41 protein-coding genes are annotated in these 42,585 nt (G+C 70.1%); 23 read left to right on the top strand and 18 right to left on the bottom strand.

Annotation, left to right across the window (positions count from 1 at the left end; all coding sequences use genetic code 11):
• Positions 1–182 precede the first annotated feature (182 nt).
• From BFF77_RS12035 to BFF77_RS12020, 4 genes are all read right to left on the bottom strand, one after another.
• Positions 183–659, bottom strand: coding sequence for a MarR family winged helix-turn-helix transcriptional regulator (locus tag BFF77_RS12035; protein ID WP_066947592.1), 477 nt, complete (start codon positions 657–659; stop codon positions 183–185).
• 96 nt (positions 660–755) lie between these two features.
• Entirely contained in the window at positions 756–1,544 is a 789-nt protein-coding gene (locus tag BFF77_RS12030) for an AIM24 family protein (RefSeq protein WP_066947589.1), read from the bottom strand.
• Positions 1,541–2,191 carry an AIM24 family protein gene (locus BFF77_RS12025; RefSeq protein WP_066947585.1) on the bottom strand — a complete coding sequence of 217 codons (651 nt, stop codon included), beginning with the start codon at positions 2,189–2,191 and terminating at the stop codon, positions 1,541–1,543. Before BFF77_RS12025 ends, BFF77_RS12030 begins: the two co-directional genes overlap by 4 nt.
• Complete coding sequence (locus BFF77_RS12020) at positions 2,191–2,829, bottom strand: AIM24 family protein (protein ID WP_079125058.1); 639 nt, start codon at positions 2,827–2,829, stop codon at positions 2,191–2,193. The genes BFF77_RS12025 and BFF77_RS12020 overlap by 1 nt, the downstream gene beginning before the upstream one ends.
• Positions 2,830–3,016: 187 nt before the next feature.
• Between BFF77_RS12020 and BFF77_RS12015 the strand changes: the two genes are divergently transcribed.
• The 4 genes from BFF77_RS12015 (at position 3,017) to glxA (ending at position 7,698) form a co-directional block, all read left to right on the top strand.
• Positions 3,017–3,361 (top strand): DUF3817 domain-containing protein, encoded by a 345-nt coding sequence (locus tag BFF77_RS12015; protein ID WP_066947582.1) that lies wholly within the window; start codon positions 3,017–3,019, stop codon positions 3,359–3,361.
• The gene (locus BFF77_RS12010; RefSeq protein WP_066947580.1) at positions 3,358–3,651 is read left to right on the top strand and encodes an MTH1187 family thiamine-binding protein; all 294 of its coding nucleotides are present in this window, start codon (positions 3,358–3,360) and stop codon (positions 3,649–3,651) included. Before BFF77_RS12015 ends, BFF77_RS12010 begins: the two co-directional genes overlap by 4 nt.
• 249 nt (positions 3,652–3,900) lie before the next feature.
• Positions 3,901–5,676: a glycosyltransferase family 2 protein gene (locus BFF77_RS12005; protein ID WP_066947577.1), complete on the top strand. Its 1,776-nt coding sequence runs from the start codon at positions 3,901–3,903 to the stop codon at positions 5,674–5,676.
• A gap of 3 nt (positions 5,677–5,679) precedes the next feature.
• Positions 5,680–7,698 (top strand): radical copper oxidase GlxA, encoded by a 2,019-nt coding sequence (gene glxA, locus BFF77_RS12000; protein WP_066947574.1) that lies wholly within the window; start codon positions 5,680–5,682, stop codon positions 7,696–7,698.
• 11 nt (positions 7,699–7,709) lie between these two features.
• Here the strand turns inward: glxA and BFF77_RS11995 are convergent, their stop codons facing one another.
• The gene (locus BFF77_RS11995) at positions 7,710–8,777 is read right to left on the bottom strand and encodes a glycoside hydrolase family 6 protein (RefSeq protein WP_066947571.1); all 1,068 of its coding nucleotides are present in this window, start codon (positions 8,775–8,777) and stop codon (positions 7,710–7,712) included.
• A 229-nt stretch (positions 8,778–9,006) separates the two neighbouring features.
• Between BFF77_RS11995 and BFF77_RS11990 the strand changes: the two genes are divergently transcribed.
• From BFF77_RS11990 to BFF77_RS11965, 6 genes are all read left to right on the top strand, one after another.
• Positions 9,007–9,513: a MarR family winged helix-turn-helix transcriptional regulator gene (locus BFF77_RS11990; protein WP_066947568.1), complete on the top strand. Its 507-nt coding sequence runs from the start codon at positions 9,007–9,009 to the stop codon at positions 9,511–9,513.
• Positions 9,514–9,583: 70 nt separating this feature from the next.
• A complete protein-coding gene (locus tag BFF77_RS11985) occupies positions 9,584–9,910 on the top strand; it encodes a DUF3817 domain-containing protein (RefSeq protein ID WP_066947565.1) in 327 nt (108 codons plus the stop codon).
• A gap of 92 nt (positions 9,911–10,002) precedes the next feature.
• Positions 10,003–11,703 (top strand): coenzyme B12-dependent isobutyryl-CoA mutase large subunit, encoded by a 1,701-nt coding sequence (icmA, locus tag BFF77_RS11980; protein WP_066947562.1) that lies wholly within the window; start codon positions 10,003–10,005, stop codon positions 11,701–11,703.
• 195 nt (positions 11,704–11,898) lie between these two features.
• The gene (locus BFF77_RS11975; protein ID WP_066947559.1) at positions 11,899–12,354 is read left to right on the top strand and encodes a MarR family winged helix-turn-helix transcriptional regulator; all 456 of its coding nucleotides are present in this window, start codon (positions 11,899–11,901) and stop codon (positions 12,352–12,354) included.
• Positions 12,351–13,322: an ABC transporter ATP-binding protein gene (locus BFF77_RS11970; RefSeq protein ID WP_079125057.1), complete on the top strand. Its 972-nt coding sequence runs from the start codon at positions 12,351–12,353 to the stop codon at positions 13,320–13,322. Before BFF77_RS11975 ends, BFF77_RS11970 begins: the two co-directional genes overlap by 4 nt.
• Positions 13,282–14,142, top strand: a complete 861-nt coding sequence (locus BFF77_RS11965; RefSeq protein WP_066947556.1) for an ABC transporter permease — start codon at positions 13,282–13,284, stop codon at positions 14,140–14,142. The genes BFF77_RS11970 and BFF77_RS11965 overlap by 41 nt, the downstream gene beginning before the upstream one ends.
• 74 nt (positions 14,143–14,216) lie before the next feature.
• Here the strand turns inward: BFF77_RS11965 and BFF77_RS11960 are convergent, their stop codons facing one another.
• The gene (locus BFF77_RS11960; protein WP_066947554.1) at positions 14,217–14,882 is read right to left on the bottom strand and encodes a TetR/AcrR family transcriptional regulator; all 666 of its coding nucleotides are present in this window, start codon (positions 14,880–14,882) and stop codon (positions 14,217–14,219) included.
• Between the two features lie 237 nt (positions 14,883–15,119).
• Here BFF77_RS11960 and BFF77_RS11955 point away from each other — a divergent pair, with 237 nt between their 5' ends.
• From BFF77_RS11955 to BFF77_RS11940, 4 genes are all read left to right on the top strand, one after another.
• Positions 15,120–16,091: a tetratricopeptide repeat protein gene (locus BFF77_RS11955; RefSeq protein ID WP_079125056.1), complete on the top strand. Its 972-nt coding sequence runs from the start codon at positions 15,120–15,122 to the stop codon at positions 16,089–16,091.
• 622 nt (positions 16,092–16,713) lie between these two features.
• The gene (locus tag BFF77_RS11950; RefSeq protein WP_066947548.1) at positions 16,714–17,358 is read left to right on the top strand and encodes a DUF6230 family protein; all 645 of its coding nucleotides are present in this window, start codon (positions 16,714–16,716) and stop codon (positions 17,356–17,358) included.
• A gap of 125 nt (positions 17,359–17,483) precedes the next feature.
• Positions 17,484–18,059, top strand: coding sequence for a DUF6114 domain-containing protein (locus BFF77_RS11945; RefSeq protein ID WP_066947545.1), 576 nt, complete (start codon positions 17,484–17,486; stop codon positions 18,057–18,059).
• Positions 18,049–19,431, top strand: a complete 1,383-nt coding sequence (locus BFF77_RS11940) for a hypothetical protein (RefSeq protein WP_066947542.1) — start codon at positions 18,049–18,051, stop codon at positions 19,429–19,431. Before BFF77_RS11945 ends, BFF77_RS11940 begins: the two co-directional genes overlap by 11 nt.
• A gap of 85 nt (positions 19,432–19,516) precedes the next feature.
• On the opposite strand, the gene BFF77_RS35150 is transcribed toward BFF77_RS11940, so the two are convergent.
• The 4 genes from BFF77_RS35150 to BFF77_RS11925 all read right to left on the bottom strand — a co-directional run bounded on the left by BFF77_RS35150 (position 19,517) and on the right by BFF77_RS11925 (position 21,191).
• Positions 19,517–19,639 carry an aldehyde dehydrogenase family protein gene (locus BFF77_RS35150; protein WP_141698419.1) on the bottom strand — a complete coding sequence of 41 codons (123 nt, stop codon included), beginning with the start codon at positions 19,637–19,639 and terminating at the stop codon, positions 19,517–19,519.
• A complete protein-coding gene (locus tag BFF77_RS11935) occupies positions 19,636–19,905 on the bottom strand; it encodes an aldehyde dehydrogenase family protein (RefSeq protein ID WP_066947539.1) in 270 nt (89 codons plus the stop codon). Before BFF77_RS11935 ends, BFF77_RS35150 begins: the two co-directional genes overlap by 4 nt.
• Positions 19,906–20,064: 159 nt before the next feature.
• Positions 20,065–20,358, bottom strand: coding sequence for a hypothetical protein (locus BFF77_RS11930; protein ID WP_245703366.1), 294 nt, complete (start codon positions 20,356–20,358; stop codon positions 20,065–20,067).
• Positions 20,359–20,783: 425 nt separating this feature from the next.
• The gene (locus BFF77_RS11925; protein ID WP_281196387.1) at positions 20,784–21,191 is read right to left on the bottom strand and encodes an ATP-binding protein; all 408 of its coding nucleotides are present in this window, start codon (positions 21,189–21,191) and stop codon (positions 20,784–20,786) included.
• 244 nt (positions 21,192–21,435) lie between these two features.
• Between BFF77_RS11925 and BFF77_RS33125 the strand changes: the two genes are divergently transcribed.
• The 3 genes from BFF77_RS33125 to BFF77_RS37900 are packed head-to-tail and all read left to right on the top strand — an operon-like array spanning position 21,436 to position 23,993.
• Entirely contained in the window at positions 21,436–22,836 is a 1,401-nt protein-coding gene (locus BFF77_RS33125) for a helix-turn-helix domain-containing protein (RefSeq protein ID WP_079125055.1), read from the top strand.
• A gap of 30 nt (positions 22,837–22,866) precedes the next feature.
• On the top strand, positions 22,867–23,550 hold the full coding sequence (locus tag BFF77_RS37905) for a dihydrofolate reductase family protein (protein ID WP_066947531.1): 684 nt from the start codon (positions 22,867–22,869) through the stop codon (positions 23,548–23,550).
• Positions 23,547–23,993, top strand: coding sequence for a cytidine/deoxycytidylate deaminase family protein (locus tag BFF77_RS37900; protein ID WP_066947528.1), 447 nt, complete (start codon positions 23,547–23,549; stop codon positions 23,991–23,993). Before BFF77_RS37905 ends, BFF77_RS37900 begins: the two co-directional genes overlap by 4 nt.
• Before the next feature lie 145 nt (positions 23,994–24,138).
• Here the strand turns inward: BFF77_RS37900 and pyk are convergent, their stop codons facing one another.
• The 3 genes from pyk to pta all read right to left on the bottom strand — a co-directional run bounded on the left by pyk (position 24,139) and on the right by pta (position 29,276).
• The gene (gene pyk, locus BFF77_RS11905) at positions 24,139–25,569 is read right to left on the bottom strand and encodes a pyruvate kinase (RefSeq protein ID WP_066947525.1); all 1,431 of its coding nucleotides are present in this window, start codon (positions 25,567–25,569) and stop codon (positions 24,139–24,141) included.
• A gap of 101 nt (positions 25,570–25,670) precedes the next feature.
• Positions 25,671–26,960, bottom strand: coding sequence for an acetate kinase (locus BFF77_RS11900; protein WP_066947521.1), 1,290 nt, complete (start codon positions 26,958–26,960; stop codon positions 25,671–25,673).
• Between the two features lie 150 nt (positions 26,961–27,110).
• Positions 27,111–29,276: a phosphate acetyltransferase gene (pta, locus tag BFF77_RS11895; protein ID WP_066947518.1), complete on the bottom strand. Its 2,166-nt coding sequence runs from the start codon at positions 29,274–29,276 to the stop codon at positions 27,111–27,113.
• A gap of 425 nt (positions 29,277–29,701) precedes the next feature.
• Here pta and BFF77_RS11890 point away from each other — a divergent pair, with 425 nt between their 5' ends.
• Positions 29,702–30,727, top strand: a complete 1,026-nt coding sequence (locus BFF77_RS11890; RefSeq protein WP_066947516.1) for an ATP-dependent 6-phosphofructokinase — start codon at positions 29,702–29,704, stop codon at positions 30,725–30,727.
• A 64-nt stretch (positions 30,728–30,791) separates the two neighbouring features.
• Here BFF77_RS11890 and BFF77_RS11885 read toward each other — a convergent pair whose 3' ends face one another.
• Both BFF77_RS11885 and BFF77_RS11880 read right to left on the bottom strand, forming a co-directional pair.
• Entirely contained in the window at positions 30,792–31,502 is a 711-nt protein-coding gene (locus tag BFF77_RS11885) for a response regulator (RefSeq protein WP_066947514.1), read from the bottom strand.
• Positions 31,499–33,382, bottom strand: a complete 1,884-nt coding sequence (locus BFF77_RS11880) for a sensor histidine kinase (RefSeq protein WP_079125054.1) — start codon at positions 33,380–33,382, stop codon at positions 31,499–31,501. Before BFF77_RS11880 ends, BFF77_RS11885 begins: the two co-directional genes overlap by 4 nt.
• A gap of 136 nt (positions 33,383–33,518) precedes the next feature.
• Here BFF77_RS11880 and BFF77_RS11875 point away from each other — a divergent pair, with 136 nt between their 5' ends.
• Entirely contained in the window at positions 33,519–34,874 is a 1,356-nt protein-coding gene (locus BFF77_RS11875) for a cation:dicarboxylate symporter family transporter (protein WP_066947512.1), read from the top strand.
• 330 nt (positions 34,875–35,204) lie between these two features.
• Positions 35,205–36,506: a glucarate dehydratase family protein gene (locus tag BFF77_RS11870; RefSeq protein WP_066947509.1), complete on the top strand. Its 1,302-nt coding sequence runs from the start codon at positions 35,205–35,207 to the stop codon at positions 36,504–36,506.
• A 63-nt stretch (positions 36,507–36,569) separates the two neighbouring features.
• On the opposite strand, the gene BFF77_RS11865 is transcribed toward BFF77_RS11870, so the two are convergent.
• Both BFF77_RS11865 and BFF77_RS11860 read right to left on the bottom strand, forming a co-directional pair.
• On the bottom strand, positions 36,570–37,775 hold the full coding sequence (locus BFF77_RS11865) for a cytochrome P450 (protein ID WP_066947507.1): 1,206 nt from the start codon (positions 37,773–37,775) through the stop codon (positions 36,570–36,572).
• 212 nt (positions 37,776–37,987) lie between these two features.
• A complete protein-coding gene (locus BFF77_RS11860; RefSeq protein ID WP_066947504.1) occupies positions 37,988–38,911 on the bottom strand; it encodes an NmrA family NAD(P)-binding protein in 924 nt (307 codons plus the stop codon).
• A gap of 101 nt (positions 38,912–39,012) precedes the next feature.
• Here BFF77_RS11860 and BFF77_RS11855 point away from each other — a divergent pair, with 101 nt between their 5' ends.
• Both BFF77_RS11855 and BFF77_RS34415 read left to right on the top strand, forming a co-directional pair.
• On the top strand, positions 39,013–39,579 hold the full coding sequence (locus tag BFF77_RS11855; RefSeq protein ID WP_066947501.1) for a TetR/AcrR family transcriptional regulator: 567 nt from the start codon (positions 39,013–39,015) through the stop codon (positions 39,577–39,579).
• A gap of 210 nt (positions 39,580–39,789) precedes the next feature.
• A complete protein-coding gene (locus BFF77_RS34415) occupies positions 39,790–40,278 on the top strand; it encodes a hypothetical protein (protein WP_141698418.1) in 489 nt (162 codons plus the stop codon).
• A gap of 130 nt (positions 40,279–40,408) precedes the next feature.
• Here the strand turns inward: BFF77_RS34415 and BFF77_RS11845 are convergent, their stop codons facing one another.
• Positions 40,409–41,890, bottom strand: coding sequence for a glycoside hydrolase family 16 protein (locus BFF77_RS11845; RefSeq protein WP_066947596.1), 1,482 nt, complete (start codon positions 41,888–41,890; stop codon positions 40,409–40,411).
• Positions 41,891–42,138: 248 nt separating this feature from the next.
• Here BFF77_RS11845 and BFF77_RS11840 point away from each other — a divergent pair.
• On the top strand, positions 42,139–42,585 hold a 447-nt coding region (locus BFF77_RS11840; RefSeq protein WP_107422145.1), incomplete at its 3' end, for a MerR family transcriptional regulator.

Genomic DNA, 42,585 nt, shown 5'->3' with positions numbered 1-42,585 from the left:
GGCGGCAGTGGCATAGAGCGCCCGGAGGCGAACCGAGCCCTCAAAAAAGAGGTGCGTGAGCCGAAGGGGCGCGCCGCTGTCGAAAGGGAGAGCGCGCGGAGGCCCCGAGGTACGAGGGGTCGAGCACGGTCGACTGTCGGCATCGACATGAAGCGCCCCGGAGGCGAACCGAGCCCTCAAAACTACAGCTTGCCGCGGCGTCCTCGGAGGTGTTCCGCCACCGGGCCCAGGGACGCCCGTAGTTCCGTCAGTGCCTCCGGGGGCAGCAGGTCGATGAAGTGCTTCCGCACGGACGCGACATGGTGCGGCGCGACCTTCTGCATCGTCTCCATGCCGTGGTCGGTCAGTACGGCGTAGAGCCCCCGCCGGTCCGACTCGCAGTGTTCCCTGCGGACCAGCTCCGCCGCTTCCATCCGCGTGATCTGGTGGGAGAGCCGGCTCTTGGACTGGAGCGTGGTCGCCGCGAGATCACTCATCCGCATGCGACGCTCCGCCGACTCCGAGAGATTCACCAGGATCTCGTAGTCGTTCAAGGTCAGTCCGAACGGCTGCAGGTCCTTCTCCAACTGGTGCGTCAGCAGCTTGTTGACATCGAGGTGGGTGCGCCAGGCGCACTGCTCCGCGTCGGTCAGCCAGCGGGTGGCGGTCTCGGTCTCCATGGGGGGATTCTACCTAAGAAGTTGAATTCTGTACAAAGTCTCCGCGTGGTGACGCCGCCGCACCCGCGCCCGGCGTCACACTCCGCAGCCTATCGCTCACAGGCCGAAGCGACGCTGGAGGTCCCCGAGCTGCCCCGGCAGCCTGGGCGCCGCACCCTGACCCGCGTGGCCGGACCCCGGTACGCCCGCGCCGCCGCCCGGTACCCCGGGCTCGTGCGGCACCGCGCCGGTCGCCTGCTCGGCCATCAGCATCTCGGTCGACTGGAGCAGCACCGTACCCGCTCCGACGAACTCGAACTGGTGCTCCTCACCCGAGGTTCCCCCGAGCCCTGTCAGCGAGCGCAGCCCGCCCAGCACTCCGGTCATATAGCCGTGGTCGTAGTGGTGGCACGGCGAAGGGCAGTCGGCCCAGCCCACCAGCGCCTGCGGATCCACCCTGATGGGCGGCTCCATGAAGACGACGGGACCGTTCGACGCCGCCACGAACTTGCCCGTGCCGATCAGGGTCAGGAAGCCCGGCACGATCGACTGCTTGAGCGCCAGCGTGGGCTGGTACGCCAGCAGATTCCCGGAGCGGATGGTGAGATTGCCGTCCTCCAGGTCGTACGAGTTGACGTCGAAGGCCCGGTCCGCGAGCAGCATCTTGCCGCTGCCCTGGGCCACCACCCAGTCACTGGCGTGCAGCGGCGAGTGGAAGCTCGTACGCAGCAGCCGCTCGAAGCGGCCGTGGCCGATCCCGTTGAACTCGATGCGCCCGTAGTAGGCGATCATCTTGCCCTTCTGGAGGAACCACTCGCCTCCCTTCAGCTCCACACAGAAGGTGTACGCGTTGACGTTGTCGTCGCTCGGCAGCGTCATCGGGTCGAAGATCACGGGCGCGCTCACAGCTTCTCCTCCGACGCCTGGACGTACACCGCACCACTGCCGCTGAGTTCGAGCTGGAAGGCCTCGCCCGAGCCGCGCCCCACCATGTCGCGCCAGCCGAGCGCGGTGGAGAGCTTGTTCCGTACGTCGCCGTGGTGCGCGACATAGGCCTGCGGATCCACATGGACATCCCTGCCCGGGCCGATGGGCACCTCGATCACCCCGCCGTGTGCCATCACGGCGACCGCGCCATGGCCCTTGAGCGTGGTCGTGAACAGGCCCTGGCCGGTCACCTGGCCGCGCACCATGCCCATGACCCCGCCCTGCGAGCCCATGAACATCGTGCCCTGCTGGAGCGTCCCGTCGAAGGCGAGCAGCCGGTCCGCCTCGACGTACAGGGTGTCGCCGGCGAGCCCGATGACCTGGATGTGATGGCCGCCGTGGCCGAACAGCACCGTGCCGTTGCCCTCGACCGTCATCAGCGGTGTCGCCTCGTTGGCCACCCGCCGGCCGATCATCGACATCAGACCGCCCTGGCCGCCCTGCATGTTCGGCGTGAAGCTGACCTCGCCCCGGTACGCCAGCATGGCGCCGCGCTGGCTGAACATCTTCTGGCCGGGGACCACCACGGCCTCGACCATCTTCGAGTTGATCTCACGGAACGGCATCAGACGTCACCCCCGATCGTGTTGCGCTCGCTCGGCTGCACGTACACGAGCCCGTCGCCCTCGAAGCGGATCTGGAAGGCCTCGCCGCCGCCCTCGCCGATCAGCGTGCGGAAGGTCACCCCGGCCTGGAAGTGCTGCTGGAGATTGCCCTGGTGCGCGATGTAGGCGCCGGGGTCGACCGAGAGCGGGTACTGGGGCGTCACCCGCAGGATCACCGCCGGGCCGTCCGACATGATCGCGGCCTGCCCCATGCCCTCGACGGTGGTGGTGAACAGGCCGTTGCCGGTCGCTCCGCCGCGCAGTCCGGTGAAGGTCGTACCGGTCCGCAGCCCGGCGTCGGTGCACAGCAGATTGCTGGCCTCGACATAGAGCTTGTCGCCGTGCAGCGAGACGAGGTTGATCTCGCTCGCGCGGTCGGCGAAGTAGCAGGTGCCCTGGCCCCTCACCTCCATGACGGTCATCTGTTCGCCGGTGAGCCTGCGCGTCACCATCCCGCGCAGGCCCTCACCGCCGCCGGACATCTTCTTGAACGCCATCTGGCCGTCGTACGCGACCATCGAGCCGTTCTTCGCCTTGACGGAGTCGCCGGACATGTCCACGGCGAGCACCTTGCTGCCTTGCAGTCGGAACTGAGCCACGGATCGAAGGTAATGGGCCGAGGCGGGGACGAACAGGTCTTTCCGTCCCGGCCGCGTCCCACCCTGGTAACGGTCGGGCAAAAGGGGACTGCCACAATGGTCGCGCTTGTGCGTGCGTTCACAAGATCGCGCCGCCCTGATGCTGCCTCCGACGATGTTGCCCCCCGACGACGAAGGTGCCTCCCTCGTGGACATCAAGACCGCCTCCTCCCTCCATCGACTCCGCCTGGTCTCCGCGCCCGAGGCCGTGTCCTTCCTGCTGCTGCTCGTCTGCTCGGTGCTCAAGCGGACGACGGACTTCAACGCGGTGCCCGTGATGGGCGCGATCCACGGTCTGCTCTTCGTGCTGTACGTGGTCTTCTGGCTGGACGCCTGGAACCGCACCAAGTGGTCCTTCGGGACGGCGGCCCTCTACTTCGTGCTCTCCGTCCTGCCGGCCGGCGGCTTCTTCGCCGAGCGGAAGCTCAAGCGCGCCGCCGAGGACGAGGTCACCGCCTCGCGCACCCGTGGCGAAGACGCGGTGAAGGCATGATCGTCGCCTTCTCCGTCTCGCCGCTCGGTGTGGGCGAGGACGTCGGCGAGTACGTCGCCGACGCCGTCCGGGTGGTCCGCGAGTCCGGACTGCCGAACCGCACCGATGCCATGTTCACCTCCATCGAGGGCGAGTGGGACGAGGTGATGGACGTGGTCAGGCGCGCGGTCGCCGCCGTCGAGGCACGCGCGCCGCGTGTCTCGCTCGTCCTCAAGGCCGACATCAGGCCCGGTGTCACGGACGCGCTCACCTCCAAGGTCGAGACGGTGGAGCGGCACCTCTCCGCCTGAGCGCCGGCGCGTGCCGGGCGCCGGCTCCACGACGGGCGGGCGGCGCCGTGACGGAAGCCGCCGCCTCCGCGCCCCGTTGTCCGCCCAACGTGGAAGTGTCAGTTCCGTACGCCCGTCCACGCCACCGCCCGCAGCCGTAAGCGGTACCTCACGCCCGGAAAACCGCTCGCACGGACGCCTCCCGGTCGACACGCAGGTCGTTGTCCCGTTCTGTGGTGATATCGACCTCGCGAATCTGCTGGAGGCACCGTGCGGCCCGACGGCTACGACTACGACACGTACAGCTGCCTGGCCGGTCCCTTGACGGAGCCGGACGGGCCCGGCGCGTACCGGGTGCGGTATCACAGTCTGCTCGCGCGCGAGCCGCACCGAATACGCGCGGTCCTGCTGATGACCCTCGCCCCGGTGCTCTCGGGCGTCCTGCTGGTCTATCTGGTCTGGCCCACGCACCGGACCGAACGCGAGGGCGGCGAGCGCTGGCTGGTCGTCTTCGACCAGGTGATGCTCGGCGCGATCGGCCTCATCGCCTTCTTCATGCTGGTCAACGTCACCTCCGTGGCCCATGCCACGCTGGTGGCCAGGGACCCGATACCCGTGCCCGCCGAGGCGGGCACCCGGGTCGCGTTCCTCACCACGTACGTGCCGGGCAAGGAACCGCTCTCCATGGCGAGGGCGACGCTCGAAGGAGCGGTACGGCTGCGCCACAGCGGCCCGCTCGACGTCTGGCTGCTCGACGAGGGTGACGACAGCGAGGCCAGGGCTCTCTGCGAGGAGCTGGGAGTCCGTCACTTCACCCGTCACGGCGTGCCCGAGTGGAACCAGCCGAAGGGCTCCCACAAGGCCCGCACCAAGCACGGCAACTACAACGCCTGGATCGCGATGCACGGCGAGGAGTACGACTTCTTCGCCTCCGTCGACACCGACCACATACCGCTCCCCAACTTCCTGGAGCGGATGATGGGTTACTTCCGCGATCCGGACATCGCCTTCGTCGTCGGCCCCCAGGTGTACGGCAACTACACCTCACCGGTCACCAAGGCCGCCGAGTCGCAGCAGTTCCTCTTCCACGCGCTGATCCAGCGGGCCGGCAACCGCTACGACGCGCCGATGTTCGTCGGCACCAACAATGTCGTCAGGATCGCGGCGGTGAGGCAGATCGGCGGTCTGTACGACTCGATCACCGAGGACATGGCCACCGGCTTCGAACTGCACCGCCGGCTCAATCCCCGTACCGGCCGGTTCTGGCGCTCCGTCTACACCCCCGACGTCCTCGCCGTCGGCGAGGGCCCCGCGTCCTGGACCGACTTCTTCACCCAGCAGCTCCGCTGGTCCCGGGGCACGTACGAGACGCTCTTCACCCAGTACCGGAAGGCGCCTCTGCGGATGCCGCGCGGCCGGCTGTTCAGCTACACGCTGATGCTCGTGTACTACCCGATGACCGCCGTCAACTGGTTCCTCGGCATCCTGAGCTGCGTACTCTTCCTCTGGCTCGGAGCCTCCGGCACCCAGGTCTCCTCCTCGGTGCTGCTGATGCTCTACAGCGACGCAGCCGCCTTCCAGATCGGCCTCTACCTCTGGAACCGCCGGCACAATGTCTCGCCGCACGAGCCCGAGGGCTCCGGCGGACTGGCCGGGATGGCGATGTCCGCGCTCTGCGCGCCGATCTATCTCAGATCGCTCGGCTCGGCCGTACTGCGCACCCGAGGCGGCTTCGTCGTCACCCCCAAGGGCGGCCGGGCCAGTCCCGACCGGCTGATGACCTTCCGGCTCCATCTGTACTGGGCCGGTGTGCTGATCGTCTCCCTGCTCGCGTCGGTGTTCCTGGACCACACCCACGCGGCGATGCGCACCTGGGCCCTGCTGGCCCTGGCCATCGCCCTCGCGCCGGTCGGTGTCTGGGCCTGGACCACCCGGCGCGAGGCCGCGGAGCGCCGGGCCGTCGACGGCGCGGCCGTCACCGTAACCGCTCCCGAGCCGGGTGAGGAGCCGGAGCCCGCGCTCGTGACGACGACCGGAGGGAACTGAGCCATGGCCTCCTACGGGTCCAACTCCGACGGATCCTCCTACGGGTACGAACCGTCGCAGAAGTTCACACCGTCGAAGAAGTTCAAGAAGACGCTGCTGGGCGGCGGTGCGCTGGTCGTGCTCGTGGGGCTCAACGCCCCCGCGGCCTTCTCCTTCGCCCAGGAGAAGTACCACGCGTACAAGATCGCGCAGCCGGGCTACAAGCGGCAGTACGGCTCCTGGGCGAGGCTGGAGGTCCCCAAGGAGTTCCGTACGAACGCGATCCACGCGGCCCTGCTGCACACCGGCAAGGTGCTGATCGTCGCGGGCTCGGGCAACAACCAGAAGAAGTTCGACGAGGGATCGTTCGACACGATCCTGTGGAACCCGGCCGACAACAGCTTCAAGAAGATCCCCACCCCGGAGGACTTCTTCTGCTCGGGCCACGCCCAGCTCCCCGACGGACGGCTGCTGGTGGCGGGCGGCACGGCGCGCTACGAGGTGCTCGACGGCGAGATCCGGCGGGCGGGCGGCGGAATGCGCGTCAAGAACGAGAACCCGGACCGGTCCTACACGTTCAAGAAGGGCACCCGCTTCCGCTCCCCGTCGGGCGTCGAGTACGTCAGCACGACCGATGTCACCGTGCCGAGGGCGAAGAAGCAGCTCCAGGTCGGATACGGCAAGGGCGACCGGATGCTGCCCTGGAAGACCAAGGTCACGGCCGGTGAGGCACGGGTCTTCGTGGAGGCGGTCAAGGAGGGGCCGCAGGCGCTCACCACCCAGGCCGCGCAGTACGAGATCGTCGGTCTCAAGGGCAAGGACGCGGACAACCTCTACGGTCTGGCCCAGAAACTCACCACGGAGAAGCAGGACTTCCAGGGCATCAGGTCCGCGTACGAGTTCGACCCGACGGCCGAGAAGTACATCCCGGTGGACCCGATGAAGGAGGCCCGCTGGTATCCCACGCTGGTCGGTCTGGACGACGGCAGGGTGCTCGCCGTCTCGGGCCTGGACGATGTCGGCGCGGTGGTCACCGGCTACAACGAGCTGTACGACCCGAGGACCAAGAAGTGGTCCAAGGGCCCGGAACGGTACTTCCCGACCTACCCGGCGCTCTTCCTGACCAAGGGCGGAAAGCTCTTCTACTCGGGGTCCAACGCGGGGTACGGACCCGCCGACAAGGGCCGGCAGCCGGGTGTGTGGGATCCCGCGAAGAACACCTTCACGCCGGTCGACGGACTCACCGACGGCGACCAGACCGAGACCTCGGCCTCGCTGATGCTGGCACCGGTCCAGGACCAGCGGGTGATGCTGCTCGGCGGCGGAGGCGTGGGGGAGTCGGCGAAGGCCACGCCGCGCACGGCGATCATCGACCTGAACACGGAGAGCCCGACGTTCCAGGAGGGGCCCCGGCTGCCGCAGGGCACGCGCTATCTGAGCAGTGTGCTGCTGCCCGACGACTCGGTCTTCACCACCGGCGGCTCCTCGGACTACCGCGGGCGCGGCGCCAGCGACATCCTCAGGGCGCAGTTCTACGACCCGGCGACCAACTCCTTCCGCCGCGCGGCCGATCCGACCGTGGGCCGCAACTACCACTCGGAGGCGCTGCTGCTGCCGGACGGCCGTGTCGTCACCTTCGGCTCGGACCCGCTCTTCGACGACGCGGACAACACCAAGCTCGGCACCTTCGAGCAGCGCGTGGAGATCTACACACCCCCCTACCTCCAGGGCGACCGCGCCTCCGGCAGGAACCGCCCGGCCCTCGGCGACGGCCCGCGCGGCACGGACCGCGACGGACGGGCGACCTTCCGCACGGCGGCACCCGACCGTGTGGCCAAGGCCCGCCTGATGCGCCCGAGCGCCGTCACCCACACGACGGACGTCGAACAGCGCTCGATCGAACTGGGCCTGACCAGGACCAAGGACACGGTGACGATAGAGGTCCCCAAGGACCGCACCCTGGTCCCTCCGGGCTGGTACATGCTCTTCGTCACGGACACGGCGGGCACGCCGTCCGAGGCGAAATGGCTCCTGGTGAAGTAGCCGGGTCGGGACTAGGCCTTCGCCTTGCGGGCCAGGCCCAGGGCGTAGTCGGGCCACCAGGTGCCCGCGGTGGGGCCGCCTCGGCAGGGGCCGTCGGATTCGCCGGGGCGCTTGATCCAGAGGTACGCGTCGAGCAGTTCGTTGCCGGTGTCGGTGGTCGGCGGGGTGCCGAGGGCGCGGCCCGGTGGGTTGCACCAGGCCTCGTCCCGGTCGCCCGAGAGCGGGCCGGCGCCGTTCCTGCTGGTGTCGACGGTGAAGTGGGCGTCGCCGAGGAGGCCCGAGAGCCGGGTGCCGAACGCCTTGACCGCGTCGTTCGTCTGGAAGTTGGACACGTTGAGCGAGAAGCCGTCGGCCGATTCGATCCCGGCGCGTTTGAGCGGCTCGGCGAGTCTCGCCGGGTCGGAGATCCAGGCCGGATTGCCGGCGTCCAGGTAGACCTTGGTCTTCGGCTGCCGCTTCAGCCGGCTGATCGCCTGGGCGAGCAGTTCGTACCGCTCGTCGTGGTGCTGGGCCGGAGTGCAGCCGTCCGCGAGATGCGGCACGGCGTCCGGCTCCAGGATCACGATGGCCGGGGCGTCGCCGATGGCCTCGGCGAAGGCGTTGATCCACTCCCGGTAGTACGCCGCGTCGTGCGCGCCGCCCGCCGAGTACAGGCCGCAGTCGCGGTGCGGGATGTTGTACGCGACGAAGACCGCCGTCCGTCGGCCGGCGGCGCCCCGTACCGCCCTGGTGATCTGGGGAACGGGATTGTCGCCGGCCGGCCATTCCGCCACCGCGCGCTCCGAGATCCGCCGCAGGGCCTTCGCGTCGTCCGTGCGGCCCTCCTTCTCCCACTGTCTGACCTGGCGCGCCGCGTCGCTCTCCGGGTCGATCCAGAAGGGCGCGCCGGCCGTGGGGACGGTCTCGCCCCGGTCCGTCTCGCCCTGAACCGCCGACGCGGTCCGCTCACCGGCCGAGGTCCGGCGGGATTCGGAGGGGGACGAGGAGCAGGCGGCGGCCGTCAGCGCCAGAACGGTCGTGACGGCGGCGGTGAAGGCGACGGTGAGTGAGTACGAACGGTGCGGTCTGCGGCCGGACATACAGCCCCCTCGGACGACGACTGACCACCGGGGAGTGGTGGACTGGATGTGGTGACTGGTGTGACGAGCGGGCTGTACGACGAATAGGCAGGACAAAGATGGCTAATCGTGACATAACGGCACAACGCTGCCGGGCTGCGACACCGAGAGGTCCCGCCGGCCGGAACCGGCCCGACCGAAGGGCGAGACGGGGCTGACCGCTATATGACCAGTGGGTAAGGTCGATGCCGTGCCGAAGCCGCTCAACCTCCCGTTCGATCCCATCGCCCGTGCCGACGAGCACTGGCAGCGGCGCTGGGGTCCCGTTCCCGCCATGGGGGCCATCACCTCGATCATGCGCGCGCACCAGATCCTGCTCGCCGGGGTCGACGCCGTGGTCAAGCCGTACGGACTGACCTTCGCCCGGTACGAGGCCCTGGTGCTGCTCACCTTCTCCAAGGAGGGCGAGCTGCCGATGTCGAAGATCGGCGAGCGGCTCATGGTCCATCCGACCTCGGTCACCAACACCGTGGACCGGCTGGTGACCTCGGGGCTGGTCGACAAGCGGCCCAATCCGAACGACGGCCGCGGCACCCTCGCCTCCATCACGGACAAGGGCCGCGAGGTGGTGGAGGCGGCCACGCGCGATCTGATGGAGATGGAGTTCGGGCTCGGGGCGTACGACGCAGAGGAGTGCGCGGAGATCTTCGCCATGCTGCGCCCGCTGCGGGTCGCGGCGCAGGACTTCGAGGAGTAGCGGGCCGCCCCGCCCGCCCGGGCGCGGGCCGCCCGAAGGCCGCCGGCCGCGTCCCGTTACGCTCGTGGCCATGAAACAAAGCGTGCTCTCCCGCTATCGGGTGATGGCGTATGTCACCGCCGTATGGCTGCTGGTCTTCACCGTGGCGATCGTCATGAAGTACGGGTTCGACACCGGCGACACGATGCTGATCTCCCAGATCCACGGTGTGCTCTTCATCATCTATGTGGTCTTCGCCTTCGATCTGGGCTCCAAGATGAAGTGGCCCTTCGGCAAGCTGCTCTGGGTGCTGGCCGCCGGGTGCATCCCCCTGGCGTCCTTCTTCGTCGAGCCCGGAGTCACCCGCGAGGTCCGGGTTCGGCTCGCGGAGAGCGATCCCGCCCTCGCCAAGGCGTAACGGCCGCCACGAACGTCGTCCCCGCCCGCGCGGACGAACGCGTGGGCGGTTGCCATCGACATTTACTTGGACGTCCTAGTAAATTTGAAGGTATGGACGCCGACGCGATCGACGAGGGCCGCCAGCGCTGGCAGGCCCGCTACGACAAGGCCCGCAAGCGTGACGCGGACTTCACGACGCTCTCCGGTGACCCGGTGGAGCCGGTCTACGGGCCCCGGCCCGGCGACACCTACGCGGGATTCGAGCGGATCGGCTGGCCCGGCGAGTACCCCTTCACCCGGGGACTCCATCCGACCGGCTACCGCGGCCGGACATGGACCATCCGCCAGTTCGCCGGGTTCGGCAACGCCCTCCAGACCAACGAGCGCTACAAGATGATCCTGGCCGCCGGCGGCGGCGGGCTCTCCGTCGCCTTCGACATGCCGACGCTCATGGGCCGTGACTCCGACGATCCGCGCGCGCTCGGCGAGGTGGGCCACTGCGGTGTCGCCATCGACTCGGCCGCCGACATGGAGATCCTCTTCGGTGACATCCCGCTCGGCGATGTCACCACCTCGATGACGATCAGCGGGCCCGCGGTCCCGGTCTTCTGCATGTACCTGGTCGCGGCGGAGCGCCAGGGCGTCGACCCGGCGGTGCTCAACGGCACGCTCCAGACCGACATCTTCAAGGAGTACATCGCCCAGAAGGAGTGGCTCTTCCAGCCCGAGCCGCATCTCCGGCTGATCGGCGATCTGATGGAGCACTGCGCCCGCTCCATCCCCGCGTACAAGCCGCTCTCGGTCTCCGGCTACCACATCCGTGAGGCCGGCGCGACGGCCGCGCAGGAGCTGGCGTACACCCTGGCCGACGGCTTCGGCTATGTGGAGCTGGGCCTCAGCCGCGGTCTGGACGTGGACACCTTCGCCTCCGGGCTCTCCTTCTTCTTCGACGCCCATCTCGACTTCTTCGAGGAGATCGCGAAGTTCCGCGCGGCCCGGCGGATCTGGGCGCGCTGGATGAAGGAGGTGTACGGAGCGAGGACCGACAAGGCGCAGTGGCTCCGCTTCCACACCCAGACGGCGGGCGTCTCGCTGACCGCGCAGCAGCCGTACAACAACGTCGTACGGACAGCGGTGGAGGCGCTGGCGGCCGTTCTCGGCGGTACGAACTCCCTGCACACCAACGCGCTGGACGAGACACTCGCCCTGCCCAGCGAACAGGCCGCGGAGATCGCGCTGCGCACACAGCAGGTGCTGATGGAGGAGACGGGCGTGGTCAATGTGGCCGATCCGCTCGGCGGATCGTGGTACGTCGAGCAGCTCACCGACCGCATCGAGGCCGACGCCGAGAAGATCTTCGACCGGATCAAGGAGCGCGGACTGCGGGCCCACCCGGACGGACGTCACCCGATCGGCCCTGTCACCTCCGGCATTCTGCGCGGGATAGAGGACGGCTGGTTCACGGGCGAGATCGCCGAGTCGGCGTTCCAGTACCAGCGCTCGCTGGAGAAGGGCGACAAGCGGGTCGTCGGTGTCAACGTGCACCATGGCTCGGTCACCGGCGATCTGGAGATCCTGCGGGTCAGCCATGAGGTCGAGCGCGAGCAGGTGAAGGTGCTCGCGGAACGCAAGGGCGCCCGCGACGACGCCCGGGTGCGTGTCGGCCTGGAGGCCATGCTGGCCGCCGCGCGCGACGGCTCGAACATGATCGGCCCGATGCTGGAGGCGGTACGGGCGGAGGCCACGCTCGGTGAGATCTGCGGTGTCCTGCGGGACGAGTGGGGCACGTACACCGAGCCGCCCGGCTTCTGAGCCGCCACGCGGTTCCCACGTACACGCTCCGCCGCGTCGTCCCCTCGTACACGCTCCGCCGCGCGGTTCTCCCGCACAGGCGACCGACGGCCGCCCTCGCTCCCGGGGGCGGCCGTCGGCGTTCGCCGGGGCGCCGGCGGCCTTTTCACGGCGCACCCTTGGCGGATAGCTCTTAGTCAGAGCTAAAGTGAAGGTATGACCGCAGCCGAGTTTCCTGACTCGCTCGCCGATGTACTGGCGGGAGTCCAGCGCATGGTCCGGCGCCGGCTGCGTGAGGGGATGACGGCGCCGCGGCTGCGCGGCGCGCAGGTCGAGCTGCTGCGGCTGGTCGCGGCGCGGCCCGGGATCCGGGTGTCGGCGGCGGCCAAGGAGCTGTATCTCGCCGGGAACTCCGTCTCCACGCTGGTCAATCAGCTCAGCCGGGCCGGATATCTGCGCCGTGAGACCGATCCGTCCGACCGCAGGTCCGCGCTGCTGCTGCCCACCCAGGCGGCCACCTCGCGGCTGGCGGACTGGGAGGCACGGCGCTCGGCGCTGGTGCGTGAGCAGGTGGCGCGGCTGACGGACGAGGAGCGCGCGGCCCTGGCCGCGGCCCTTCCGGCACTGCGCAGACTCGCCCAGAACCTGCACGAGGAAGTGGAGGGCGTATGACGGACAGAGCCACGGGCGCCGCCGGCACGGCGGGCGACACCACCGGTGCGGTCACGGGCGGCGATGCGGCCGACGCGGGCGCGGATGCCGATGCCGGTACCGAGGCCGTGAGCTGCCGCGGGCTGGACTACTCCTTCGGTGACACCAAGGCCGTCTGCGACCTCGACCTCTCCGTCCGCGCGGGCGAGGTCTTCGGACTGCTCGGTCCCAACGGCGCGGGCAAGACGACCGCGATCCGCTGTATCACCACGCTGCTGCCCGTTCCCGCGGGCATGGTGCGGGTCTTCGGGCACGACGCGGCCAGGGAGAAGATGGCGGTGCGCCGCCTGCTGGGCTACGTACCGCAGCAGCTCTCCGCCGACGCCCAGCTCACCGGCCGCGAGAATGTGACGCTCTTCGCCCGGGTCTTCGACGTCCCGCGCCGCGAGCGGGCCGAACGCGTCGCACAGGCCCTGGAGGCCGTCGATCTGACGGGCGCGGCCGACCGGATGGCCAAGACCTACTCCGGCGGTATGGTCCGCCGCCTCGAACTCGCCCAGGCGCTGGTCAGCGCGCCCAGGCTGCTGATGCTGGACGAGCCGACGATCGGACTCGACCCGATCGCCCGGACCAGCGTCTGGGAGCACATCAACGCCGTACGGCGCGCCACGGGCATGACCGTGCTGGTGACCACGCACTACATGGACGAGGCCGAGCAGTACTGCGACCGGGTCGGGCTGATGAACCGCGGCCGGATCCACGCCCTCGGCACCCCGGACGAGCTGAGGGCCGATCTGCGCGAACGCCGCCGCGGGGCCCCGGGCGAGCCGGGAGCGGGCGGGGCGACCGGCGGGCCGGCGGAGCGGGACGACGCCATGCCGACGCTGGAGGACGTCTTCCGCGAGGTGGCGGGCCGAGGACTGGACGAGGAAGGAGGCGACTTCCGCGATGTCAGGAACACGCGCCGTACAGCGTCCCGGGTCGGCTGAGGCCCTCGATCCCGCCCGGCTCGATCTGCTGCTCAAGCCGCCGCGCGCCCGTACCGGCTGGCAGGTGCTGCCCGCCAGGGTCATGGCGATGTGCGTGGTCGAGCTCCAGAAGCTGCGCCACGACCGTACCGAGCTGTACACCCGGGCCATCCAGCCCGCGCTGTGGCTGCTGATCTTCGGTGAGACCTTCACCCGGATCAGGGCCATCCCGACCGGCGGCATCCCCTACATCGACTTTCTCGCGCCCGGCATCATCGCCCAGTCCGCGATGTTCATCGCGATCTTCTACGGGATCATGATCATCTGGGAGCGGGACGCGGGCATACTGACCAAACTCCTGGTCACTCCGACGCCGAGAGCCGCCCTGATCAGCGGCAAGGCATTCGCCTCCGGGGTCAAGGCGCTGATCCAGGCCGTGGTGGTGATCGTCATTGCGGCGGCCCTCGGTGTGGGACTGACCTGGAATCCGCTGAAACTGCTCGGCGTCGCGGTCGCGGTGGTCCTCGGTTCGGCCTTCTTCTCGTGTCTGTCGATGACCATCGCGGGGATCGTGCTGACGCGTGACCGGCTGATGGGGATCGGCCAGGCCATCACCATGCCGCTGTTCTTCGCCTCGAACGCGCTCTATCCGGTGGCGATCATGCCCGGCTGGCTCCAGGTGATCAGCAGGATCAATCCGCTGAGCTATCAGGTGGACGCCCTGCGCGGGCTGCTGCTCGGTACGCCGTCCCATCTGCTGCTGGACTACGGCGTGCTGGCGTTCGCGGCGGTCGTCGGCATCGCGGCGGCCTCGTCGGTGCTGGGCCGTCTGGCGCGGTAGCCGCCGCGCGGGGCCGGGCACGCGCGGGGCCGGGCACGGCGGTGGGGCAGCGGGAGCGGGGTGCGCCCCGGGCCTCAGGGCGTGGTCGTCACGGCGGACAGGCCGCCCAGCAGCAGGGCCGTGAAGGCGCGTGCCCACTGCCGGTCGACCGGTTGCGCGCTGACCAGCGCGCGGTGGACCACCGTGCCGGCGATCACGTCGAAGATCAGGTCCGCGCTCCTGGCGGCCGTCACGGGGTCCGGCTCACGCGGCAGTTCGCCCCGGGCCTGCGCGTGCTCGCGCCCGAGCAGCACCAGCCGCTTCTGACGGTCCACGATCGAGATGCGGATACGCCGCCGCAGCGCCTCGTCCCGCGTGGCCTCCGCGACCACCGCCATCAGCGCGGTCTTGGCCTCGGGCCGCTCCAGCAGCGCCGCGAACTGGAGCACCACGTCCTCGACATCGGTGACGAGGCTGTCGGAGCCGGGGAGTTCGAGCTCGTCGAAGAGCGCCGCGACCGCGTCCACCACCAGTTCGCTCTTGCCCGGCCAGCGCCGGTAGAGCGTGGTCTTGGCGACGCCCGCCCGGCGTGCCACATCACTCATCGTCAACCGGGGCCAGCCCAGCTCCACCAGGGCGGCCCTGGTCGCCGCCAGGATCGCCGCGTCGGCGTCCGCGCTGCGCGGGCGGCCCGTACGGGAGGTACCACGGGACGTACGCGCATCGGCGGAACGGCTGTGGCTGCACATGACGGCGACCATACCGGCCGGTAGAAGATGTGTTGTGAGCCAGTTCACCGGAAAGATCTCACCCGCGGTCCGGAAACGGGAGTTACGCTACGGGCCGTAGCGTAAGCCCGTGACGCTCATGACGAAGGCCCCCGGCGGGCCTTGAGGGGCCCGCGGCGGCAACCACGGGACGCGGGTGGGGACCACGCGTCGAACCGCGGTGCGCGTACCGCTTTCCTGAAGTGCGTGCGGAAGGGGGAGGATGTACTCATGCAGCCTAGGAACATGTCCATGAGCGGCGTCGTCGACCTCGCCGCGGTGAAGGCGGCCAACGAGGCCAAGGCGAAGGCGGAGCAGGCCCGTGCCGAGGCGGCCCGCCAGGGGAACACCGGCGCCGTCCCCCCGTCCAGTCTGGTGACCGACGTCGATGAGGCGGGCTTCGAGCGCGATGTCCTCCAGCGCTCCACGGAGGTCCCGGTCGTCATCGACTTCTGGGCCGAGTGGTGCGAGCCGTGCAAGCAGCTCAGTCCGGTGCTGGAGCGGCTGGCGCAGGAGTACAACGGCCGGTTCGTCCTCGCCAAGATCGATGTCGACGCCAATCAGATGCTGATGCAGCAGTTCGGGATCCAGGGCATCCCCGCGGTCTTCGCGGTGGTGGCCGGACAGGCGCTGCCGCTCTTCCAGGGCGCGGCCCCGGAAGCCCAGATCCGCCAGACGCTCGACCAGTTGATCCAGGTCGGGGAGGAGCGCTTCGGACTCACCGGTATCGCCGTCGATCCGGGCGCGGAGGCGCAGGGCCCGGCGGACAGGCCCGTCCCGGCCGGTCCGTACGACGCGCTGCTGGAGGCGGCCGTACAGGCGCTGGACGCCAACGACTTCGCCGGCGCGGCCCAGGCGTACCGCAATGTGCTCGCCGACGATCCCGGCAACACGGAGGCCAAGCTCGGCCTCGCCCAGGCCGAACTGCTCGGCCGGGTGAAGGCCATGGACCAGACGCGGGTCCGCAAGGACGCGGCGGAGCGGCCGGACGACGTCCAGGCGCAGATCGCCGCGGCGGACCTCGATCTGGTCGGCGGTCATGTGGAGGACGCCTTCGGACGGCTCGTCGAGACCGTACGCCGGACGTTCGGTGACGACCGGGAGGCGGCGCGGGTGCGCCTGCTGGAACTCTTCGAGGTGATCGGCGGTGACGATCCCCGGGTGACAGCGGCGCGTTCGGCGCTCGCGAGAGTGCTGTTCTGATGTCCGCCGCCGGCCCGGCGTTCCGCGTCGGCCGGCGGTTCCCGTCGTCCTCTCCGCAGCACCACGCGGACGCGGCGGCACAGTGGCAACAGCGGCTGCGCTTTACCAAATCTTGATAAAAATGACTGCTGTTACTGGCAGTAAGCCGCCTCCCTTGTTCTGTCCGGCTATGGGATCCATTCGCCGCTTCTGCCGCGCCGCCGGGCGGCACCCTGTGTGGCCGCCCGGCGGCACCGGGTCGCCCGTCGGCCATCGGGCCGTTACCAGTGAGTAACGAACCCCCTTGTGTCAAGGCCGTGAATGGACCACGATCGGCGACGCTCGGTCCAATTCCGCACCAGCACGGCAACCAGTCGTGCCGTCGGTCCTGGGTCCCCACCGGGCGGACCGGCGGCAGCGCCGCCGGACCGGACAGGGGGGTTCCTGCCTTTCCGGCAGGGCCTGTCCAGAGGTTGCGCGAAGGCGTGGCCAGTGGTTGTCGCTCGGGGGTGATCGCCGTGGTTCCGGACGCGGTCCGCGTCTCCGGGGCAGGCGCTCTCCTTCCCGAGGACGTAGCACTTCTCCCATCCCAGGACGGGCTCCAACCCGATCCGGAGATGTACGTCCGAGAAGGAGGAAATTCATGGAGTCCCAAGTGCGTGGCGGGACCAGATGGAAGCGGTTCGCGGTCGTCATGGTGCCGAGCGTGGCCGCGACGGCGGCGATAGGTGTCGCTCTGGCACAGGGGGCGCTGGCGGCCTCGTTCAGTGTGTCCGGCCAGAGCTTCAAGGTGACTGCCGACAAGCTGGTCGGTGAGAACTTCGTCCAGTACGGAAGCATCGCCGACGGCACGGATCTGAAGGGCAAGAAGACCGCGCATCCGGTCGCCGTCTCCGGATTCAGCAAGGCCACGATCACCGACATGTGCCAGTCGGTGGTCACTCCGGACGTTCCGGTCTTCGGGAACGTCAGCCTTGAGCTGCGTGCCGGGCAGGACGTCGACAACCCGGTCGTGGCGACGAACATCTACCTCGATGTCGCACAGCTCGAAGCCGACGCGGTCTTCGACGACATCGACATCGGTGTGGCGGCGGGCGACCCGGGCAACGGAACGAAGATCCAGCCCGGAACCGAGGACAAGGTCAATCGCTTCGGGTTCGCCCAGCGCGCCAGGCTGGCCACGCTCACCGATGTGAAGCAGACGGCGTGGGCGACCACGGCCGGCACCTTCAAGCTCACCGACCTGAGCCTGAAGTTGCACACGGGCAAAGCCAAGGAGTGCTACTAAGCACACCCAGGGCGGGCGTGGAGCGTAGGACACGGTCCCGCCCGCCCGCTCAGAGGACACTCCGAACACCGATCACACTCCGAACACTTTTTCACGGCAACACCGGTTCCAGGGAGCGGTTTTCCATGAGCGGCGAGTCTTCAGGTCCCCGAGGACGATTCACCTACTGGCGGCTTCGGTTCCGTGCCTGGCGAGGTACCCGGCCGTTCTGGGCGGGCCTGTTCACGTTGCTGAGCGGAGCGCCGATCGCCTACTTCCCGTACGCGAACCTGCGGCTCGGGCATCTCACGATGGCCATGGCCACCACCGCGGGCGCGGGTTCGCTGATCATCGGGGTACTGCTGGTCACCCTGGGGCTGACGATGTGGTTCCACAGCATCGTCCGGGTGTTCGCGGGCGTCGCCACGATCCTGCTGGCACTGGTCTCCCTCCCGGTCTCCAACATCGGCGGCTTCCTCATCGGCTTCGTGCTCGCCCTGTTCGGCGGCGCGCTCTCGGTCTCCTGGGCACCCGGCAGGCCGCCCCGTCCGGCCACCGAGCACCACATCCCTCACCAGGCGCCGGAACCAGGCAGTGCCCAACCCGGAAGGGCGGAACCCGGCAGGGCCGCCGACCCCTTTCCCGCACCGCGCGCCGGGGAGGACCCGAACGTGACGGAAACGACTGCCCAAGCCAACGGCGGGAGGAACAGTGCGGGGTGAAGAGACCCAGCGGATCACGGCCGGAGGCGATGAATCCCGGGTGAGGAGAGGGCCGCGCCACGCGGCTCCGAAGAAGTCGCTCCTGACCAAGCTGCACATACCCGCCGGCAAGGCCATCGCCCTGGCGGCCATGCCCACGGCAGTCTTCGTGGGCATGGGGCTCACCCCCAGGCTCGCGCTGGCCGACGACAGCAAGGACATACCCTTCGCGCCGGGACCGTGTGTGACGCGCTCGGACGATCCGGACCCGTCGGAGTCGCCCTCGCCCTCGGGATCGCCGTCGGAGTCGCCGTCCGGGTCACCCTCGCAGTCGCCCGCGCCCGGCGAGTCGCCGTCGGCCCCGGACGGAACCGAGGCGGGAGCGGCGGAGCCGGGTACGGGGCAGAGCACGGCGTGGGGGCCGGACTCCGAGGACGCCGACGCTCCCGCCGGAGCCGAGCCCGAGCCGAAGCCGACAGCGACGGCGACCGCGAAGCCGGCTCCGACTCCGGCTCCTGCGAAGTCCAAGCACCCGCTGGATCCGCTGGGGCTGGGGGACGCACTCGGCGACCTCCTCGGTATCCCCGGCAAGGAGACGCCGGCCACGCGGACGCCGACGCCCTCGGCCACCCCGCAGAGGCCGGACGCCGCCGAACCGTCCGCCGAGCCCGCGCCCAGGCCCTCGTCCACGCAGAGGCCGGCGCCGGACAGCCCCGCGCGTCCGGGTGGTCCGGGCGGTGGGAACGGCGCGGGCGGCGCGGCGGGCGCCGTGGTGGACGATACGGAGAAGGCCATCAGGGAGGCGGCCGAGAGGGCCGGGGTCACGGTCGAGGAACTGGACGACGAGGCCAAGGGACTCGACGCGCACAAGGACGACGACATCCCGGCGGGCGCCGACGGCAAGGAGCCCTTCCCCTGCCCGACTCCCGATCCCGAGGCGCTCGCCGCCGCCAAGGAGGAGCAGGGCATCCCGCTGCTGCCGGACGATCCCTGGACGCTGCACAGCTCACTGCTGACGCTGCGCGGGCTGGACTACCACGGCATCGTCGAGGTGAAGACCGGCAGCGGCAGGTTGAAGAAGGCGCTGAAGTTCACGGCCACGTCGGTGGACATCGGCGACCTGCACCAGACCGTGGTCTATCCCGAGGGCAGGACGGGCCATGTGCAGGCCCGCGCGGGCTCGACGTCCACGATCCGCGACGGCGAAGTGACCATGTACACCGAGGAGCTGAAGGGCAATCTCTTCGGGCTCATCCCCGTCACCTTCAGCCCGCGGACGCCGCCTCCGCTGAACGTACCGTTCGCCTTCTTCACGGAGGTCGAGGTGACTCAGGCGGGCCAGTTCGGCGGCACGCTCACCGTCCCGGGCCTCCAGAACTACATCACGGACTGAACCGGATCTCCCGGGAGCCGCGCGGGAAGAACGGTGGCCCGCATCCGTCGAGCCGACCTCGACCGGGTGCGGGCCGCGGCGGCGCTCACCGCTGGACGGACTTGACCTCCAGGAACTCCGCCAGGCCGAAGGCGCCCGCCTCACGCCCCTTGCCCGACGGCTTGCAACCGCCGAAGGACGCCGGCGGATCGAAGGCTGCGCCGTTCACATCGTCTGCCCGCCCCGCAGCCGTCCGGCGACAGCGAGCGCGCGCCACAGCACCGCCGCCCGCTCGGCGAGACCGGTCGCGGCCCAGCCGGGAAGGCCGGCGGTCGCGGCGGCGACGGCCCGGTCGACATCGCCGGGATTACCGGCCGCCACGGCGGCGACGACCCCGCCGGTGGCCGGGTTCACCACATCGATCGTGGCACCGGAGCCGGGGACGGCCCGGCCGCCGATCCAGTGGCCGGGGGAGGGATACGTGGATGTGTTCATGGCGCCGGCGTGGCCGGACGGCCGTACCGCAGCCAGGGACGATCGATCCGGTGATCCGGGTCACGCCGTACGTCTGCGACGCTTGGTGCCAAGGGGAGTAGCGACGACCTCCCCGCCCCCCGATACCCTCACCATCACCCACCTCACCTGACATCCCGGTCAGGGCCCGGGGCAGATGTACTCCCGGCGCACGCGGTGCGGACTGCACGCGATCAGACCGAGAGAGAGGAACCGGCCACCGGTCAACCACCAGCCGCCGACGATGTCTTCACGGGCCGCGAGCCGTCGTACGACCTCGATAGGGTCGGCGACCGGGGCATAGGTGCCCGAAAGCGTGTCGGAGTGCCACGCCAGCTGTCCCGTGTACCAGTCCGCCGCCTCTCCCGCTTCGGTGAACGTCGCCTCGATCAGTGCCGGGGCCTTCAGCAACCAGTCCGCGCTCTCGAGCGGCATTACGTGAGTGGACGGGAATTCCGGGTGTCCCGGGCGCCGCTGTGCGTCACCTGGCTTCACCAGTAAGTCACCGTGTCCGATCCATACGTACGCGTGGTGATGGGGTGCCATGTCTCTCCTGGGCGGTCGGCGGGCAGTCCCGTCCGCTGGACGGGACTGCCCTGTTCAGCGCTGTGTCCTTAGCTGCGACCGCAGCCGTCGCCGTCGCCGCAGCCGCCGGCAGGGGTGTCGTCGTCCCCGCCGCTACTGCCGCTGTCGTCCTCTCCGCCGTACTTGACCAGGTCGATCCGCTGTCGCATGGTGACCTCTGTGCTGTACCGGCACTCGGTCCGTCCGGGCGCTGGATGGTGCGGTGCTGGGCCCTTGTGGCCCGACCCGTTCCGGTCGGCTGTTCCTTCGCCGGGAGTCCGGCTGGAACGGGGGTTTCAGATACCGCCCACGGGTGGAGACGAGCGGCCCGGACCGGTCAGGGTGAGACGGGCCCATACGGTCTTGCCGCCGTCCGCGCGGCGGTGGTGGCCGAAGTCTTCGGCGAGTGTGGCCACCAGATTGAGACCACGGCCGTGTTCGTCGTCCAAGGACGGGGACGTGATCCAGGGAGCGGTTGTCAGTGGGTCGGCCACCTCGATGAGGCAGTGCCGGCGGGTGACCGCGAGTGTGATGCCGAAGCGTTCGCCCGGGACATGCGCGTGCTCAATCGCGTTGGTGACGAGTTCGCTGGAGATGAGCACGGCCGCAGCCGTGTCGTCCTCGGCGCATCCCCACCCCGTCATGGCACGCACGACCTGTTTTCGGACGAGTGACACGCACCGTGCGTAGGGGGTGAAGTCCATCTGCCAGGTCAGCGCGAGTGGTTGTTCCGATAGCGGCATTGCTCCCCCTGGGCGGGAGCGAGCGCTCCCGGCAAGGTGTGGGTCAGATGGGTCAGGTCAGGGAAACCCCGGTATCCGCCGCTCGTTGCGGTGTGTACTGGGTACGGAACGTCGTGGAACCATTCAGCCCCTCGGCGGTACCCGCCGTGAAGTCCGGCATGTGGACGGCAGCGGGTGTCCACATCGCAGGCCGAAGGGGGATCGCATGCCGCAGCCGCCCAGGCAGTTGGAGCCGGGCCGGTCCAATCGGGACTGGTTCGGCGCGGAGTTGCGCCACTGGCGTGGGCAACGCGGTCTGACGCAAGACCAGTTAGGCGCATTGGTGCATGTCAGCGGTGATCTCATCGCGAAGATCGAGAAGGCTGCCCGGGCCTGTACACCCGGACTGGCCGAGGCCCTGGACGCGGCGCTGGAGACTGGCGGAGTGCTGGGCCGTGCTCTGGTACGGGTGCTGGCCGAAGCGGACAATCGCACGGCTGATGTGGACAGTGCGGCCGGTACCGGTCGACACGACGGCTCGCAGCTGCCCGATGAGGCCATGCTGGGCCCGGCAGACGGCAACGAAGTCCGTGTGCCCTGCCGCACCGCCGAGGGGAGGATCGTCATCGTGACGATGCCGCGCCGCGCGCTGCTGCGTGAGCGCTTCGCAGGGGCCGCGTTCCTTGCCGCAGGCGCCCCTTCCGGACCTACGCCCCACAGCACCGCGTTCGTCCCGGACAACCACCCCGTCCAGCATTTGCGACAACTCCGAAGGACGCTGGTTGAGTGCGACAACCTGCTCGGCCCCAGGCTTGTGATCGAGACCGTCGGTGACCACATCGGGCTCATTCAACGGCTCCGTGCCGAAGCCTCGGGCGCGGACCGCCGGGCGTTGCTTCAGGTACAGGCCGAGTACGCGGAGTTCTGTGGCTGGCTGCATCAGGACGCAGGTGACCACCAGGCTGCCCGTCACTGGTCCGATCGTGCACTGGACTGGGCTCACGCGACGGGTGAAGCGGAGCTGGTTACGTATGTCATGGTCCGCAAGGCACAGCTGGCTGGCGACATGCGTGATCCGACCGAGGCGGTGGACCTGGCGGAAGCCGCTCAGCACCTGGCGCCTCGGCACAGCCGCCTACAGGCGATGGGAGCCATCTACCGGGCACACGGTCATGCGCTTCAAGGTGACAGCACCGCGTGTCAGCGAGCGTACGACACTGCCCTCAAGCTGGTCAGCGACCTGAACGACGACACGCCCCGCCGAAGAGGCGGTTGGCTGAACGCGACCTATGTCCAGGCCCAGCATGCCCACTCGATGTCCGTACTCGGTCACCACAGCGTCGCTGCCGAGGGCTTTGCCCAGGTCATCCGTGCGATCCCGCCGACATATCGGCGGGATCGCGGCGTATACCTTTCCCGTGCGAGTGTCGCTCACGCGCGCTCGGGCGATCCTCGGCAAGCTGCCGTCGTTGGCCTGCGTGCCTTGCCCATCGCTGCAGAGACCGGCTCGGCGCGCATCCTCAGCGAGCTGTCCACGCTCGACATGGACCTGCAGCGCTGGCATACGGTTCCCGAGGTGATCGAATTCCGGGACGCCTTCGACGGAATCGTCGCCCACTACGCTTGACCGCGTTTCAGGAAGGAATGCACCCCACTCATGACCGAGCGTCCCTACGTTCTGCTCAGCGTCGCCGCGTCCATCGACGGCTATATCGATGACGCCTCTGCCCAGCGCCTGCTGCTCTCCAGCGCCGAGGACTTCGACCGCGTCGACCAGGTCCGTGCGGAGTCGGACGCCATCCTCGTCGGAGGCAACACCCTCCGCCGGGACAACCCTCGCCTCCTGGTGAACAGCCCGGACCGCCGTGCGGACCGCGTCGCCGCCGGGAAGCCGGAGTATCCGCTGAAGGTGACCGTCACTGCCAGCGGTGACCTCAGTCGAGAACTGAAGTTCTGGCACCACGGTGGCAGGAAGGCTGTCTACACCACGGATACGGTGGCCCCGAAGCTCCGTGATTCTCTCGACGGCCTGGCCGACGTCGTCAGCACCGGGTCGGCGGTGGACTTCGGAGCCCTGCTCGACGATCTCGCCGTCCGGGGCGTGCGGCGGCTCATGGTGGAGGGCGGTGGCACCATCCACACCCAGTTCCTCGCCCAAGGGCTGGCTGACGAGGTCCATCTGGCCATAGCACCCCTGCTGGTCGGTCAGTCGGACGCGCCGCGCTTTCTGGGTCCCGCCGAGTACCCGGGCGGCTCGACCCGCCGTATGGCGCTGCTGGAAACCCGTGCCGTCGGCGATGTCGTCCTTCTGCGCTACGCACCCAAGGAGTTCACCCCGTGACCGACGACCGCGGGTGGCTGGCCCTCGCCGTCGAGATCTCCAGGCAGTGCCCGCCCACCCAGGCGGCGTTCAATGTCGGCGCCGTCATCGTCGGTGCCGACGGCGAAGAGATCAGTCGTGGTTACAGCCGTGAGACTGACGCACATGTGCACGCCGAGGAGTCCGCGCTCGCCAAGCTGCCGCCCGGCGATCCCCGGCTGACCGGCGCGACTCTCTACAGTTCCCTGGAACCCTGTTCCGAGCGCCGGTCCCGGCCCCTTACGTGTACGAGGCTCATCCTCCACGCCTCAATTCCGCGCGTCGTCATCGCCTGGCGTGAGCCCGATCTGTTCGTCACCGGATGCCGGGGTGTCGAACTGCTCACACAGTCGGGTGTCGAGGTCGTGGAGATCCCTGAACTGGCGGATGCCGCGCGTGCCGTCAACGCGCACCTGACGCTGTAGCGGGGCTCGGACGCGCCGCACCGCGCGGTTCGGGCATGGACGCCGTACGGCCCGGGCCTGCGCCGTGGGTGCAGCAGAACGGCCCGCCGGGAGTCGGCGGGCCGGGTGGGTGCGGGGTGGGGGCGCGCGTCGGCCGCGCGGTGCGTCAGGCGTCGGGGGAGCCGCCCAGGTGGTGGACCCGGACCATGTTCGTGGTGCCGGGGACACCGGGAGGCGAGCCCGCGGTGATGATCATGGCGTCGCCCTCGTTGTAGCGCTGGAGCTTGAGGACCTCCTCGTCGACCAGGTCGACCATCTCGTCCGTGCTGCTCACCCACGGCACGATGAAGGACTCCACGCCCCAGCTCAGGGTGAGCTGGTTGCGCGTCGACTCGTCCGTCGTGAAGGCCAGGATCGGCTGGGCGGCGCGGTAGCGGGAGAGACGGCGGGCCGTGTCGCCGGACTGGGTGAAGGCGATCAGGGCCTTGCCGCCCAGGAAGTCCGCGATCTCGCAGGCCGCGCGGGCGACCGAACCGCCCTGCGTACGCGGCTTCTTGCCCGGGACCAGCGGCTGGAGGCCCTTGGAGAGCAGTTCCTGCTCGGCGGCGACCACGATCTTCGACATCGTCTTGACCGTCTCGACCGGGTACGCGCCCACCGAGGACTCGGCGGAGAGCATGACCGCGTCCGCGCCGTCCAGGATCGCGTTGGCGACGTCGGACGCCTCGGCGCGCGTGGGGCGGGAGTTGGTGATCATCGACTCCATCATCTGGGTCGCCACGATCACCGGCTTGGCGTTGCGGCGGCAGAGCTCGATGAGCCGCTTCTGCACCAGCGGGACCTTTTCGAGCGGGTACTCGACGGCCAGGTCACCACGGGCCACCATGATCGCGTCGAACGCCGCGACCACGGCGTCCATGTTGGCGACCGCCTGCGGCTTCTCGACCTTGGCGATGATCGGGACCCGGCGGCCCTCCTCGTCCATGATCTTGTGGACGTCCACCACGTCCTGCGCGTCCCGGACGAACGAGAGCGCGATCATGTCGCATCCCATCCGCAGCCCGAAGCGCAGATCCTCGATGTCCTTCTCGGAGAGCGCGGGGACGTTCACCGCCGCGCCCGGCAGGTTGATGCCCTTGTGGTCGGAGATCACTCCGCCCTCGATGACGATGGACCTGACCTCGGGGCCCACGACCTCGATCACCCGGAGCTCGACGTTGCCGTCGTTGATCAGGATCTGGTCGCCCTTGGAGACATCCCCGGGCAGACCCTTGTAGGTGGTGCCGCAGATGGACTTGTCGCCCGCGACATCCTCGGTGGTGATGGTGAACTCGTCACCGCGGACCAGCTCGACCGGTCCCTCGGCGAAGGTCTCCAGCCGGATCTTGGGTCCCTGGAGGTCGACGAGCACACCCACGGCACGGCCGGTGTCCTCCGACGCCTTCCGGACGCGGTTGTACCGCTCCTCGTGCTCCGGGTGGCTTCCGTGACTCATATTCAGACGGGCCACATTCATTCCGGCCTCGATGAGCGACTTCAGCTGCTCGTACGAGTCGACGGCGGGGCCCAGTGTGCAGACGATTTTGGAACGGCGCATAAGGCGGATCCTATCGGTTTGTTTCCCTGCGGAATATTCCGGCTGGTGGAAAGTACAAATGGGCGGCAGGCCGCTCAGTCGATAGCCGCCCGCCGGGCGATTCACATCGGGTTACATCTGCTCACATGCGGAGCGACCGCCGCTCGAACGATTGCCGTCCGGTCCTCGCCGACCAGTGCGAAAGTCTGCCGAGCGATCTCCAGTTCCTCGTCCGTCGGGACGACGGCCACCGCCGTCCGCGCCCCGTCCGGTGAGATGATCCGCGGCTCCCCGGAACGTACGGCGTTGCGCTCCGCGTCCACAGCCAGGCCGAACACCTCCAGACCCGACACGGCGGCTTCCCGTACCTCCGCCGCGTTCTCCCCGACGCCCGCCGTGAAGGCCACCGCGTCCACCCGGCCGAGGACCGCGCTGTAAGCACCGATGTACTTCTTCAGCCGGTGGATGTAAATGCCGAACGCGAGCCGGGCCCGCTCGTCGCCGGCGTCGATACGCCGGCGGATCTCCCGCATATCGTTGTCCCCGCAGAGGCCGACCAGACCGCTTTTCTTGTTGAGAAGTTCATCGATCTCGTCGACGGACATTCCGGCCACGCGCGTCAGGTGGAACGTGACCGCCGGATCGATGTCACCGGAACGTGTACCCATCACGAGCCCTTCCAAGGGCGTCAGCCCCATCGAGGTGTCCACGCACCGGCCGCCCGCCACGGCCGACGCCGAGGCGCCGTTGCCGAGGTGCAGCACGATCACATTCACCTCCGACGGATCCTTGCCGAGCAACTCGGCGGTCCTGCGGGAGACATACGCGTGCGAGGTGCCGTGGAAGCCGTAGCGGCGGATACGGTGCGCGTCGGCCGTCGCCGTGTCGATGGCGTAGCGGGCCGCGTGCTCCGGCATCGTCGTGTGGAACGCGGTGTCGAAGACGGCGACCTGCGGAAGGTCGGGGCGCAGCGCCCGCGCCGTACGGATCCCGGTGAGGTTCGCCGGGTTGTGCAGCGGCGCCAGGGGCACCAGCCGCTCGATCTCCGCCAGTACGCCGTCGTCGACGACGGCCGGCTCGCTGAACCTCAGCCCTCCGTGGACGACCCGGTGGCCGACCGCCGCCAGTTCGGGGGAGTCGAGCCCGAGTCCGTCGTGGGCCAGTTCGTCCGCGACGGCCTCCAGCGCCTCGGCGTGGTCGGCGATCCTGCCCGTACGTTCACGCCGGCCCTCGTCGGCGTACGGCGACGCGGTGTGCACCAGTCCGGAGGTCTTCTCGCCGATCCGCTCGACCAGGCCGGCCGCGAGCCGGGAGTCGTCCCGCATGTCCAGGAGCTGGTACTTCAGCGACGAGGAACCGGAGTTGAGGACAAGGACGCGGGTGGCCTGCTCGGCCTGGGGATACGGACTCACGGGCTGTCGGCCTTCGGTAGGAGGGAAGAGGGGAAGGGGCTGGGAAGGCAGGGGAACAGGGGGGATGGGGGGATCGGGGGATCGCGGAACAGGAGGATCGCGGGATGGGGGCAGTGGACCGAGGAGCGGGCACGGGAGAGGCGTACCCGCTCACGCGGGCTCGCCCCGCTCGCCCCGTGAGGCCGGTGTGTCCTGTGCGCCGTTCGCGCTCTGCGCCTGGATCGCCGTGATCGCCACCGTGTTGACGATGTCCTGCACCAGCGCGCCGCGCGAGAGGTCGTTGACCGGCTTGCGCAGCCCCTGGAGCACCGGGCCCACGGCCACCGCGCCCGCCGAGCGCTGCACCGCCTTGTACGTGTTGTTGCCCGTGTTGAGATCGGGGAAGATCAGCACCGTCGCCCGGCCCGCCACCTCCGACTCCGGCAGCTTGGTCGCCGCGACGGACGGCTCGACCGCCGCGTCGTACTGGATCGGCCCCTCGATCAGCAGATCCGGACGGGCCGCGCGCACCAGCTTCGTCGCCTCGCGCACCTTGTCGACATCCGCTCCTGAGCCCGAGGTGCCGGTGGAGTACGAGAGCATCGCGATACGCGGCTCGACACCGAACCGGGCGGCCGTGGCCGCCGACTGGATCGCGATGTCGGCGAGCTGCTCCGCGTCCGGGTCCGGATTGACGGCGCAGTCGCCGTACACCAGCACCTTGTCGGCGAGGCACATGAAGAAGACCGACGAGACGATCGACGCATCCCCGCGAGCTCCCTGAGCACCCTGAGCTCCTTGGCCGTCCTGAGCCCGGCGGGTCTTGATGATCTCGAAGGCCGGCCGGATCGTCGCCGCCGTGGAGTGCACCGCCCCCGACACCATGCCGTCGGCCAGCCCTTCCCCCACCATCAGCGTGCCGAAGTAGTTCGGGTCCGCCACGACGTCGTGGGCCAGCTCCACCGTCACACCCTTGTGGGCGCGCAGCTCCGCGTACCGCTCGGCGAAGCGCTGCCGCAGCTCCGAGCCGTTCGGATCGATGAGCCGGGTGGCGCCGAGATCGATACCGAGGTCGGCCGCCTTCTTCCGGATCAGACCGGTGTCACCGAGGAGCGTCAGCTCGCACACGTCGCGGCGCAGCAGTACGTCGGCGGCGCGCAGGACACGGTCCTCCGCGCCCTCCGGCAGGACCACCCGGCTGCGGTGGGCACGGGCCTGCTCCAGCAGCTCGTGCTCGAACATCATCGGTGTCACCCGGCCGCTGCGGGCCACCGAGAGCCGGCCCAGCAGAGCCGAGGTGTCCACATGGCGCTCGAACAGGCCGAGCGCGGTCTCCGCCTTGCGTGGTGTGTCGGCGTTCAACTTCCCTTCCAGGCCGAAGAGTTCGGCCGCCGTGGGAAAGGAACGGCCCGGCACCGAGATCACCGGGGTGCCGGGCGCGAGCCGTGCGGCCAGAGTCAGTACGGAGTCGTCCGGCCGTTCGTCGAGGGTGAGCAGCACTCCCGCTATCGGGGGCGTACCGGCCGAGTGCGCGGCGAGCGCGCCCACCACCAGATCGGCGCGGTCACCGGGCGTGACCACCATGCAGCCAGGGGTCAGCGCGCGCAGGAAGTTCGGCAGCATCGCCCCGCCGAAGACGAAGTCCAGCGCGTCCCTGGCCAGCCCCGCGTCGTCACCGAGCAGCACCGTGCCGCCCAGGGCCTGGGTGATCTGGGCGACGGTCGGCGCGGCGAGCGCCGGTTCGTCCGGCAGTACGTAACAGGGCACCGGCAGCCGCGCGGCCGACCCCTCCGCGATCTCCGCCCGGTCCTCGGCGGCGACCCGGTTGACGACCATGGCCAGCACATCGCAGCCGAGGACCTCGTAGGCGCGGTGGGCGTTGCGCGCCTCGGCCCGTACGGACTCGGCGTTCTGGCCCTTGCCGCCCACCACCGGGATCACGGACGCGCCGAACTCGTTGGCGAGCCGGGCGTTGAGCGACAGCTCGTCGGGGAGCTGCGTGGCCGAGAAGTCCGTGCCCAGGACGAGGACGACCTCGTACTCCCGCGCCACCCGGTGGAAGCGGTCGACCAGCCGCGAGACCAGCTCGTCGGTGCCCCGCTCGGCCTGGAGCGCGGACGCCTCGTGGTAGTCGAGCCCGTAGACGGTCGCCGGATCCTGGGACAGCCGGTACCGGGCCCGCAGCAGCTCGAAGAGCCGGTCGGGACCGTCGTGGACCAGTGGCCGGAAGACTCCCACCCGGTCCACCTGGCGGGTCAGCAGCTCCATGACGCCCAGCTCCACGACCTGACGGCCGTCCCCTCGGTCGATCCCGGTCACGTACACGCTGCGTGTCACGCGCTCTCCCGTTCCTGCTCGTCCCTGCCGGTGTGTGCCGTGCCTGCTGGTGCCTGGCCCTGCTCGTGTGATGAACAGCTCGTTCCCGCCGGTGTTCCCGTGGGGGTGGCGACGCCTTCTTGACAATACCTCCGGGGATGGTTAGGCAGCCGGGGCGTTCAGAGGCATACCGGCAGGTGTACGGGCAGGCGCGCAGGGGGGCGCGCGACGGGGCGTACAGGGAGGTGTACGGGCGTGCACGGCGTGGTGTACGAACCGTTCGCCGGCGCGGTCGACCGCACCGCCGACAGCGGTACCACCCGGCGCGTGACGCCGGTCACCCGTGGGAGGATCGAATCGGAACAGGCTCACCCGTGGAGGACAGTGGATCCGGTAGCCCTGTCCTCCGGAGAAGTACGGCACTAGCGAGCAGGAGACACAGCACGATGCGTATCGGAGTTCTCACCGCAGGCGGCGACTGTCCCGGCCTGAACGCAGTGATCCGTTCGGTCGTGCACCGGGCCCTGACCGGATACGGCGACGAGGTCATCGGATTCGAGGACGGCTTCAAGGGACTGCTCGACGGCCACTTCCGCCCGCTCGACCTCAACGCGGTCAGCGGCATCCTGGCCCGCGGCGGCACGATCCTGGGCTCGGCCAGGCTGGAGCGCGGCCGGCTGCGCGAAGCCGCCGAGAACTGCGCCGAGTTGGCCCAGCGCTACGGCATCGACGCGCTCATTCCCATCGGCGGCGAGGGCACACTGACGGCGGCCCGGCTGCTCTCGGACGCCGGGATGCCCGTCGTCGGTGTCCCCAAGACCATCGACAACGACATCTACTCCACCGACCGCACCTTCGGTTTCGACACCGCCGTCACCGTCGCCACCGAGGCGATCGACCGGCTCAAGACCACCGCCGAGTCCCATCAGCGGGTGATGGTCGTGGAGGTCATGGGACGGCACGCGGGCTGGATCGCGCTGGAGTCCGGGATGGCGGGCGGCGCGCACGGCATCTGCCTGCCCGAGCGGCCCTTCGAGGTCGACAGCCTGGTGAAGATGGTCGAGGCGAGGTTCTCGCGCGGGAAGAAGTTCGCGGTGATCTGTGTCGCCGAGGGCGCGCACCCGGCCGAGGGCTCGATGGAGTACGGCAAGGGCGAGATCGACCAGTTCGGCCATGAGCGTTTCCAGGGCATCGGCAACCGGCTCGCGGCGGAGCTGGAGCGCCGGATGGGCAAGGAGGCCAGGCCGGTGATCCTGGGCCATGTCCAGCGCGGCGGCACACCGACGGCGTACGACAGGGTGCTCGCGACCCGGTTCGGCTGGCACGCGGTGGAGGCCGTGCACCGCGGCGAGTTCGGAGGCATGACGGCGCTGAAGGGGACGGCGGTGGAGATGGTGCCGCTGGCGGAGGCCGTGACGCAGCTCAAGACGGTCCCGGAGAACCGGATGTTCGAGGCGGAGAGCGTCTTCTAGTCTTCTCCGTCGCGTCCGTCGCGTCTGCGGCGTCCGCTGAGGGCGGCCCGGGGCGTCTCCGGGCTCAGTGGGACGCGGGGAGCCAGCGGTACTGCAACTCCGGGCGCCCGACCTGCCCGTACTGCGGACTGCGCACCGCGCGCCCGTTGGTGACGAGATGTTCGAGATAGCGGCGCGCGGTGATCCGTGAGATCCCGACCCTGACGCCCGCCTCGGCGGCGGTCAGCCCGGTGGGCGACTCGCGGAGCGTACGGGTCACCGACTCCAGCGTCGGCGAGCTCAGCCCTTTGGGCAGCGAGGACGGCTGCGGCGCCCGCAGCGCGCCGAGTGCCCGGTCCACCTCCTCCTGGCCGCTGGCCTCTCCGGCCGCCGCCCGGAACTCCGCGTAACGGGTGAGGCGGTCACGCAGGGTGGCGAAGGTGAACGGCTTCAGGACGTACTGGACGACACCGAGCGAGACGCCCTCCCGTACCACCGCGAGATCGCGCGCCGACGTCACGGCGATGACATCCGCGTGGTGTCCGGCGGCCCGCAGCGCGCGCAGGAGCTGGAGGCCGTGGCCGTCGGGCAGGTAGAGGTCGAGCAGGATCAGATCGATGTCCGTGCGCTCCAGCAGCCGGGCGGCCTCGGCGCGCGAGTGGGCGAGGCCGGCGACCGTGAAGCCGCTCACGCGGGCGACATAGAGCTGATGCGCGTCCGCGGCGACCGGATCGTCCTCGACCACCAGCACCCGGATCGGCCCGCGCGCCGCGGGACCAGCCGCCCCGGGGCTCACCGGACCGCCTCCGTGCCGGCGGATGGCGGGGAGTCCCCACGGGGAGCCGGGACCGCGTCCGTACGAGGAGCCGGGACGGCCGTCATGCCGGCGGGCGGCGCGGCTCCGGCCTGCGGCGACCGCGCCGTGTCCGCACCGGCGGACGACGGTACGGCTCCCGCGCCCGTACCGGCCGACGAGGCCGCCGCATCCGCGCCCGCGCCGTTCGGTGGCGGCACCACCGCGCCCGTACCGGCCGACGCGCTCGGCCGCTTCCCCAGCGGCAGCCGTACGGTGAACTCCGCGCCGCCCTCCGCGCCCCGGGCCAGCTCCACCGTTCCCCGCGCGCGGTGCACGGCCTGCCGTACCAGCGCCAGACCGAGTCCGCGCCCAGGACCACGTGTCGACCAGCCGCGCCGGAACACCTCCTCCATGTCCCCGGGATCGACGCCCTCGCCCGTGTCCCGTACGCCGAGCAGCAGTTCACCGCCGTCGGCGCCGCTCCCGCCCTCGGCGCCGTTCCCGCCGGCGGCACTGCCACCGCCGGTGACCAGCGCCGTCACCGTCACCCGCGCGCCCTCGCCGCCCTGTGCCGCGTCCACGGCGTTGTCGATCAGATTGCCCAGGATCGTCACCAGATCGCGGGGCGCGAGCGCCGTGGGCAGGACGCCGTCGTCGATACGGCTGTCCTCCGCGAGCACCAGCTCCACCCCGCGTTCGTTCGCCTGGGCCGCCTTCCCCAGCAGCAGCGCCGCCAGCACCGGCTCGCCGACCGCGCCCACCACCCGGTCGGTGAGCGCCTGGGCCAGCTCCAGCTCCGCCGTGGCGAACTCCACCGCCTGCTCCACCCGGTCCAGTTCGATCAGCGAGACGACGGTGTGCAGCCGGTTCGCGGCCTCGTGCGCCTGTGAGCGCAGCGCCTGGGTGAATCCGCGCTCCGAGTCCAGCTCTCCGGACAGCGCCTGGAGTTCGGTGTGGTCACGCAAGGTGATGACCGTACCGCGCCGCTCTCCGCCCACCACCGGCTGGGTGTTGACCACCACGATCCGGTCGGCCGTCATATGCACCTCGTCCACCCGCGGCCCGGAGGCGAGCAGCGCGCCGGTGAGCGGCGCGGGCAGCCCCAGCTCGGTGACCGGGCGGCCCACGGCGGAGTCGTCGAGGCCGAGCAACTCCCGGCCGGCGTCGTTCATCAGGGCGATCCTGCGCCTGCCGTCGAGCATCAGCAATCCCTCGCGCACGGCGTGCAGCGCGGCCTGGTGGTAGTCGTGCATCCGGCTCAGCTCGGCCGCGTTCATCCCGTGGGTGTGCCTGCGCAGCCGGGCGTTGATGACATAGGTGCCGAGACCGCCGAGCGCCAGTGCCGCGCCCGCCGCCAGCGCCAGCACCTTGACCTGGCGCGTCACCTCGGACGAGATCCGGTCCACGGTGATGCCGACGCTCACCAGCCCGGTGATCCGCCCGTTGTCCCGCACCGGTGTGACGGCCCGGATCGAGGGGCCGAGCGTGCCGGTGTAGGTCTCGGTGAACGTCTCGCCGCGCAGCGCCGGAGCCGTACGTCCCAGGAAGGGCATACCGATCTGTGCCGGATCCGGATGGGTCCAGCGGATGCCCTTCGGGTTCATGATCGTGATGAAGTCGATCCCGGTGTCGTGCCGCACCCGTTCCGCGTACGGCTGGAGCAGGGCCGTCGGATCGGGCGTACGGATCGCCTCCCGTACAGAGGGCGAATCGGCCAGCGCGTACGCCGTGGCCAGAACCTGCTTGCGTGCGGTCTCGTCCGTGTGGGCACGACCTGTGACGTACGCGAACAGCACGCACCCCGCCACGACCGCCGCGACCAGCACCACCTGCATGGCGAAGAGCTGCGTGGCGAGGCTGCGCGGACGGGGCAGATGCATGGGGCAAGTCTGCATTGCCGCATTCACATGAACGAAATGAACGTAACCGTGACCGGGGTCACAGGCTGATGGATAGTCGCCGGGACCCCTCGGACAGGGACGGGGGAATCGCACGGATACGAGTCAAGGAGGACCCGTGGCCGCACGTCGGGACCGCACCCATTATCTGTACATAGCGGTGATCGCCGCCGTCGCACTCGGCATTCTGGTGGGCTTCGCGGCTCCTGGTGTGGCCGTCGAGCTGAAGCCGATCGGTACCGGCTTCGTCAATCTCATCAAGATGATGATCTCGCCCGTGATCTTCTGCACGATCGTGCTGGGCGTCGGATCGGTCAGGAAGGCCGCGAAGGTCGGTGCCGTCGGCGGACTCGCCCTCGGCTACTTCATGGTGATGTCGACCGTCGCGCTGGCCATCGGCCTGATCGTCGGCAACATCCTGGAGCCCGGCTCCGGTCTGCACCTCACCGAGGCCACCCGTGGCGCGGGCGCCGCCCAGGCGGAGGGCGCGAGCGAGTCCACCGCGGACTTCCTGCTCGGCATCATCCCGACGACGATGGTCTCGGCCTTCACCGAGGGCAAGGTCCTCCAGACGCTGCTGGTCGCGCTGCTGGCGGGCTTCGCGCTCCAGGCGATGGGCTCGGCGGGCGAACCGGTGCTGCGGGGCATCGGGCACATCCAGCGGCTGGTCTTCCGGATGCTCGCGATGATCATGTGGGCGGCTCCGGTCGGCGCGTTCGGCGCGATCGCGGCGGTGGTCGGCGAGACGGGTGTCGACGCGCTGAAGTCGCTGGCGATCATCATGGTCGGCTTCTACATCACCTGTGCGATCTTCGTCTTCGTCATCCTGGGCCTGCTGCTGAGGCTGATCGCGGGGGTGAACATTCTCTCGCTGCTGAAGTATCTCGGCCGTGAGTTCCTGCTGATCCTGTCGACGTCCTCCTCGGAGTCGGCGCTGCCGCGGCTCATCGCGAAGATGGAGCACCTGGGCATCAGCAAGCCCGTCGTCGGTATCACCGTGCCGACCGGCTACTCGTTCAACCTGGACGGTACGGCCATCTATCTGACGATGGCCTCGCTCTTCATCGCCGAGGGCATGGGCGATCCGCTCTCGATCGGGGAGCAGATCTCGCTCCTGCTGTTCATGATCATCGCGTCCAAGGGCGCGGCGGGCGTCACCGGCGCGGGCCTGGCCACCCTGGCGGGCGGTCTCCAGTCCCACCGGCCCGAACTGGTCGACGGCGTGGGCCTGATCGTCGGTATCGACCGCTTCATGAGCGAGGCCCGCGCGCTGACGAACTTCGCGGGGAACGCGGTGGCGACGGTCCTGGTCGGTACGTGGACGAAGGAGATCGACAAGGAGCGGGTGGACGAGGTCCTGGCGGGCCGGATCCCGTTCGACGAGAAGACGCTGCTGGACGACGGGCACGGAGAGGTTCCGGCGCCGGCGCCCGAAACCGGGGCGGTGGCGGAGAAGAAGACGGCGGCGGTCTGACCGCGGCCCCGGCGACGACCTCGGCCGAGGCCCCCTCCCCCAACCTCGGCCTTCCCCAGGACCGGCCCGCACGGAACCCCTCCCGTCCGGGCCGGTCCTCATTCCCCGCCTGACGGCGGGGCACATCCGGCCCGTCCGGCGTTTGAGGACGGAACGGCCGGCCCCGGTGCCGGGTCTCCGGACGGCACGGCCGCCCGGGTGCGGGCGAAATCCAGCCCGTCCGGCGATTGAGGACGGAACCGCCCGCCCCCAGGCCGCATTGACGGCGGGTGTTCACATCCGTAGCCTGCATCTCCGTACGTGGATGGAATCCGCGGAGGGAGACGCTCCATGGCCGGTCCGACCATCGCCGAGGTCAGGCTCACGCCGATCCTCGTGACCGATCCGCCGCTGCTCAACACCCAGGGCGTGCACCAGCCCTACACCCCGCGGCTGATCGTGGAGGTGGTCACCGCCGACGGCGTGACGGGGATCGGTGAGACGTACGGGGACACGAGGTACCTGGAGCTGGCACGGCCGTTGGCGGAGCGGCTGCCCGGACTCCGGGTCACCGATCTCAACGGGCTGTTCGCGCTGGCCGGTCAGGTGGCCGTCGACGCCTCCCGGGTGGACGACTCCGTCGACGTCGGCGGGCTTCGGGGTGTGCAGACCGCCGACAAGCTGCGGCTCTCGGTCGTCTCCGCCTTCGAGGTGGCGTGCCTGGACGCGTGGGGCAGGACGGCCGGTATCCCCGTGCACGGGCTGCTCGGCGGCAAGGTCCGCGACCGTGTCGAATACAGCGCGTACCTCTTCTACCGCTGGGCCGGGCATCCGAACGGCGCCGGCGGGACCGACGACTGGGGCGCCGCCGTGGATCCGGCCGGTGTGGTGGCTCAGGCCGAACGCTTCGCCCGCGACTACGGGTTCACCTCGTTCAAGCTCAAGGGCGGTGTGTACGAACCGGCCGAGGAGATCGCCGCCGTACGCGCCCTGGCCGAGCGCTTCCCCGGCCGGCCACTGCGGCTGGACCCCAATGGCGCCTGGTCCGTGGAGACTTCGCTCAAGGTCGCCGACGAGCTGCGTGACGTCCTCGAATATCTGGAGGATCCCACCAGCGGCACACGGAACATGGCCGAGGTCGCCGCCCGCGCCCGGGTCCCGCTCGCCACCAACATGTGTGTCACCACGTTCGCCGAGATCCGCGAGGCGTTCACCACGGGTGCGGTCCAGGTGGTGCTGAGCGACCACCACTACTGGGGCGGACTGCGCAACACCCGCGAACTCGCCGCGATCTGCCGCACCTTCGGCGTCGGCATGTCCATGCACTCCAACACCCATCTCGGGATCAGCCTGGCCGCGATGACCCATGTCGCCGCCACCGTCCCCAATCTCGACTACGCCTGCGACAGCCACTATCCGTGGCAGACCGAGGACGTCGTCACGGACGAGTCGAAGGAGCGGCTCACCTTCACCGACGGCCGCCTCGACGTCCCGGACGCTCCCGGACTCGGTGTCGAACTCGACCGCGACCGCCTCGCCGTACTGCACCGGCGGTGGCTGGACGACGACGGCGGCCTGCGCGACCGCGACGACGCGGCGGCGATGCGGGTGGCCCACCCGCAGTGGACGACGCCGGCGGTTCCGCGCTGGTGACCTCCCGGCGTGAGGGTGGGAGCGGGGCTCATGGCGCTGTGCGGGGCCCGTCCGTGTCCGCCTCTACCACGCCACCGGCAGCGCGACGGGGAACCGCCGGATCGTCTCCGTGTCCCAGCGCACCTCCTCGACCGGCACCGCCAGCCGCAGCCGTGGAAAGCGGTTCACCAGGCCGCCGATCGCCGCCTCCAGCTCCACCATCGCCAACGGCGCGGCGATGCACCGGTGTCCGCCCCAGCCGAAGGTCATGTGCGGGGTCGGCGTACGGTCCGGGTCGATGACGTCCGGGTCCGTGAAGCGCTTCGGATCGCGGTTCGCGGTCAGGTACGAGACATGGACGAAGTCGCCCGCCCGGATCGTCACACCCTCGATCTCCACGTCCTCGGTGGCGATCCGCGGGATGCCGACGCCCTTGCGGAACGGGATGAAGCGGAGCAGTTCGTCCAGGACCCGTGTCAGCTCCTCGGGCCGGCTCCGTACCTGCTCCATCAGATCGGGCCGGTTCAGCAGGATGTACGCGATATTGCTGATCTCGCAGGTCGCGGTGTCGTGCCCGCTCAGCATGAGCGTCAGCGCCATGACGGCCAGATCCTGGTCGTCGAAGGCGTCGTCGCCCTCCTTCGCGGCGGCCAGGGTGCTGATCAGATCGTCACCGGGACTGCGCCGCCGCTCGGTGACGAGCCCGCCGAAGTACTCGCGCAGAGCCGACTTCGCGTGCGCCGCGGCCTGCTGGGTCTCCGGACCGGTGGAGAGCAACTGGTGCGCGTACTCCTGCATGCCGGGCCGGTCCTCGGGCGCGATGCCCAGCAGCTCGCAGATGGTGTGCTGGGGGAGCCGGTCCGAGAGATGGCTCACCAGATCGGCGGGCGAACCGTGCTCGGCCATCTCGTCGAGCAGCCCGGCGGCGATGCCCTCGACCGCCGGTCGCATCCGGTCCACATGCCGCTTGGTGAACGCCTGCGAGGCCAGCTTGCGCAGCCGGGTGCTCCGGGGCGGATCGATGACATTGATCGACTCGGGCGAGACGATCGGCTCCGGCGTCAGCCGCGGATAGTTCCGGCCGGTGATCGCCGCCCGGCTGAACCGGTGATCGGTGGTCACCTGCCGCACCCCCTCGAACCCCGTGACCAGCCACGCGTCCGCGTCACCGTAGGGCAGCCGGATCCGGGTCACCGGATTCCTGGACATGAGCTCCGTGAGCAGGGGATCGAATTCCAGGCCTTCGCTGAAGTCGAACGGACAGGTGGTTGTTTCGCCGATTTCGGTCATCGCCTACTCCAGGACGGGCACGTTCGTTAGGAACGGCGCGGTTGTCAGCAATGCATAATTACCTCCCCTATTTCGCGTATATGCCCCGCACGCGGCAAATGGGTAATCGGCCACCCTTTGGAGTGCCCGTCCCCTCCGCCGTCTCTGCCGGATCCCTTCCGGCCGTACGACCGGCCGACCCGCGGGCCGGCCGGCGGGCGCCGGGCGCCGGGTCAGGCCGTGGCCCGCATGTGCTCCCGTGCCCATTCCTCGAAGCTGGTGAGGGGGATGCCGAGGTCTCTCGCGTACTCGGGGCGGGCCGGCTGGCCGACCACGTTCATCCACTCGTGCGAGGCGCCCATCCCCGGCATGCCCGCGGCGAGAGCCTCCTCCACGGTCATGTCCGGCGCGGACAGCGGGGTGCCCAGCGCGCGGGAGAGGACCTCGGCGATCTCCGCCATCGACAGGTAGTCGCTCGCCAGCTCCAGCTCGATCCCGCCGAACCGCTCCGGCGCGGTGAGGGCCGCCGCGGCGGCCCTGCCGATGTCCTCCACCGCCGCGAGGGAGAGCCGGGTGGCGGGTTTCAGGACGGACACGATGCCGCCCTCGATCCCGCGCGGGAAGAGGAACGCCATGGACGGCAGGAAGTTCTCCATGAAGAAGCCCGGCTTGATGAGTGTCCAGTGGGCGAAGCCGGCCGCGCGGACCCGGTCCTGGATCGCGGTCTTGGCGCCGAGGGTGGGTTCCATCGACGCCCAGCGGCCCTCGGCCCAGCCGGGAGCCTCGGTGCGCCGGTCGGCGCCGGAGACGGACGTGTGCACGAACTGCGGTACTCCGGCGGCCTTCGCGCCCTCGACGAGGTTGACGCCCTGGGCGGTCTCGCCGGCGAAGTCGAAGCCGTCCTCGGTCATGCCCGGCATCTGTACGGAGAAGACGGCGCGGGCGCCCTCGGCGGCCCGGATCACGGACTCGCGGTCGCGGAGGTCGCCGGTGACCAGTTCGGCGCCGAGCGCCTCGACGGCCCTGGCGCGGCCGGTGGCCGGGTCGCGGACCAGGGCGCGGACGGGAACGCCCGCCGCGAGCAGGGCGCGGGCGGTGGCGCCGCCCTGTCTGCCGGTGGCGCCGGTGACCAGGACGGGTGCGGAATCGGTGGACATGATGCTCCTCGGGGTGCCCTCGGTAAACGGCGGGGCCCGCCGTTTCTCTGCACGATACAATACGGCGGGGCCCGCCATTTAATGGAACCGGAGGTGGCGCCATGCCCGCCCAGCAGCGCGCGGACGCCAGGCGCAACTACGCGCGCATCCTCGCCGTGGCCGAGGAGGAGGTCGCCGCACGCGGCGTCAACGCCTCCCTGGAGCAGATCGCCCGCACCGCGGGGGTCGGTTCGGCGACCGTGCGCCGCCACTTCCCCACCCGCCGCGCACTGCTGGAGGCGGTCTCCCGGAACCGGATCGAGGCCCTGTGCGTCCGCGCCCGCGACCTGGCGGGCGCGGACGACAGCCGGAGCGCGCTGCTGGACTGGCTGGGTGACGTGGTCGCCTACTCCGCCTCCGCCCGAGGGCTGGCGCCCGTACTGGCTCCCGAGGGCGCCGGGCCCGGCTCGGAGCAGGTGAACTCCTGCTCGGCGTTGCTGGAGGCGGCGGCGGCCCCGCTGCTCCGCCGCGCCGCGCGGGACGGCGCGGTGGCGACGAGCGTCACCTTCGCCGATCTGATCACCCTGATCGTCGGTATCGCCCTGGCCACGGAGCATCAGCCCGATCCCGCAGGCGAGGCGGACCGGCTGTTCCGGCTGGCCGTGGCGGGACTGAGTCCCGGGGGCTGAACAGGGCGCGCGGCGGGGCCGCCGCCGCGCCACGGGAGCGGTGGCCGTCCGGTGACAGTTCCCGCACGTGACTGGCACGCGCTGCCGCAACCCACGTCTCGGACGAGACCGTCCTTGAGGTTGTCCCCGGGGTCCGGGGCCGACCATGTGGGGGTTTACATGTATAGGACGAACCGCGGAAGCACGCGCACCCGTGACAACCGTACGGCCGTGAGGCGTTCATCTCTGGCAGCGGTCTGTCTGGTGGTCCTGGTGCCGGCGCTGGCCGCGTGCGGCTCGGACACGAGCACGCGGTCCCCCGACGACCGCTCTTCCGGCGCATCGGCCACCAAGGAAGCCGGTGCCGCGGCGCCGGCCGAGAAGGTCGACGCGTGCGCGCTGCTCAAGCCCGCGGAGATCACGCCGGTCATCGGCGAGAACGACGGCGGTCGGCCTGATTCCGGGGTGGGGGAGAGCGTGTGTCTGTGGGAGAACCCCGACACCTACCACTCCGTCACGTTGAGCATCGGCTCACCCGGCACGGCCGCCCCGGACCAGTCGGCCTCCGGCACCGACGGGATCAGCTTCGGCTCCGGCAACGCGGCCGACTTCGCGGTGGGCGACCGGGCCTGCACGCTCCAGGTCGTCACGAGCGTCACGGACGAGTCCGACCGCCCGGCCATGGCCGAGCTCATCGGTCTCGTCCGCACGCGGGTCTGACAGGACGCGTGCCGGGACCGGGACCGGCTCGTACGGAGACGTCCGTACGAGCCGGTCGAGCCCGTCCGCCGGCCGGACCCGTGCGCCGGTCGAATCCGTCCGCCGGTCCGGCCGGCCGGTGGGCCCGGGATCAGCCGAACGGGATCCGGATCACCGACTGGTTGCCGATGCCGAGTGTGCTGGTGCCGTTGCCGATGGCGTTCCAGACCTCGATACGGACCTTGCCGTTGACCAGGTCGCCGTGGGTGCCGGTACTCGACTTGAGCCCGCTCGCCTGCGTGTAGTGCTCGTAGCCGGGGACCGGATCGGTCGCGAAGTACGGATATGTCTCCGTACGGTCCCAGGTGCCGTCGCCCGTGCGGTCGTAACTCACCCTGATCTGCTGCCCGTTGCCGACCGTCGCGCCCGAGTCCACGAAGAGGTCGAACTGCGTCTGGCCGCCGTTGTACGTCCGGGTGATTCCGCCGGAGGTGAAGACCTGCGGATTGTGCGGTGTGCCGTCGTGGTTGGCGCCGCCCGCCGTGGCGAGAGTGGCCGTGGTGGCCGAGCCGGTGGAGTCGCCGAGGCCCGCGCCCGCGCGCGCGTACAGCGTCGAGGAGCCCGAAGGCGGGGGATCGGTCGGCGGGTCGGTGGGCGGGTCCGTCGGCGTCGAGCCGCCGCCACGGGTCCAGACGGCCACGTAGTCGACCAGCATGGGACGGCCGGGAACGGTCGCCGCCGTCGGCGTCGGTCCGCCGAGCGCGTCCGGGAAGGCGCCGCCGATCGCCACGTTGAGCAGCAGGAAGTACCCGGCGTGGTCGGTCATATCGGCCCAGGTGCCCGCGTCGACCCGGTCCTGCCGCACGGAGTGGAAGAGCTGGTCGTCCACGTACCAGCGCAGCTCGTTGGGCGCGACCGAGCGGTCCCACTCGAAGCGGTAGGTGTGGAAGGCGGACTGGCAACTGGCGCCGGGGCACGCGCGGTTGGCGCCGAGACCGGTGGTCTCGTTGCAGGGACCGCCCGGACTGACACCGCAGTGCAGCACGCCCCAGACGGAATTGATCCCGTTGACGTTCTCCATGATGTCGAACTCGCCGGTGCCCGGCCAGTTCCAGTAGTTGCCGCGGTACGGCGAGCCGAGTGCCCAGAAGGCGGGCCAGTAGCCGAGCGCGGCGGTTCCGGTGACGTTCGGCATCTGGATACGGCCCTCGATACGGAGGGTGCCGCCCGCCGGGGCCTTGAAGTCGGCGCGGCGGGTCTCGATCCGGGCCGAGGTCCAGTTGCCCCCGCCGTCCCTGAGCGGGGTGATACGGAGATTGCCCCCGCCGTCGAGGCTCAGATTGTCCGGGTTCGCGGTGTAGTTCTGTATCTCGCCCGTGCCCCAGTTGCCGGGCCCGCCGGGATAGCCGTGACCGGTGTCGATCTGCCAGTTGGCGGCGGAGGGCAAGGTGCCGCCGGCGCCGTTGAAGTCGTCACTCCACTGAAGGTTCCAGCCGGGAGCGGGCGGGATGGCGCCCTGCGCGCTGCCCGCGCCCGTCAGCCCGATGAAGCCCGCCAGCGCGACGGCCAGGGCGAGGGCCGCGGCGAGGAAGGGGGTGCGGGGGGTGTGCCGGGTACGGGGTGTGCGTCTGATGCGGCTCGTTCTCAAGGAAACGCCTCCGGTGAGGATGGTGCCGAGGAGGATCCGGTCCGGGAGGATCCGGTCCACCGACCGGATCGGCGGACCGCCGATCGATCTGAGAGCGCTCTCAGTACGTCTTTTACGACGTGCCGGGTGAGCCGTCAATGGGCCCGGCCCGTCCGTCTCCTGAAGGCGGCGGCCCGCCTCCGGGGAACCGGCTCCTTGCCTTGACGTCGGCGTCAAGGATTACGGTCGAGGACATGAGAATCGGCGAGCTGGCGGAGCGGGCCGGGACCACCGCCCGGACTCTGCGGTACTACGAGTCCCGCGGGCTCCTGCCCGCACGGCGCGCGGTGAACGGGTACCGCACGTACGACGAGAGCGATCTGCGGCTCCTCCGGCAGATCCGGACCCTCCAGGACTTCGGGTTCGAGCTGGAGGAGACCCGGCCGTTCGTCGAGTGTCTGCGCGCCGGGCACCCGGCCGGCGACGTCTGCCCCGCCTCGCTCGCCGTGTACCGCCGCAAGCTCACGGAGCTGGACGCGCTGATCGACCAGCTCCGGTCGGTCCGCTCCCAGGTCGGCGCGCAGCTCGCACAGGCCGAGACCGCGCGAGCGGCGGCCCCTGTGCCCCGGTGCGAGCTGACGGCGCCCGCCCAGCAGGACCCCGCCCAGCAGGACCCCGCCCAGCAGGACCCCTGTCCCTTA

Source organism: Streptomyces lushanensis, assembly GCF_001700515.1.
GTDB classification, from domain to species: Bacteria; Actinomycetota; Actinomycetes; order Streptomycetales; family Streptomycetaceae; genus Streptomyces; species Streptomyces lushanensis.
The sequence above is the reverse complement of the archived record's forward strand: the minus strand, read 5'-3'. Positions and strand labels throughout refer to the sequence as shown.

Bases quoted from the DNA above. Each gene is read 5' to 3' on its own strand.
- BFF77_RS11950 (WP_066947548.1), top strand. From the start codon at position 16,714: ATGGAGTCCCAAGTGCGTGGCGGGACCAGATGGAAGCGGTTCGCGGTC.
- BFF77_RS11870 (WP_066947509.1), top strand. From the start codon at position 35,205: ATGGCCGGTCCGACCATCGCCGAGGTCAGGCTCACGCCGATCCTCGTG.
- BFF77_RS11880 (WP_079125054.1), bottom strand. From the start codon at position 33,382: ATGCATCTGCCCCGTCCGCGCAGCCTCGCCACGCAGCTCTTCGCCATG.
- BFF77_RS37905 (WP_066947531.1), top strand. From the start codon at position 22,867: ATGACCGAGCGTCCCTACGTTCTGCTCAGCGTCGCCGCGTCCATCGAC.
- BFF77_RS11865 (WP_066947507.1), bottom strand. From the start codon at position 37,775: ATGACCGAAATCGGCGAAACAACCACCTGTCCGTTCGACTTCAGCGAA.
- BFF77_RS11935 (WP_066947539.1), bottom strand. From the start codon at position 19,905: ATGAACACATCCACGTATCCCTCCCCCGGCCACTGGATCGGCGGCCGG.
- BFF77_RS12010 (WP_066947580.1), top strand. From the start codon at position 3,358: ATGATCGTCGCCTTCTCCGTCTCGCCGCTCGGTGTGGGCGAGGACGTC.
- icmA (WP_066947562.1), top strand. From the start codon at position 10,003: ATGGACGCCGACGCGATCGACGAGGGCCGCCAGCGCTGGCAGGCCCGC.
- BFF77_RS11890 (WP_066947516.1), top strand. From the start codon at position 29,702: ATGCGTATCGGAGTTCTCACCGCAGGCGGCGACTGTCCCGGCCTGAAC.
- BFF77_RS11855 (WP_066947501.1), top strand. From the start codon at position 39,013: ATGCCCGCCCAGCAGCGCGCGGACGCCAGGCGCAACTACGCGCGCATC.
- glxA (WP_066947574.1), top strand. From the start codon at position 5,680: ATGGCCTCCTACGGGTCCAACTCCGACGGATCCTCCTACGGGTACGAA.
- BFF77_RS11945 (WP_066947545.1), top strand. From the start codon at position 17,484: ATGAGCGGCGAGTCTTCAGGTCCCCGAGGACGATTCACCTACTGGCGG.
- BFF77_RS11995 (WP_066947571.1), bottom strand. From the start codon at position 8,777: ATGTCCGGCCGCAGACCGCACCGTTCGTACTCACTCACCGTCGCCTTC.
- BFF77_RS12035 (WP_066947592.1), bottom strand. From the start codon at position 659: ATGGAGACCGAGACCGCCACCCGCTGGCTGACCGACGCGGAGCAGTGC.
- BFF77_RS11985 (WP_066947565.1), top strand. From the start codon at position 9,584: ATGAAACAAAGCGTGCTCTCCCGCTATCGGGTGATGGCGTATGTCACC.
- BFF77_RS11925 (WP_281196387.1), bottom strand. From the start codon at position 21,191: ATGGACTTCACCCCCTACGCACGGTGCGTGTCACTCGTCCGAAAACAG.
- BFF77_RS11930 (WP_245703366.1), bottom strand. From the start codon at position 20,358: ATGCCGCTCGAGAGCGCGGACTGGTTGCTGAAGGCCCCGGCACTGATC.
- BFF77_RS11965 (WP_066947556.1), top strand. From the start codon at position 13,282: ATGTCAGGAACACGCGCCGTACAGCGTCCCGGGTCGGCTGAGGCCCTC.
- pyk (WP_066947525.1), bottom strand. From the start codon at position 25,569: ATGCGCCGTTCCAAAATCGTCTGCACACTGGGCCCCGCCGTCGACTCG.
- BFF77_RS12025 (WP_066947585.1), bottom strand. From the start codon at position 2,191: ATGCCGTTCCGTGAGATCAACTCGAAGATGGTCGAGGCCGTGGTGGTC.
- BFF77_RS11960 (WP_066947554.1), bottom strand. From the start codon at position 14,882: ATGGTCGCCGTCATGTGCAGCCACAGCCGTTCCGCCGATGCGCGTACG.
- BFF77_RS11975 (WP_066947559.1), top strand. From the start codon at position 11,899: ATGACCGCAGCCGAGTTTCCTGACTCGCTCGCCGATGTACTGGCGGGA.
- BFF77_RS33125 (WP_079125055.1), top strand. From the start codon at position 21,436: ATGCCGCAGCCGCCCAGGCAGTTGGAGCCGGGCCGGTCCAATCGGGAC.
- BFF77_RS11955 (WP_079125056.1), top strand. From the start codon at position 15,120: ATGCAGCCTAGGAACATGTCCATGAGCGGCGTCGTCGACCTCGCCGCG.
- BFF77_RS11970 (WP_079125057.1), top strand. From the start codon at position 12,351: ATGACGGACAGAGCCACGGGCGCCGCCGGCACGGCGGGCGACACCACC.
- BFF77_RS11860 (WP_066947504.1), bottom strand. From the start codon at position 38,911: ATGTCCACCGATTCCGCACCCGTCCTGGTCACCGGCGCCACCGGCAGA.